Raw genomic sequence first — 57,671 nt, 5'->3', positions numbered from 1 at the left:
TCGATCGGCTCGCCCAGCGAATTGATCGTGCGGCCGCACCAGCTATTGTCGGGCGAGATACGGAAAGCACCCTTGCGGATGATGGTATCCTGGATGCCGATCGGCTCGCCAGGTTCGATCGGACAAACATAGGTCAGCTCCGGCTCGACGCGCACCACCTCGCCGAGATGGATGCCCGTCTTCGAGCGATGCGCAACGAAGTCGCCAAGCCGCACCTGCCTGGAAAGGCCGGCGACCGTGTAATGTCCAGCGGCGATGGTGCGCACATGACCGCCATGGGCCACGGCGTTCTCCGCCATCGCATACTGTCCTGCGAGAACAGCCATATGCGAAAGCTTCGGCGACAGCGCGTCCTCCGGCAACCGATCCTCGACCATGATCCGTCCCCTTTACTGACTGCCGCCGAGGGTCTTGATCGCTTCGGTAAGAGTGCCTTCGCTGCTGCTGGTAAGCGTGCTGATATTGTCGAATGCGCGGCTGACCTCGATCAGATTGGTCATTTCACGCATGCCGTTCACGTTGGAATTTTCGAGATATCCCTGTGCGACGCCGACATTCGAGCGGTCGATGACCGATTGAGGCGTGTCGGTCGGCAGGATGCCGCTATTCTGATAACGCAGGAAACCCTTGCCGACATCGGCATTGTAGAGCCCGATCTGACCCATGACCTTGCCGTTCTGCGCGATCGTGCCGTTTGACCCGACAGTCGGGGCGCCGCCTGCCGGATCGAGCTGAATAGGGGCGCCGCCAGGATCGACGATGGGATAGCCGCGCACGGATACCAGTGCACCGCTCTCGTTCATGGTGAAGCGGCCATCGCGCGTCAGCACCAGGCCGGCAGGCGTATTCACGCCGAACCACGCATCGCCCTTGACGGCGAAATCGAAGAGATTGCCGGTGTTCTGCAGTTCGCCATTTTCGACGGAGAGATAGTCGTTGCCTTGCGATACGAAGGCGACCTTGGCGTTGAGCTTGTTTTCGGTGTTGCTGAGAACTTCGTCGAACTTGACCTCGGTGCCGCGGAAGCCGGTCGTGTTCACATTGGCCAAGTTGTCGGCGATCGTCGTCAGACGCCGCTCGAGCGCCATCTGGGACGACAGCGCCACATAAATACCAGACTGCATTTTCAACGCCCTCCGGACATTGGAGAATAACGGGACAGGAAACGCTAGGGCGCTCCTACATTTCGTTAGCGGGGCATGGATGCCCTTACCCGCTATCCTGCCGGCATTGGCTTGTGCGAAGCTGACACGGCAAAAGACGGCCGCACGCCGCGTCGAACAGCCTCACGCAAGGCAGGTCTCCTAGTTCATCATATGAGGCAACGTTCAGGTGTGGACCGGCGATGAATATTATTATCGGATTTGTAGTGACCTGCGGCTGTATCATAGGCAGCTTCATGGCCATGGGCGGAGACGTAGGGGCGCTCTTCCAGCCCTTCGAATTTGTCATTATCGCAGGCGCCGGTCTCGGCGGCTTCATCATGGCCAATCCGATGAAGGTCGTGAAGGACTCGGGCAAGGCGCTCGGCGAAGCCTTCCGCCATGCGGTCCCCAAGGAGCGCAATTATCTCGACACGCTCGGCGTGCTCTACGCCCTGATGCGCGACCTGCGCACCAAATCGCGCAACGAGATCGAAGCCCATATCGACAACCCGGATGAATCAGCGATCTTCCAGGCCGCCCCGACGGTATTGAAGAACAAGGATCTGACGGCCTTCATCTGCGACTACGTCCGCCTCATCATCATCGGCAATGCCCGCTCGCACGAGATCGAGGCGCTGATGGATGAAGAGCTCGACACCATGCAGCACGACAAGATGAAGCCCTACCACGCCATCACGATCATGGGCGATTCGTTCCCCGCCATCGGTATCGTCGCCGCCGTTCTCGGCGTCATCAAGGCCATGAGCCACATCAACGAATCACCCGAGGTTCTCGGTCATCTCATCGGATCGGCACTCGTCGGCACCTTCCTCGGCATCATCCTGTCCTATTCCGTCTGCGCCCCGCTGGTTTCTCAGATCAAGGTGGTGCGCAACAAGCAGCATCGCCTCTATGTCATCGTGAAGCAGACGCTGCTGGCCTACATGAACGGTTCCGTACCGCAGGTCGCGCTCGAATACGGCCGCAAGACCATCTCCTCCTACGAGCGCCCCTCCATCGATGCCGTCGAACAGGAAATGATGAACCCCGGCGGTGAAAGCAAGGCGGCCTGACAATCATGAGCCAGCAATCCGCACATAAGGCACAGGCGATGGATCGCACCCTCTTTGCCAAGCTCACAGGCAATCTCGGCGATCAAGCGACGATCGCCAAGCTCGGCACCTCCTTCGCCCAGGTCTATGCCGAATTCCTGCCCGATATCATCAAGACCGAGACAGGTCTCGAGATCAGCATCGCCTATGCCGGCTGCCAGTCCGGCCTGATGAACGACCTCGTCGCCGGGCTCGGCGGCAATCATGCCGTGGTCAACGGATCGCTGCGCAACTGGGCGCCCAAATTCGTCCTCGGCTGCGGCGCCGGTTTCATCATGACGCTGATGGAACATATGCTGGGCGCCCGTCCGGAAGACATGGAAGTCGCCGTTGCAAGGCCGCTTTCGGTAATCGAGCTCGATCTCTCCGTCATGGTCTTCGACAAGATCGCCAATGTGCTCCGCTCGGCGGTCAACGCTTCCGGCGGCTTCGAGCCCTACCTGGAGCCACCCCGCAACGTCGAAGAACTCCCGACAGCGCTTGGCGATGAAAACGACGATTTTGCCGCTGCAATCACGATGACGATTTCGCTCGGCAAATGCGTTTCCCAGATCGTCATCATCGTGCCGCAGCGCGATCTGCTGCGCACCGTCGTCAGCGCGCCGCGCGCGAAAAACCCGACAGCCGCCTCCCAGGCCTGGTCGGAGCAGCTCAGCGAACAGGTTCGCCGCTCGCAGGTGACGCTGGAAGCCCGTATCCGACTGCAATCGCTGACGCTCGATACGATTTCCAAGCTCGAGGTCGGCGACGTCATTCCCTTCATGGATAATACCGGCGACGTCCGGGTTGAGGTCAGCGCCAACAGCAAAGACCTTTATATCTGCGAATTCGGCCGTTCCGGCGAAAATTATACTGTGCGCGTCAAGGACAACGTCAACTCCGACGACGAGCTTCTTCGACACCTAATGAATTGACCGGCTGGCGGGTGGCCTCCCCACCCACGGCAGCTTGAGGCAAGTTTCAACTGGAATAGTGATTTCATGGCTACGAAGACGATACAGCAAGACAGCGACGAATCGCTGGAGATTTCAAACAGCGACGCCGCATTGGACGAGGCCATCGATGGTCTGCGCGGCGTCCTGAAGAAGGATAGCGACGGCGGCGTGCCGGATCTCGATACCGATGCCTTCGGCGCGGAAACCGGCACGGATCTTTCCACCTTCGGCGATTTCGGCGACGACGATTCCAGCCCGGCTTTCGGCGACAGCGATTTTGGCAGCACCTCCGCGGCGCCGGCGCCGCTCGGCAGCGCGCTTGCCGCCAATCTCGATATGATCATGGATATCCCGATCGACGTCCAGATTGTGCTCGGCACCAGCCGCATGCAGGTTTCCGGCCTGATGAATCTGAGCGAAGGCGCCATCATCGCGCTCGACAAGAAGATCGGCGAACCTGTCGAAATCACCGTAAACGGCCGCAAGATCGGCCGGGGCGAAATTACCGTTCTGGAACATGACGACACCAGATTCGGTATTAAGCTCACTGAAGTCTACAACACGAAAAAAAGCTGAACCCGGCTCAGGATGAGCCCACTCCCTGTGTGGGATGGAGACGAAGACCATGATGGACTTTGACGATTTCAGCGGCGCACTTGCCGAGAAACCGTTATCTCAGACTGAAAAGGCGGCCGCCGTCCTTCTTGCTATGGGAAAGCAGGTGGCAGGGCGGCTGCTCAAATATTTTACCCAGAACGAATTGCAGATGATCATTGCCTCCGCGCAATCGCTGAGGCTCATTCCGCCGGACGAACTGGCTCAGCTCGTCGCGGAATTCGAGGACCTGTTTACCGAAGGCGCCGGCCTGATGGATAATGCCAAGGCCATCGAAAGCATTCTCGAGGAAGGCCTGACGCCGGACGAGGTGGACAGCCTGCTCGGCCGCCGCACCGCCTTCCAGGCCTACGAAACCTCCATCTGGGATCGCCTGGGCGAAGCGGATCCGGTCTTCGTCGCCAAATTCCTTCTGCGCGAACATCCGCAGACCATCGCTTATGTCCTGTCGATGATGCCTTCCGCCTTCGGCGCGAAGGTGCTGCTGCAGCTTCCGGAAGCCCAGCGCGCCGACATCATGAACCGTACCGTCAACCTGAAGGAAGTCAGCCCGAAAGCGGCGCAGATCATCGAGAACCGCGTTCTCGGACTGATGGCGGAGATCGATGCGGAGCGCAACGCTTCCGGCTCGACCAAGGTTGCGGATCTCATGAACGAGCTCGACAAGCCGCAGGTCGATACGCTGCTCACCTCACTCGAATCGATCAACAAGGAATCGGTCGAGAAGGTTCGTCCGAAGATCTTCCTCTTCGACGATCTCACCCGGATGCCACAGCCGAGCCGCGTGCTGCTGCTCAACGATATCGCCTCGGATATTCTGACCATGGCGCTGCGGGGCTCGAATACGGAGATTCGCGAGATCGTCCTGTCCTCGATCAGCCCGCGCCAGCGCCGCATGATCGAATCCGACCTGCAGATGGGCAACACCGGCATCAATCCGCGCGAAATCGCCATTGCACGGCGCGCCATCGCACAGGAAGCCATCCGGCTTGCCAATTCCGGCCAGATCGAGCTCAAGCCCAAGGAAAACACGCCTGTGGAAGAAGCGGCTTAATCTCGCCGCGACTCACCTGAATTGTCTTAGAATGCTTGGCTCAAGGCCGCGTGTGATGCGCGGCCTCTTTCCGTTGCGTAAAGGGCGGCTGCTTTGGCTGACGAAGACAAGGACAGTAAAACAGAAAACCCGACGGAGAAAAAACTCCGCGATACCCTGGAAAAAGGTAATGTACCGCATTCCAGGGAAGCAACGATCTTTGCCACCATGCTGGCGACGGTCATCTACGTCACCTTCTTCCTGCCCGCACGCATGGGCCGCATGGGCGAGATCCTGCGCGATCTCTTCGAGAAGCCGGATCAATGGAAGCTTGAGACCGGCCCCGATGCCATTTCGCTCTTCGTGCGCATAGGCTGGGAAGTCGCCAATATGGTGCTGCCCGCCGTCGTGCTCTTCCTGACCTTCGGCCTCGGCGCCTCGATGTTCCAGAATCTGCCGACGCCGGTGCTGGAGCGAATCAGGCCGCAATTCTCGCGAATCTCACCCGTCGCCGGCTGGAAGCGCATATTCAGCACAACGGGCCTGGTCGAATTCGTGAAGTCGCTCACGAAGATTGTGATCGTGAGCGTCATCATGTTCTTCGTGCTGCGCGGTCAGTTCTTTCATTCGATCGACGCGATGGCTTCGGACCCGCAGACCATCTTCGTGCGCCTCTCGACGATCGTTCAGCGCATCCTGATCATCGTGCTTCTGGCAACCGCAGTCGTCGGCATCGCCGATATATTGTGGAGCCGCTACCATTGGTTCGACCAGCTCAGGATGACGAAGCAGGAGGTCAAGGACGAACACAAGCAGTCGCAGGGCGACCCGATCGTCAAGTCGCGCCAACGCTCGATCGCGCGTGACCGCGCCCGCCGGCGCATGATGAAGCAGGTGCCACGCGCGACCCTCGTCATCGCCAACCCGACTCACTTCGCCGTGGCCTTGCGCTATGTGCGCGAGGAAAACGACGCACCTGTCGTCGTCGCCAAAGGCCAGGACCTAATAGCGTTGAAAATTAGAGAGATAGCGGAAGCCAACAATATTCCCGTTTTCGAAGATCCGCCCCTCGCCCGCTCCATGTTTGCGCAAGTCTCGGTTGATAGCGTCATACCGTCAGTATTTTACAAGGCAGTCGCCGAACTCATCCATCGGATCTATGCCGTGCAGTCAAATAGAAAACGGGTACGATAAACCAAATGAAAAAATGCCCCTACTCTGCCCAGCGCGAACAAATACTTGCCGAAGCCATCAGCCCTGTCGCAAGCGAGCTGCGCCTTCTCGACGCCGCCGACCTGATCTCGCTGCTGCGCTTCGAACGATACGGTAATCTTGCTGACCTCGTGGCCTCGGCCGCTGAGCTCTATTTCCTTCCAGGCGTGGTCAATTTCGGGCTCGGTGGCGACTATAAGCTCGATTGGGGCGGCCCGGCCGAAGTGACGCTAGATCTGGAGATCAAGCCGCAGGGCGTCACCATCTATGCCAAGCTTGCCCTCGCGGAGCACTACGCCGGCATCGAAATCAACCATATCGCCTTCGCCAAGGCATCTGCCGATCCGGACGAGAACACGGCACTTCTCGCACGCAGCCTGAAGGATGCACGTTACGTCATCCACGGCGAAGCGGCGCACGCTTTTTGAATCTCTGAAGAGGAATGAAGACTTTCGAAGCTATCCGCCGAGGCGCTGCACTGTCAGCTGATATAGCCGAAGCGGATCGCTTTCGCGATCGCCTGAATGCGATTGACGCTGTCGAGCTTGATCGTTGCCGATCCGAGATAGGCGTTGACGGTATGAACCGACAATCCCAGCTTTTCCGCAATTTCTTCGCTGATACGCCCATCGCCGGCAAGCTGCAGGCAGGTGATTTCGCGCTCGCTGAGCGCTTCGGCGGCCTGAGAGCGGCGTTCGTCCAGCGACAGTAATTCCATCATGATCTGGCAGCTTCGGCCATGCAGCTCGACGATCATGTCACTCGCCAGATCCATGAATTTCGCCGTGAAGACGACATAGCCGTTGCCGACGGCTCCGAGCCGCACGGGAAAGGCAACGCCGGCAAAGGGCAAGAGATGCGGTTTGAGGCGCTGGGTGAAGGCGGCAAAGTCGGGCGTCTCGGCCGTGCTGTCGCTATCGCGGCCATTCCACATGAGCGGCAGCAGCGATTTATCGATGTGCTCGATCATGGCGTCGCCATAGGCATCCACGAAAGACTTGGCGATGACGGAATTGGCGGAGCCCCAGTTGTCGAGCTCGCAGACCAGACGCTGCTTGTGCGGCAAGCCGGAGCCGTGAAGGCGGTAAACTGCAAAATGCTGCGCATCGATCAGCTTCAGCATCGATACCAGCTTCGGGAAGAGATCGGATCGGCCAGAAATACGGCCCGAGCGGGTCAGCCGCACGTCTGTCGGCATGTCCGTCGTCCTGTCAGGCTGATATCGCATTCAACGAGCCTTCAAACGAGGTTGTTTCGCACGGCGAAGGCAATTGCCTCCGAGCGAGTCTTGGTGGCGGTCTTGCGCATGACGCTGGTGATGTAGTTGTTGATGGTGTTGCGCGAAATCCCGAGGATCATGGCAATCTCATCACTCGTCTTGCCTTCGGCGATCCAGAACAAGCATTCCAGCTCGCGTTCCGTCAAATCGAAATCGCGCTCCAGCTTATCCTCGAAGCAGCGGGTGCAGCTGGCGAGATAGCCGGACAGCAGGCCGATATCGCGCAGCCGCTCCGACGAGAGCGACACCGATTCGCGGGCCAGCAGCATCAGCGAGAAACGCGTGCGGCCGACATTGAGGCTCAGCGCGTAATATTGCCGGCCGACGCCTCCCGGCAGTTCGATATCGTCGGGCAGCGAAGCCAAGCTCGGCTGGAACAGGGACATGCATTTTTCCAGCTCGCCGATACGACCATAACCGCTTGTCAATTCCGAGGCCAGGCGTCTGACGAGATCGAAGGGCCAATCCGACGAAACCACGAAATCGAGGCCGTTTTCCTGAATGAAGTCGCAGCGCGCCAGAAGATAGTGCGAGGCACCGGCGTAATCCGCCAGTGCGCGCAGCCCGGCCTGCAGATAGGTCGGGCCGGAAATGGCACTCAGCTGCAAAACGAGCTGCTCGCGCGACATGACGCTGGCGGGCGCTGCTGACCGCGCATCCCTATCGCTTCTGCTCATCTGCGATATCTGTATGTCCATTCCTGCATTTCCTGCCGCTGTTGGACGATCTGTCGTCAACGAGAGCATCATTCCGTCAAAAACCGGCGCTTCATCCAGGAAAACCGATCCCGATTTTCCAGAAGGCATCAGAGCCGAATCACTATTTACCGCGACACAAACACGTCCCGGTGAAGGCAGGGTGGGAGAACGCACCCATTTTTGATTTTCACGTCGGTAATCGCACCAGCATAAACACGAGGGCACGATCTACGAACCATGAACTGATTTTTCCGCCCCTCGAACTCTGCAAACTGCAAGAACTTGCGAAATACATAAAGCGAGGGCCGATTCGCGCCAGTTAAACGGCTACTACATATAGTCGCAATATTAGTAGGTCGATTCTTTCTACCCATCAACGGTATATCCGCCGAATTCCATCTTACGGGCACGTCAAATTACTTGAGCGCGGCTAACTGGCCACAGCGAAGCCCGTAACCTGGCAAAGCGTGGAGGATAGCGATCCGAAAATGAAAAGACCGGGATCTCTCCCGGTCGCTCCATCAGGCAGCCTGGTCGACGGCCCATTTTCTGAGGATTTTTGCGGCGCGCTCTTCGCTGATTTCCACCATGCGCGAAAGACGACGTTCCGGCCCTTCCTTGACGCGGCGGTTGAAGGTGCCGGCGTCGTCGCCCATGGTCAGCAGATCGTCAGTGCTGTCGAAGCCGAAGTCCGAGCCGAAACCGTCCATGAGAGCGGCGCCAGGGCCGCTCACGGCGGGGGCGAAGTCCGGCAATTCCAGACCTGCCGCCTCCGGCAGGGCCGTGCTACCCGCCGCGCCGCCACCGAGCGAGCGGATCAGCGGACGGAAGCCCATCCAGACGATCAGGAAGGCGACGGCAACGAAGGCCAGCGAATTGATGATACCGGCGAGGTTACGGCTCAGCATGTCCACGATGCTGAAGCTGGAGGATGTATCTTCGAGCAGCTGATTGTCGAGGAAGTTCATCGCATTGACTGTCACGACGTCGCCGCGAGCCTGATCGACGCCTGCAGCCGTTGCGACGATCTTCTGCATCTCGGCGATATAGGCATCGACCTTCGCCTGGTCGGCGCCTTCGCCGAGCATCTGCGCGATGCGGCCCCTGTTGACCACTACGGCGACCGAGAGCTTTTCGATCTTGTAGCTGTTACGGGTCGTCGCCGTCGTCTTGCTGTTGATTTCGTAGTTGGTCTGCTCTTCGCGCTTGTCGGACTGGTCGTTCGACGTCGGCGAGTTGCCGCCGGATTTCGGAGCCGCCTGCGGGATATTCTGTTCCACGGTCGCGGCCGTATCGGGCTGGCTCTGCTGCGACTTCTGCGCTTCCTTTACCGTGCGAACGGAACGCTCGACCTTCGATTCCGGATCGAAGGTGGTTTCCTTGACCTGCTGGCTGTCGGTATTGAGCTGTGCCGTGACGCTGGAGCGGAAATTGTCCATTCCGAGGAACGGTGCCAGCGCCTTATTGATATTGCCTTCGATCTCTCCCTGCACGTTCTGCACGATGCCGAGATTGCGGCTGAGCGCGCCGTTGCTGGGATCGTCGCCCGATGCGAGCAGCTGGCCGGTCGAATCGAGGATCGTAACGTCGTCGACCTCCAGGCCCGGAACCGCGGAGGCAACCAGATGGCGGATGGCCGGCGCCGATTTTCGCGCCGCTTCCACGCTGGCGCGGATCATCACCGAGGCCGTCGGCTTCTGGTCCGCTCTGCGGAAATTGCCGACGTCCTGCATGACGATGTGGACGCGCGCGGCGCTGATGCCTGCGATGGAGGTGATGGTGCGGCCGATTTCGCCTTCAAGCGCGCGGACGCGGGTGACTTCCTGCATGAAGGAGGTCAGGCCGAGCGAACCGACATTGTCGAAGAGTTCGTAGCCGGCCTTGCCGCTGCTGGGCAGACCGCGCTCGGCAAGCAGCGCGCGGGCCTTGCCGGTCATCCCGGCCGGAACGGTCAGGCTCGAGCCGTCAGAGCCGACCTGGAAATTGATCTTTGCTTCTGCGAGCGCAATGCTGATCTGATTGAGATCGGTCGCGTCCAGGCCGACATAAAGCGTCTCCTGGGCGGGTTTGTTAACGTAGAGGGCCGCAAGGAGGACCATCACAACGGAAGCTGCGGCTACGCCACCCATGATCATTAGGCGCGTTCTGCCCAGATTCTGGAGATTCCGGAATAAGGGAACTAGTTGATTTAACAGATTCATTCTGTTCTCGCACGATTCGTCAAAGACCTGATGGCTTTGTGCTCTGCAGCGAAAATAGAAATCGAAACTTGTGCGAGCGTTTCGTCCGCCGGGGAAAAAAGGAAAAAACCAGGGAGAAACGGAGAGGATTATATAAGGAAAACAATATCCATCGCAGGCGTCGGATCAGAAGAAATCAAAATCGCCGGCAGCTTTCGCCATGGGCTGCGAATGGGCGTGGAAATTACCGCCGCTAAGCGCCTTCTGCATCTCGGTCAGCTTGACCAGGCTCAACGCAGCTGCGAGGTCGACGGTCCATCCCTCCGGCATGCTGCCGGCAATGGTGTCGATGAACTCGGCGATGCCGCGCGTCTTCTGCACGGCAAGGTCGATACCCTGAATGACCTTCATCGTGCCTGGCGATTCCAGCACCTTGGCGCCGCCGACATCGAGCAGCTGCGGCTCGATGCGTTCGATCAGATAGGCGACGTCGTGCAGTTCGGAAACGATGCGCAGGAGGATAGCCGGAAGCAGGTCTTCGGTGTCGGTCATTTCGGCGCGCTGGAAGGGGGTCATGCGGTAGCCTCGTTGATCAGAAAAATTCGATCGTATTGTCGACCGGCTTGGGAGCCACGACCGGACGCTGTTCGAGCGCCACGGTCTTCTGCGTCTCTGCACCGGTTAGCGGATATTGCCTGGCTCTTCCGGAGATCGGCCAATATTCAACCTTGCGCCCATGTTCGCCGCCGGTGCTGGAACCGACGACAGGGATGCCTTCGTCCTTCAGGAACTGCATGGCAAAGGCTGCGTTCTGCTCGCCGACATTGGAGAAGGTCGCGATCGTCTTGGCACCGCCGAAGACTTTTGCCTCCAGCCGGTCGCGACGCGCACCCTTCTTCAAGAGGCCGTTGATCAGTAGTTCCATCAGGTGCACGCCGTAGCGCGTCGCATCACCACCGCTCATCGGCGAGCTTGCCATTCCCGGGAGCAGGAAATGGTTCATGCCGCCGACACCGGCGATCGGGTCGCGCAGGCAGGCAGCGACGCAGGAGCCGAGGATGGTGGTCAACACCACCTCCGGATCGCTCACGACCTTGTACTCGCCCTGGATGATGTGAACGCGGCGGGCAGCACCCTCGACGATCATTTCAATGCTCCGAACACGGCTTCGATGGCCGCTTTCATCTTTTCGATGGTGAAAGGCTTGGCCAGTACGTTGTTGGCACCAAGCTGGGCCGCTTTCTGGACCAGTGCACGGTCGCCCTGCGCCGTCAGGATGATGAAGGCCGCCTTCTTCGTCGTCGGGTTGGTGCGGACGGCCTGCAGAAGGCCGAGTCCATCCATCTTCGGCATGTTGAAGTCGGAGATGACCAGATGATGGGGCTGCTGTTCCATGATCTTCATCCCCTGCTCGCCGTCACCAGCTGCGGTGATCTGCTTGAAACCGAGCTGCGTCAGCGCATCGCTGAGCAGCAGGCGGCTGGTGACCTGATCGTCGACGATCAGAACTTTGATTTTCTCCGCTAGAGACATTATTCGCTCCCTTCCTTTCGGGCGGCTGTGATTTTCAAAATTTCCTCGCCAATGGCGTTCAGCGGAAGCTGTTGTTCGACTGCGCCGAGCTCGTGGGCGACCCTCGGCATGCCGTAGACCACGCAGGTCTTCTCGTTCTGGCCGATGGTGCGCGCACCGGCGTGGCGCATCTTGAGGAGACCGGCTGCGCCGTCGCGCCCCATGCCGGTCAGGATCACGCCGACGGCATTGCGGCCTGCCAGTTCGGCAACGGAATCGAAAAGCACGTCGACGGAAGGGCGATGGCCGTTCACCGGTCCGCCGTCCACCAGACGGCAATGGGGTGCCGAGGCGTTGGCAACCCTAAGATGCCTGTCGCCGCCAGGCGCCAGATAGATCTTGCCGATCGCTAGCCGCGCACCGTCGGTCGCCTCTTCCACGACAGGGGCGCAGAGGCGGTTCAGGCGTTCGGCAAAGCTACGGGTAAAGGTCGGCGGCATATGCTGGGTAATGACCGTCGGCGGGCAATTGGCCGGAAATTTCTGCAGGACGCTGATCAGCGCCTCGACACCGCCGGTGGAAGAACCAATGGCGACGATCTTGCGGCCGACGCGGAAATCGGCAACAGCCGTCGCCGGTGCGCGCTGGGCGGCAGGCTTGACATATTGCCGCTGCGAACGGGCCGCGGCCTTCACTTTCTCCGCCAAGTCGCCGAAAGGATGGGGCTCGCCCGGCGAAGGTTTCCCGACACAATCGAACGCGCCGATTTCCAGCGCTGCTAACGTCGCATCGGCGCCGCGATGCGTCAGGGTCGAAACCATGATGACCGGCATGGGTCTGAGCGTCATGATCTTTTCAAGGAAATCGAGGCCGTTCATGTTCGGCATCTCGATATCGAGCGTGACGACATCCGGATTGAGGGCCTTGATCGCGGCGCGCGCCTCGAGCGCGTCGCCCGCCTGGCCGACGACGTCGACCTCAGGATCGGAGCGCAGTACTGCGGTGATCAGGCCCCGCATGGTCGGAGAATCGTCGACCACGAGAACACGGGCAGCGGCGTTCATGGTTTCCTCCCCGCGTTTTTACCGAGATAGCGATAGGTCGTGATGCCGATATTATCGAAGAGATGTTTCGATTCCCCTGCAACGCGCTCGGAATGGCCGATATAAAGGTGGCCGCCTTCCTGCAGCTGACCGGCAAAGCGCGACCAGATCTTCACCTGGGTCGGCTCGTCGAAATAGATGACGACGTTGCGGCAGAAAATGACGTCGAAAGTGCCCTTGAAGGGCCACTGCGCCATCAGGTTCAGCTCGTTGAAAGTGATGAGCCGCTTGACGCGGTCATCGATCTGGAATTTGCGGCGCCCCTGGACATTGACGTCCTGGAACCATTGCTTGCGCATGGCGGGCGAGATCGTTTCCAGCGCGGCCTCATCATAGGCGCCGGCGCGGGCAAGGCCGAGAATCTTCGGATCGATGTCCGTCGCCAGGATCTTGAAATCGAGCTCTGCGACATTCGGCATGAGCGCCAGAACGGTCAGAGCAATCGAATAGGGCTCCTGTCCGTCGGAACAGGCGGCAGACCAGATCCGCACACGGCCACCGGCCTTGGCGCGAGCCAGAAGGCCCGGCAGGACCTCGGTGCGCAGATGATCGAAATGATGGTTCTCGCGGAAGAAGCGGGTGAAGTTGGTCGTCAGATGCGACAGCATCTCCCGCCGCTCAGCGCTTCCCGCCGGAGAAGACACCAGCAGACAATAATCGCGAAAGCCCGGCAGACCCAGCGCGCGGATATGCTTCGAAAGCCGCGAATAGACCAGCGACGCCTTGCTTTCGTTGAGAGAAATACCGGCATCCGCATAGATCATGGCGGCGATCTCGGCGAGGTCGCGCCGGGTCAGCGGATATTCGCCGCTGGCCAGGACCTCGTCCGGCGATGCCTTGAGATCTATTGCTCCCATCACACTCATGCAGCTTCGCTTTCACTCTCGGGAAACAGGGCTTCCAGTTCGATCAGGCAGATCATGCGGCGGTCGATGGCGACGATGCCGCGCGCGAACTGCCGCTCATGATCGGACGAAATCTCAGGTGTCGGCTGGATGCTGTCGTCGGTGATCGTCAGGATGTCCGAGACGGCATCGACGAGCAGGCCCACCACCTTGCGCTTGACCTGCGCCACGATGATCACATGCCGCGCCGTCGGTTCCGCATTCTTCATGCCGAGCCGGCTCGAAAGATCGATGATCGGCAGCACGGCACCGCGCAGGTTGATGACGCCGAGCATATAGGCAGGCGCATGCGGCATGACGGTTGCCGGGGTCCAACCGCGAATTTCACGAACCGACATGATATCGACGCAGAACTCCTGGTCGCCGATCCGGAAGGCGATCAGCTCCCGGACCCCCTGGGTCATGTTCTTGACGGCATAGGACATGAACTTACCCCGCCGCTGCGTAAGATATTTCAGGCTTCAGCGACTGGCCACGGGAAGCGCCGACCACCGCATCGACATCAAGGATCAGCGCGACACGGCCATCGCCGAGGATGGTCGCGGCCGCAATGCCGGGCACATGCGTATAGTTGGCTTCGAGGCTCTTGATGACGACCTGGCGCTGGCCCTGAATGGCATCGACCATGAGGGCGCGCTGACCGCCGCCTTCCGATTCCACCAGCAGCGCGACGCCGTCGACCGGATTGGCCTGCGTGGCGCGGAAGTTCAGGATGCGGCCAACATCGACCAGCGGGCAGAAGCTGTTGCGGATCGAGATCAGGCGATGGTTCGCACCGAAGGAATGGATGGCGGAAGCCTCAGGCTGCAGCGTTTCGACGATCGCCGTCAGCGGCACGACCAGGGTCTGGCCGGCAACGGTGACCACCATGCCGTCGAGAACGGCGAGCGTCAGCGGCAGGCTCATGGTGAAGACCGAGCCCTGACCGGGCCTGGAGCTGATGTTGATGCGGCCGCCGAGCGCCTGGATCGAGCGCTTGACCACGTCCATGCCGACGCCGCGGCCGGAAATGTCGGAGATCTTGTCGGCGGTCGAGAAGCCCGGCAGGAAGATCAGGTTGTCGACTTCCTCATCCGAAAGATTGGCGTCGGCTGCGATCAGATCGTTGTCGATAGCCTTCTGTCGCACCTTCTCGCGGTTGATACCGGCGCCGTCGTCGGCAAGCTCGATCAGGATGCGGCCGGAGCGATGCTTTGCCGTCAGGCGGACGGTGCCTTCGGGATTCTTGCCGAGCGTCGCGCGCTTTTCCGGAGTTTCGATGCCGTGGTCGACGGCATTGCGGATCATGTGGGTCAGCGGCTCGGCGAGCTTGTCGATGACGGTCTTGTCGACTTCCGTGTTCTCACCCTCGGTGATCAGGCGGATCGACTTGCCGGTCATGTCGGCGATTTCGCGCACGATACGCGACATGCGCTGGAAGACCGGCTTCACCGGCTGCGCGCGGATCGCCATGACGCTGTCCTGGATCTCGCGGGTGAGCTGTTGCAGCTCCTCGAGGCCCATATTGATCGACGACGCGCCGTTATTGTCGTTCTCGATGACGCTCTGGGAAAGCATCGCCTGGTTGATGACGAGTTCGCCGACCAGATTGATCAGCCGGTCGACGCGGTCGAGATCGACGCGAATGGTCTGGCCGACACCGGCGGCAGCGTTATTCTGCGCTGCTGCGGCGGCATTGGCGGCGGCGGCGGCCGCAAGGGCCGCTTCCTTCTTTTCGACGCGTGCGGCCACGGCGGCGAGCTGCGTGACGTTGCTCGCGGTTTCGGCAGCGGCAACGGCTGCGGCGGCATCGCTCTTTGGCTGCGGCGCCTCGCCGGCTGCCGGCTCGGCGCGCTCGTCATCGAGAATGGAAAGATCGAAGGGCACCGGAACCATCGGCAGCTCGCCATCGCCGGAAGCACCGGCATCAGCTCCGACCAGCCGGACATCGAGCTCGCAATCCCATTCGGCGAATTCGAAGACGGTGCGGATGGCATCCTCGCCCTTGTCCGTCTTGATCGAGATCGTCCACTTGAAATAGGCCCCTTCCGGGTCGATTTCGGGAAGGCCCGGCAGCGCATCCACGTCGCAATAGACGCTCATCTCGCCAAGGCGCGCGAGATCGCGCAGCAGCAGCGTGGCGTCATTGCCCTTGGCGTAGAGATCGGAGCGCGGCTTGAAGCTGACTTCATATTCCGGCATGCCATCGGCAGATGGCTCGTCGGCGCCGAAATCGTCGTCGAAGCTGAAGGGGATCGGCTGAAAACCGCTGTCATCCGTAGGCGTCGGGGCTGCGACGGGCTTCGGAGCAGGCTCGGCAACCACCGCGACGGATGGTGCAGGCACATCGCCGTTGGCCAGTGCTTCCAGTTCCTTGACCAGCCCGCGGCTGCGGGCTTGATCGACGCTGCCGCCATCGCGGGCGGCGTTGGTCAGATCGGCCAGGACATCGGCAGCCTTGAGCATGACCTTCAGGACGTCCTGGGTCGGCTCCAGCTTGTTGGATCGAACGCAATCGAGCGTCGTCTCGAAGACGTGAGCGAATGAGACCAGGTCGTCCAGACCGAAGGCCCCTGCCCCACCCTTGATGGAATGAACGGCGCGGAACACGGCATTGACGGTTTCCGGATCGCGGTCACCATCATTCATTTTCAGGAGACCGGATTCCAGTTCGGCGAGCTGCTCTTCGCACTCCTGGAAGAAAATCTCTTTGATTTCGTTCATATCCATAAGGGCGGATCCTGTTTAAGCGGTTACACGCTCGATGGCATCGATCAGCTTGGCGGGGTCGAACGGCTTGACGATCCAGCCGGTCGCACCGGCCTGGCGGGCACGGTTCTTCTTTTCAGCATCGCTCTCGGTCGTCAGGACGAGGATCGGAACGGCGCGGTATCTGTCGTTGCGGCGCACGCCCTCGATGAAGCCGAAGCCGTCGAGGCGCGGCATGTTGATATCGGTGACGATCACATCCGGATTGGCTTCTTCCAGAATTTCCAGACCTTCGACACCGTCTTCAGCCTGGATGGTCTCGAAACCCGCGTTGTTGAGGGTGACGAGAAGCATGTTTCGAATGGTCCGCGAATCATCCACGGTCAGTACTTTTTTCTTCATTGCCGGATCTCCTTGGCAAGCAGGTGAGATATATCCACCCCGATCATCTGCATCGTTTTCTGAAACGCGTCCGACACCTTGGAGAAGGTGAAGGACAGCTTGTCCTCATCCCAGGTCTTGGCAGCTGCCATGATGACCTGCATGCACAGGGCACCAATCCTTTCGACGCTGGACGCATCGATCACAACATTGCTGCCGCGCATCCCCATCAACTTGCCGCGAAGCGTCGAGGCCTCGTTGAGGTCCAGCACCGCAGCCAGACTGATTGTCTTTTCGCCTTTCCTGCTACGCATCGCTTCATTCCTTGTTGTCTGAAATCGGACCCGCCGGTCCGCATACGCATGAAACTGAAAGATCAATAGGCATTGCGTTCGCCTCCCGCGGCGGTCCTGCGAAGCGGGAAGCCGAAATCGGCCATCTCGTCCTCATCGCGCCCGACGCTGAATTCGTCACGAGCGGGAAGCTGTCGCTGCTGAGCCGCCTTCACCGGCGCCGGAGAGGCCGCATGGCGCCGCTCGCGCTCGATACGAAACTCGCGAATGGTGCGGCCAAGCTCGACGACAACGGTTTGGAGGTGATCGGCGCCTTCCTGCGAACGATTGGCCAAGCCTTCGCCTGCGGCGGCGCGCGTGCTGAAATCGCCGATATCCGTCGAGAGCGAATGCAGACCAGCCACTTGCACGTCGCTCGCCGCTGCGATCCCGGAGATGGCTTCGTTGATATCCGTCACCTGGCGGACGATGCTGCCGATCGCATCCTGCGTGCGGCCGACCATCTGCACGCCTGCATCGACCTGTGCCTTCGTGCCCGATACCAGAACCTTGATTTCGCGCGCAGCATCGGCGGAACGCTGCGCAAGGGCACGCACTTCCTGCGCGACGACGGCAAAGCCGCGGCCGCTGTCACCGGCGCGGGCGGCTTCGATGCCGGCATTCAAGGCCAGAAGATTGGTCTGGAAGGCGATCTCGTCGATGACGCCGATGATCTGGCCGATCTTTTCGGCCGAGGTCTCGATATCGGCCATGGCCGATATGGCCTGCCCGACGATCCGGCCGCTGTCTTCCGCGGCCGTACGCGTCGATACTGCCGCGCGTTCAGCCGAGCGCGTATTGGCGGCATTGCCGCGCACCTGATCGGCAAGCTCGGCAAGCTGGCGCGCCGAGGCTGCAAGGCCCTGCGACTGCTCGGCCGAATTTTCCGCGAGGGATTTCGACGAACGGGAAATGCTCTCGCTCGTCGCTTCAGCCGCCTGCACGCCGCCGGCCAGAACCGAAAACTGCTGCTGGATGTCCGCCAGCGCCGCGTTCAGGGCTTCCGCGACTTCCGCATAAGCCTCGGGACAATCGGTCGGCATCCGAGCTGTCAGATCACGATCGGCAAGACCATTGGCCATCTCGGCGATGAAGGCCGTCGCTTCGGCACGATCGGCAGCCCGTTGCTCAACCAGCATGCGCTGATGGCCGACCCGTAATTCATTGAAACGCAAGGACACGGCGATTTCGACATCGACCATGACGAGGCGAACGACCGATGTGATGAGTTCGCTCAATTCACGGGCACGGCGCTTGGCTCCGGGCAAGATAGCCCGGCCGCCCAGCTCCTCGACGAGACCGGCAAGAATATGCTCCAGCATGACGCCGTGGCCGGCAACGTGCCAGCGCGGGTCGAGCCCCATCTTGCTTTCGCTGTCGGATAGAACCTTGACGCGCTCCGCATAGAGGCTGTCGAAGCGGGCATCCGTCAATACGTCCCAATGCGAGGACTGCAGATCCTGAAGCCGTTCGAGCTGGCTTTCGCTGGTAAAATTGCGCGCAGCGTCCGGGAAAGTCTGGAAACGGTGGAAGAGATCGCGCAGGCCGGACTTGAGATGAGCCTCGAGCATGGGCCGGCTGCGGCGCAGCGTCTCACACTGTCCGGCATCGAGACCAGCAAAACGCAAGCGGTCGCGAAGGCTGCCAGCCTGCGCCCTACCTGCCTGATCTGACGGCGAATCCTGCGCCAAAATCGTCCCCGCCGAAGTGCCGCACGCGCAAGCGTCGGCGAAACCGCTGATGATCCGCGCCAGGCGCGATGAGAAGGCGAGGCAATACGCAGATAGCACCGATCAAGTGATCGGGGCGCTGAAGCTCGCTCGTTCATCAAAGTCTTGTGCGGACCTGTTTGATGAGATGGATACCGGATCGAACCCGGTACGACGGGGCGGCTTCATGCCTGCTGAGAACGAGTCACAATTTTCCCATTCCGACGTTCAGGTTCATTATTTATGGTTAATTCCTTGCCCGAAGGTTAATGACCGCGGACCGACCGTCTTGTTTCGATCATCCCTAATTTAGAGATGCCGCTTCCGCGCCTTTTGCCCGAGGACAGGCGCGGCTGAACGCAAGTCACGAGCAAGCTTCATGCCCTACTGCTCAGAGCGTAGACACCTTCGATGTCGATACGGAGAGAGCAATGATTGTTCTTGGTTTGACCGCTTCGCTGATGGCCAGCATGACGCTCGCGGCCTTCGTGCTTCTGTGCCGCATCGAAGAAGCGCGCGGCAAGGCCTCCCGCATCCTTTAACGATATCGAACCCGGTATCCCCGGCCTCAGGGTCGGGCGCGAAGCCCTTTGCAGGCTGAGAGGGCGCGCCGCCTCGCCATCTTTCTCCTTCGCCGGCAGCTAGCATTAGGCTTGATAGTTCCGTATTAAGCCTCACGACCTGGCACCGAGATCTATCATTTAATGTCCGATACGACCCAATCCCGAACGAATACCCAGACGCTTTCGCTGGGAACAGCGCTTGCGATCATCTTCGGCGTGACGCTCTGGCGCGTGCTCATGCTGCTGATCAACAGAACGGACCTGTTCGTCGACGAGGCGCAATACTGGTTCTGGGGTCAGAATTTGGATTTCGGCTATTATTCCAAGCCGCCGATGATTGCCTGGGTCATCCGCTTCTTCAATACGATCTCGGGATCGGACTCGACCTTCTGGATCCGCATATCCGCGCCGCTTTTTCATCTAGCCACCGCGCTGATGCTGATCGTTACGACGCGCCGGCTGTTCGATGGCGAGGAAGGACGCGAGATTGCCCCCTGGGCAGGCGTCATCTTCATCACGCTGCCGGCTGCATCGCTTTCGGCCGTGCTGGTGTCGACCGATACGATCCAGATCCTGTTCATCACGATCGCCATTTGGGCCTTTATCGGTCTGACCAGGCGCTCGTCCGTTTCCGAAGCGCTGATCCTCGGCATCAGTCTCGGCCTCGCTTTCATGACGAAGTATTCCGTGCTCTTCCTGCTGCCGGGCGTGGGCATCGCCTTGCTGACGCTGCGCTCGGCGCGCATTGCCTGGCGGGACGTGGCAATTGCCGCCATTGTCGGCGCTATCGTCGTGTCGCCCAATCTGTGGTGGAACCTCACGCATGACGCGGCAACGGTAAAACACACCCAAAGCATCGCCCGCTGGAGCACGGGTGACAGCGGGACCGGCCCATTGAAGCATCTCCTTAACGGGCTCAGCTTCGTCGGGGCGCAGTTCGGCGTTGTCGGTCCTGTCGTGTTCTACGCGCTTCTGTGGGCGACCTGGCGGCTGGTCCGCGGGCAAAGCGACGACAGGGAGAAATTGCTGTTCTGGCTGTCCATGCCGGTGGTGATCCTGATCGCTCTGCAGGCCCTCTTCGCCAAGGCTTACGCCAATTGGGCCGTCGCCGCCTATGCCGCAGGCACCATTTTGGCCGTCTGGCTCCTCTATCGCCTGACGAAGAAGGGGCTGGTCACCTCATTGATCATCGGCGCGGTCGTCGCCATCGTCATCCCGGTGCTGACGGTCTTCGCGCTTGATGTGAAAATTCCGAACGGCGATCTCGTCATGAAGCGCTATGTCGGCCGCAGCGTCGTCAGCCTGGAAATCGCCGATATCGCCACGACTGCGAAGCTGCCGGATATCGTGGCGTCGGACCGCGCCGTCCTCGCCGATCTCTTCTATACGCTGAAGGGCAAACCATTCCACATTTACGCCCGCAATTTCGGCGGCTTCCCGAAGAACTATTACGAGCAGGATTTCTCTCTCCCTGCCGACGTGACCGGTCCGGTGCTGTTTGTCGATTCCGATCCGATCACCTGCGCCGAGGGCCAGGCCGAGCTCATCAAGAGCTGGTCGCCTCCCTTCGGCGACATGAAGGGCACCACGCTCTATGCCTATCGCGTCCCGGCAAGCTGCCTGGCGCCGAAGCCGTGATCCCTGATTGTCCTGCCAGAGAAGAAATCGCGCCGGGATGGTTGACCGGCTGGCGTAAGTGCAGCATGACAGGCCGTACTATGAAGACGCAAGACGTCCTGATATCATGACCGAACCGCCGAGGGTCCGCCCCGGCAAAGGAATAAGGCATTTCTGACCGTTGAGCCCGCTCGAATTCGGCGCCGCCGACAGCGAAGATAGAGACGACAGGACGCACGGTGCCGGAGCGCGCGTGATCGCCTCGCTGTTCGTCGCGTTCTTTGCCTATATCGGGCTGGCGCTTGGCGGCGGCATCAACCTCGCCACGCGGGCGGATGCGGAGGCCCTCTCCTCCGGCAAGGATAGTCGGCCACTCTATCTTTCCATCCGCGATCCCGTTCGCGGCATCGTCGTTGCCGACCGGCTGGTGACGCCAAAGGCGACCTGGCACGATATCGGACCGGCGACGCTCGCGTCCGTTCCCTTGCTCGAGCATATCGCCAGGCCTTGGCAACCAAGCGATCATGCCATCGTATCGCGGCTCGAATCCGCTCATTCCCGCGCCTATCTTGCCCGCGCGCCTCCGGCCAGTTTCGCCTGAGCCGTTAGCGCCGACGCGGCGCATCTCCGACATAACCTAATTCCGCCAGCGGCCAGACCGCTGGCAACAGTGTATTTCCAAGGATAATACCCATGCGCACTTCACGATGGCTGGTGGCACTCTACTCGGTGATCATCGTGCTTGGCTTTCTTATTGCCTTGCCGAACGTACTTCCGCAGTCGACTCTCAGCAAAATTCCGTCCTGGCTGCCGCATAGCCAGGTTCCGCTCGGCCTCGACCTTCGCGGCGGCTCCTATCTCGTCCTCGAAGTCGACGAGAAGGACCTGACCAACGGCCGGCTGCAGTCCTTGCAGCAGGATTCGCGCCGCGTGCTGCGCGACAAGAACATCCTGACCCGCTCGATCGTCCGCAACGGCAATCAGGTCGTCGTGACGCTCACCGATCCCACGCAGAGTGGCGCGGCGGTGACCCAGCTGCAGACGCTGGCCAACACGGTCACGTCAGGCCTTTCCGCCGGCCAGTCCGACCTGACGATCAACCCGAATGGCGCAACGATCGCCATGTCCTTCTCGCAGGCGGGTATTTCGGCCAACGTCGATTCCGCCGTTCAGCAGAGCCTCGAAGTCATCCGCAAGCGCGTCGACCAGGTCGGCGTCGCCGAGCCGACCATCCAGCGCGTCGGCCCGAACCGCGTTCTCGTCCAGCTTCCTGGCGCGCAGGACCCGTCGCGTCTGCGCGAGCTTCTCGGTTCGACCGCGAAGATGTCCTTCCATCTGCTTGCCGACAACGCCGATCCGAACAATCCGCCTCCCGGCGTTACCATCCTCAAGGACGAGCAGGGCAACAGCTATCCGGTCCTCGACCGTATCGAACTTTCCGGCGACCGTCTGACGGATGCTCGCGTCAGCTTCGATCCGAACACGCATGAGCCGCTCGTCACCTTCCGCTTCGACAGCGCCGGTGCCAACCGCTTTGCCGAAATCACCCGCGAAAATGTCGGCAAGCCCTTCGCCATCGTCCTCGACAACAAGGTGCTGAGCGCGCCGAATATTCGCGAGCCGATCACCGGCGGTTCGGGCCAGATCTCCGGCAACTTCACCGCCGACAGCGCGACCACGCTCGCCGCCCTGCTGCGCGCCGGCGCGCTGCCCGCCAAGCTGACCGTCATCGAAGAACGCACCGTCGGCGCCGACCTCGGCAGCGACGCGATCCAGAAGGGCATCTATAGCGGCCTGGTCGGCTTCGTCCTGGTTGCCGCCTTCATCTTCGTGCTCTACGGCACCTGGGGGATCCTCGCGAATGTCGCACTGCTCATCCACACGATCCTGACCTTCTCGGCCCTGACGCTGGTCGGCGCCACGCTGACGCTGCCCGGCATCGCCGGCGTCGTTCTCGGTATCGGCCTTGCGGTTGATGCCAACGTTCTCATCAACGAGCGCATCCGCGAAGAAACCCGCAAGGGCCAAAGCGCCTTCGCCGCCATCGATAACGGCTTCAGGAAGGCTTATTCGACGATTATCGACGGCAACATGACGGCACTGATCGCAGCCGCCATCCTGTTCTACTTTGGCTCCGGCCCGGTTCGCGGCTTTGCCGTGACCATGGGTCTCGGCCTCATCATCTCGATGTTCACCTCCGTCGCCTTCGTGCGCGTCGTGATGATCGCCATCACCCGTCGCCGTAAGCTGAAGGTGCTCAACATCAGGCCGCTGATCCCCTTCAGCCCCTATGACAAGCACATCCAGTTCATGAAGGCCCGCTTCTTTGGCGTCACCGTCTCGGCGATCCTGTCGATCGCCTCGGTGGTCCTGTTCATCCATCCGGGCCTCAACTACGGCGTCGATTTCCGCGGCGGCATCCAGATGTCGGTCAAGACCAAGGAGGCGGCCGATTTGTCGACGTTCCGCGCCGGCCTGAACACGCTCGGCCTCGGCGAAATCGCGCTACAGTCCTTCGGCGACAACAACAGCATCCTTGTCCGCGCCCAGCGCCAGGATGGCGGCGAAGAAGCGCAGACAGCCGCGGTGACCAAGCTCAAGGCAGAGATCGTCAAGATCGACCCAACCGCGACCATTGAAGGCACCGATGTCATCGGGCCGAAGGTTTCTGGCGAGCTTGCCCAGGCCGGCATCCTGTCGGTCGTGATCGCCAGCCTGGCGATGCTGTTCTACATCTGGTATCGCTTCGAATGGCCGTTCGCGGTCGGCGCCATCGTCACGCTGGTACTCGACGTCACGAAGGCGATCGGCTTCTTCGCGATCACCGGCCTCGATTTCAACCTGACGGCCATCGCCGCGATCCTGACGCTTGTGGGATATTCGGTGAACGACAAGGTCGTGGTCTATGATCGCATGCGTGAAAACATGCGGCTCTACAAGTCGATGCCGCTGCGCGACATCATCGACAGGTCGATCAACGAGACCCTGGCGCGAAGCCTCTATACCAACGCCACCGCCTTCCTGGCGCTGGTGCCGATGGCGATCTGGGGCGGCAGCGCCGTCTCCAGCTTCGCGATCCCGATGGTGTTCGGCATACTCGTCGCCGGCGCCTCGTCGGTCTTCATCGCCGCGCCGATCCTGCTCTTCCTCGGCGACTGGCGCCGCCGCCATGCCAAGCCCGCCGCAAACGACACGGCATCGACCGACGGCAAGTCGGGCAAGGGCAACAAGCAGATCCCTGCCGCGGAATAAGCGAGTTTTCGATTGAAAAAGGACATGCCCGGCTTGCGGGCATGTCCACCAGCCGCTCTATCTTCTTGTTTTCTTACGCATTCCGGACGGAAAACCGCCGCGCACTTTTCCTGGAAATGCTCTAGGAAATGGACGGCATATGCAACGGTAGCCCCGGACGCGGCGCCGTTATCTTCTCAACCACACCGTTTTCCTGCTCGCTGACGAGCAGATGCTTGCCGTCGACGGTAAAGGCGATATTGCTCGGCCTCGTACCGTCCGTGCGGATATGGCCGGCCATTCTTCCCTCGGTATCGACAAGCGAGATCTCACCCAGCCCGTACATCGCGCAATAAAGCACGCCACTGCGATCGAAGGCGAGACCGGCAGGGCCGCGCAGCATGTTCATGGCAGGCGATGGCATCGATTGGACGAACAGTTCCTGCCGCCCGCCGATGATCTGCCGGTGGATTTTCCCGGTCAGCGTCTCGCTGTAATAGAGCAGCCCGTCAGCGCCGAAGGCTATGCCGCCGGCAAAGAGCAGGCCTGCGGCCAGCACCCTGATGACCCGGCCATCGGCAGGATCGATCTGATAGACACAGCCATTATAGGCTGCCTTGAAGAAATCGGGATGAATATGGCCGCCTTTGAGGAGGTCGTCGAGACGGATGCCTGAATCGGTCATGTAAAGCAGGCCATCCGGGCCAAAAGCGAGAGCATTCGGATGAAGAAACGGACCGTCGGCGCTGCCTTCGATCACCTGCAGCACACGGCCCTGCGACGATAGCCTGACGAGAGAATTTTCCGGACCGTCGGCTATCCAGAAACATCCATCACCGTCGATCGCAATCCCGCTCGGAGTGCCGCCGATTTTGCAAATTTCCTGATATGCACCGCTTGTCTCGAAAAGTTTCAGACAGCGGCGGCTGGTATCCATCTCCACCAGTGCGAAGCGCCCATCGGGCAAAGCCACCAGCCCGCTAGGCAGACGCAGCCTAGTGGCAATCGTTTCGTTCATGTCCTGAAACCTTCGTTCTACGCACTACCAAGCCACAAAACTCAACATACCGCGTCGAAATAATACATAAGCATGACAAACGCCGTTTTCGAGCCTGAATTGACCAAATCCGGATAAGATTCTTGCACAAGAGGTCACTTCCGCGTTGCCGCTCCGCCAATCTTGACAGGCTCGCGCGATTCGGAACATCCATAGAACGTCTGGATAATTTCGCCGATGCGATTCGTCTTGGATTGCGCCCGGCCATCCCTCATCCGACAGGTTCAGGAGAGTTCATGACCGCCGCCTATCTGGAAAAGCTGAACCCGGAGCAGCGGCTGGCAGTGGAGCACGGCACGACTGCAGGCGACTGTCATGTCGCCGGGCCGCTGCTTGTGATTGCCGGGGCCGGCTCCGGCAAGACGAATACGCTTGCCCATCGCGTCGCGCATCTGATCGTCAAGGGTGCGGACCCACGCCGCATTCTGCTGATGACCTTTTCGCGCCGCGCCGCCGCCGAGATGGGCCGCCGCGTCGAGCGGATCTGTCGCGAGGTGCTGGGTGCGAATGCCGGCATCACCGCCGATGCGCTTGCCTGGAGCGGCACATTCCATGGCATCGGCGCACGCCTGCTGCGGGATTACGCCGAGCAGATCGGCATCGATCCGGCCTTCACCATCCACGACCGGGAAGACAGTGCCGACCTGATGAATCTTGCGCGCCATGACCTCGGCTTTTCCAAGACGGAGAACCGTTTTCCGACCAAGGCGACATGCCTTGCCATCTACTCGCGCTCCGTCAATGCGGAGGCGCCGCTCGACGGCGTGCTGCGGGACTTCTTCCCCTGGTGCGCCATGTGGGAACAGCAGCTGCGCGATCTCTTCGCCGCCTATGTCGAGGCGAAGCAAGTGCAGAACGTGCTCGATTACGACGACCTGCTGCTCTACTGGGCGCACATGCTGCAGGAGCCGCTGATCGCCGAGGATATCGGCAGCCGCTTCGACCACGTGCTTGTCGACGAGTATCAGGATACCAATCGGCTGCAATCCTCCATCCTGCTGGCTCTCAAACCCGATGGCCGGGGATTGACCGTCGTCGGCGACGATGCGCAGTCGATCTATTCCTTCCGCGCGGCCACCGTGCGCAACATTCTGGATTTCCCCAAGGCTTTCACGCCATCGGCCGATATCGTCACGCTCGACCGCAATTATCGCTCGACGCAACCGATTCTCGCTGCCGCCAATGCCGTCATCGATCTTGCCTCGGAGCGCTTCACCAAGAACCTGCGCACAGAGCGGCAGAGCACGGAGCGCCCACGGCTGGTGACGGTGCGCGACGAGGCCGATCAGGCGCGTTACATCGCCGATCAGATATTGGAAAATCGCGAGGGCGGCACGCGGCTCAAGCAACAGGCCGTACTCTTCCGCACATCGAGCCATGGCGGCCCGCTGGAAGTGGAGCTCACCCGGCGCAACATTCCCTTCGTCAAGTTCGGCGGGCTGAAGTTCCTCGACAGCGCTCATGTCAAGGACATGCTGGCAGCTCTGCGCTTTGCCCAGAACCCGCGCGACCGCGTGGCGGGTTTCCGCCTGATGCAGCTCCTGCCCGGCGTCGGCCCATCCACGGCGCAGCGCGTGCTCGACCAGATCGGCGAAGAGGCAAGCCCGATCACGGCCCTTACCGAGCTTCCGCCGCCGCCCCGCACGGGAGACGACTGGACCGCTTTCGTCGAGACGATGCGGGAGGTCAAAAGCGGCAAGGCCGGATGGCCGGCGGAAATCGGCCTGGTTCGCCAATGGTACGAGCCGCATCTGGAGCGAGCCCATGAGGATGCCGCTACCCGCCAGGCGGATCTCGTCCAGCTCGAACAGATCGCCGCGGGCTACGGCTCGCGCGAGCGCTTTCTCACCGAACTTACGCTCGATCCGCCTGATGCAACCAGCGATCAGGCGGGCGTGCCACTGCTCGACGAGGATTATCTGATCCTGTCGACAATCCATTCCGCCAAGGGCCAAGAGTGGACGAAGGTCTTCATCCTCAACGCCGTCGACGGCTGCATCCCCGCCGATCTCGCCGTCGGGTCCTCCGCCGAGATCGAGGAGGAACGGCGGCTGCTCTATGTCGCGATGACGCGGGCCAAGGACAATCTCGATCTCGTCATCCCGCAGCGCTTCTTCGTGCACGGCCAGCATGCGCAGGGGGACAAACATGTCTTCGCCTCCCGCACCCGCTTCATTCCGGCGACACTTTTGCAATTCTTCGAGGTCTGCGGCTGGCCACAGGCGCGGGCTGAAAGCGCAGCCGCCATTCGGGCGCGAGAGGTGCGCGTCGATGTCGGGGCACGGATGCGGGGCATGTGGCGGTGAGTTATAGCGACTGAGATCGGCAGGTCAGGCATGTTCGCCGACGCCGCCTCTTCGTGCCTGGCCCCTCACCCTAGCCCTCTCCCCGCAAGCGGGGCGAGGGAACGATCTCATAAAACGGTGAGCCTTCCCTCAAGCCGAAGCCGCTTTAGGCACAATTCCCCCTCTCCCCGCTTGCGGGGAGAGGGCTGGGGTGAGAGGCAATCCGAATTTTCAACTCGGTCGAATATCGCGAGTTATACTCAATTCGCCTCCCGAAACATCTCGATAATGGCCGAAAAATCGCGGCCACCATTGCCGAGCTTTTCGAAGAGTGCATAGAGCTGCGCCGCCTCCGCTCCCAGAGGCGTGGATGCGCCGCTGGAGAGAGCCGCCTCCTGCGACAGCCGCAGGTCCTTGAGCATCAGGGCAGCTGCAAAGCCGGGCTTGTAATCATTATTGGCAGGTGAGGTCGGCACAGGGCCGGGCACGGGGCAATAGGTATTGATCGACCAGCACTGCCCTGACGAAGTCGAAGCGACGTCGAACAATGCCTGATGCGAGAGGCCGAGCTTTTCGCCGAGCACGAAGGCCTCGCAGACACCGATCATGGAAATGCCGAGGATCATGTTGTTGCAGATCTTCGCCGCCTGGCCGGCACCGGCATCGCCGCAATGGACGATCTTCTTACCCATCACGTCAAGCAGCGGTTTGGCGGCCGCAAAACTTTCCGTCGAGCCGCCGGCCATGAAGGTCAGCGTGCCGGCCGCAGCCCCCCCGGTTCCGCCGGAAACCGGCGCGTCGAGCGAGAGGCAGCCGGCATCACCCGCCATGGCATGCGCCTTGCGGGCGCTATCGACGTCGATGGTTGAGCTGTCGATCAGCAGCGTTCCCTTCGGCACGGATCGCAGCACGTCGGTCCAGACGGTGAGCACATGCTGGCCCTTCGGCAGCATGGTCACGACCACTTCGGCATCAACCAAGGCTTCGGTCAGCACATTAGCGGCCTTCACGCCCGATGCTTCTGCTGCCTTCAGCACATCATGCGAAAGATCGAAGCCAGTAACGGCATGGCCGGCCTTGACGAGATTGGCGGCCATCGGCCCTCCCATATTGCCGAGGCCGATGAATGCGATCCGTGCCATGATGTTTTCCTCCCATGATCGGTTGAAGCAATTCCAGGAAAGATGCAGATCGGCTTTCCGTCCCGGAATTGCTTAAAATAATGAGATAGAACGGTTCAGAAATTCCGTGATGAGCTGAACCACTCTAGCTCGCGAAAAGCGGCGGCTGCGGCGGAACGAAAAAGCGGTCGATCTCGGCAGCAGTGACTTCGGCCAGGCTGGCCGGAGACCATTTCGGATTGCGGTCCTTGTCGATGACCGCAGCGCGCACGCCTTCGTAGAAATCGTGATTATACAATATGCCCCGGCAGGCGCCGAGTTCACGATTGAGGCATTCGGCGAGATTGGCGCTCGCCCGCCCTGCCCGCAGCAGCCGCAAGGTCAACTTCAGGCTGGTGGGCGAGCGGCTGGCGATCACGCCGGCAGCTTCAGCGACAAACTCTCCGGGTTCAGCCGACAATGCCTTTAGAATCTCTTCCAGCGTGTCTGCGGAAAACACCCGGTCGATCACGTCGCGGTTTGCCGCAAGCCGGCTTTCGCCAGCGTCCGAAGCCATCGTGCGGATCAAGGCGTGCACGTCTGCGCCAGAGGTGGCGGCGGGCAGCGCCACTATCGCATCCATGAGAGTCAACAGCGCCGAGGACGCGACATGGTGATCGGCAAAACCGGCATGGATGACGTCTGCCGCTTCGACGGTTAAGCCCGTCAACCCCATCCAGGTGCCGGCTTCGCCCGGCGCACGCGGCAGCAGCCAGGTGGCGCCGACATCCGGGAAGTAGCCGATGCCGGTTTCGGGCATGGCAAGGCGCGTGCGCTCCGTGACGACGCGATGGCTGCCATGCGCCGACAGGCCGACGCCGCCGCCCATGGTGATACCATCCATCAACACCACATAGGGCTTGAGATAGCGCGAGATGGCGTGGTTGAGCAGGAACTCCTCGCGCCAGAAGGTCTCCGCTTCATCGGACCCCTCCTTGCCGCTCCGGTGCAGCAGGCGGATATCGCCGCCGGCACAAAAGCCGCGCTCCCCTTCGCCCATGACGATGACGCTCGCAATCGCGGGATCGGCGGCGAAATCCGCAAGGGCCGGAGCAATGACCCTTACCATTGACAGTGTCAGGCTGTTCAGCGCCTTCGGGCGGTTGAGCCTGACGATGCCGGCCGATCCGCGCCGCTCGATGATGACTTCGTCCGTGCTTTCCATGCAAATCTCCTGTCCCCGCTCACGTCAATCCTCAGAGAGTCATCGATTGTCGGCAAGGATCATTTCGGCTGCCTTCTCGGCGATCATGATGGTTGGCGAATTCGTGTTGCCTGATGTGATCGACGGCATGATGGAGGCGTCGGCAATGCGAAGCCTTGCCAGTGCTCGCAGCCGCAAGCGGGGATCAACAACGCTTTGCGCGTCGCCGCCCATGCGGCATGTGCCGACCGGGTGGAAAATCGTCGTGCCGATATCGCCGGCAGCCCGCTCCAGATCGGCGTCCGTGTCATAGGCCGGTCCAGGCTTGAACTCCTCCGGCCTGAAGCGGGCGAAAGAGGGCTGCGCCACGATCCGGCGCGTCAGGCGAATGGAGCGTACCGCGATCTCCCGGTCTCGCTGAGCCGAGAGATAATTCGGGCTGATGGCCGGCTGCAGGGCGAAATCGGGGCTGCGCACATGCACCGAGCCGCGGCTTTCGGGCCGCAGATTGCAGACGCTGGCGGTAATGGCCGGAAAGGGATGAACGGGATCGCCGAACTTGTCGAGCGAGACCGGCTGCACATGATATTGCAGATCCGGCGTTTCCTTATCCGGCCCCGAGCGGGTGAAGATGCCGAGCTGGCTCGGCGCCATCGCCATCGGGCCTGAGCGGCGAACCAGATATTCAAGGCCGATCGCCGCCTTGCCGATGAGGCTCGTCGCCTTCTCGTTCAGCGTGGCGACGCCCGTCACCTTATAGGCCATGCGCAATTGCAGATGATCCTGCAGGTTCTCGCCGACGGACCTGACCTCGCGCACGACCTCGATACCGGCCTTGCCGAGCACATTGCCATGGCCGATGCCCGACAATTCGAGAACATGCGGCGAGCCGATGGAGCCGGCCGACAGCACCGTCTCCTTGTTCGCATAGGCGCGTTTCGCCACGCCATCATGCTGGAATTCGACGCCGATGACGGCATCGCCCTCGACGATTAGGCGGCGAACCTGCGCCTTGGTATAGACGGTGAGATTGCCGCGCTGCATGGCCGGGCGCAGGAAGGCCTTCGTCGTGTTCCAGCGAATGCCGGAACGCTGGTTGACGTCGAAATAGCCCGACCCTTCATTGTTGCCGCGATTGAAATCCGCCGTCTCCGGGATGCCGGCCTCCCTGGCCGCGGCCTGGAAGGCATCCAGCACAGCCCAGCGCACGCGCGCCTTCTCGACCCGCCATTCGCCGCCGGCGCCGTGCATCTCGTCCCTGCCGCGATAGTGATCCTCGGACTTGATGAAGTGAGGCAACACGTCGTCCCAGCCCCAGCCGGCACAGCCGAGCTGCCGCCAGAGATCGTAGTCGCGCGCCTGGCCGCGCATGTAGATCATGCCGTTGATGGAAGAGCAGCCGCCGAGCACCTTGCCGCGCGGATAATTCAGCGACCGGCCGTTCAGACCCGCTTCCGCCGACGTGGTGAAGCACCAGTCGATGCGGGGATTGTTGATGCAATAGAGATAGCCGACCGGAATATGGATCCAATGGTAGTTGTCATTGCCGCCGGCTTCCAGCAGCAGCACCCTGTTATTGCGGTCAGCCGAGAGCCGGTTGGCAAGCACGCAACCGGCACTGCCGGCACCGATGATGATGTAGTCGAAGCGATCCATGTTCAAACTCAGTGATTCCCTCTCCCCGCGCGCGGGGAGAGGGCTAGGGTGAGGGGCCTGGAGGTACGGCAAACCCAGCTTCCCGATCAACCTCGAAATAGCCCCTCATCCGCCCTCCGGGCACCTTCTCCCCGCTTACGGGGAGAAGGAAAATCAAACCGCTAGCGCCGATATTCAAACCCCAGTTTCCGTCCCAGCCGCGAGGCATAGAATTCGCCGACGATGCCGCGGCGGAAGAGCAGGACGCAAACCATGAAGACGATACCGGTAATGATGGTGACCGGGAATTCCGAGGTCGCGAGATAGTTTTCCAGCGTCGCCACGAAACCGGCGCCAAAAATCGGGCCGATCAGCGTGCCGATGCCGCCGAGCAAGGTCATGAGGATCACCTCGCCGGACATCTGCCAGGCGACATCCGTCAGCGTCGCGAACTGGAAGACCAGCGCCTTGACCGCGCCTGCAAGCCCCGCGAGCGCCGCCGACATGACGAAGGCGCCGAGCTTGTAATGCGCAACGGAATAGCCGAGCGAGATCGCCCGCTGCTCGTTCTCGCGGATCGACTTCAGGATCATGCCGAACGGCGAATTGATGAAACGCCAGATGATCAGCACGCCGATCAGGAACACGGCAAGGACGAAATAATACATGTTGAAGGAGTTGTTGAGATCGAGGACACCGAGGAGGTAGCCGCGCGGCACCGATTGGATGCCATCCTCGCCATGGGTGAACTTCGCCTGCAGGCAGAAGAAATAGAACATGTAGGACAGCGCCAGCGTGATCATGGCGAAATAGATGCCCTGCCGGCGGATGGCGACGAAGCCCATGATAAGGCCGAGCAGCGAGGCGCCGGCAACCCCGATCAGGATGCCGAGCTCAGGCGGCACGCCCCATTCCTTCACCGCATGAGCGGTGAAATAAGCCGCGCCGCCGAAGAAGGTGGCGTGCCCGAAGGACAAGAGGCCGGCATAGCCGAGCAGCAGATTGAAGGCGCAGGCGAAAAGCGCGAAGCAGAGCACCTTCATGACGAAGATCGGGTAGATGAAGAACGGCGCCCAGATCAGGCCGACGAGACCGAGAACCAGCAACAGTTTCTGGATCGAGAGGCTCGGCTGCGTCTTGGATTTCAATGTGGTTGTTCCAGCCATATCACGCATCCCGACCGAAGAGGCCGGCCGGCCTCAAGAGCAGCACGATCGCCATGATCACGAAGATGACGATGTTGGAGGCTTCCGGATAGAAGACCTTGGTCAGGCCCTCGGCAACCCCGAGCATATATCCGGTGACGATCGCGCCCATGATCGAGCCCATGCCGCCGACGACGACCACGGCGAAGACGATGATGATCATGTTCGACCCCATCAGCGGCGACACCTGATAGATCGGCGCAGCGAGCACGCCCGCAAAGGCGGCAAGCGCGACGCCGAAGCCATAGGTGAGCGTCAGCAGCACCGGTACGTTGACGCCGAAGACCTGCACGAGCACGGAATTCTCGGTCGCCGCACGCAGATAGGCGCCAAGCTTGGTCTTCTCGATCAGAAGCCATGTGCCGATGCAGACGATCAGCGAGGCAATCACCACCCAGCCGCGATAGACGGGCAGGAACATGAAGCCGATATTTTTCGCACCCGCCAATTCCGTCGGAACGGCATAGGGCTGGCCCGAGGAGCCGTAGAGATAGCGGAAGGTTCCCTCGATGGTCAGCGCCATGCCGAAGGTGAAGAGCAATCCGTAAAGCGGATCGATCTTGTAGAGCTGGCGCAGGCAAAGCCGCTCGACCAGCGCTCCGAACAAGCCGACGATCAGCGGCGCCAGAACGAGGGCCGGCCAATAGCCGATGCCGGCATAGGCGAGCAGCAGATAGGCGGTGAAAGCGCCGAGCATATAGAGCGCGCCATGGGCGAAATTGATGACCCGCAACATGCCGAAGATGATCGCCAGGCCAAGGCTTAAGAGCGCATAGAAGGAGCCGTTGATCAGGCCGATCAGCAATTGACCGAGAAGAGCCTGGACGGGGATGCCGAAGATTGTCGTCATGGTTCAGACCCCCAGAACCTTGTGCAGCATATCCATGCGCTCTGTGAGTTCGCCGACAGGAAATTCCGAGACCATCTGGCCGTGATCCATCACATAGAAGCGATCGGCAATGCGGCTGGCAAAACGGAAATTCTGCTCGACGAGCAATATGGTCATACCGCGGCTTTTCAGCTTCTGCAGGACTTCGCCGATGCGCTGGACGATGACGGGAGCAAGGCCCTCGGTGGGTTCGTCGAGCAGCAGCATGCGAACGCCGGTGCGAAGAATGCGGGCCATGGCGAGCATCTGCTGCTCGCCGCCCGAGAGCCTTGTGCCGACGCTATTGCGTCGCTCATGCAGATTGGGAAACAGCTCGAAGATCTCGTCGAGCGTCATGCCGCCAGCTGCTACGACCGGCGGCAGCATCAGGTTTTCATAGACGCTGAGCGTCGAGAAGATGCCGCGCTCTTCCGGCACGAAGCCGATGCCCTGATGCGCCGTCTTGTGCAGCGGCACCTGCATCATGTCTCTGCCTGCAAATGCGATCCTGCCCTTGCGGGCGCGGACGATGCCGACGATCGTGCGCAATGTCGTCGTCTTGCCGACGCCGTTGCGGCCGAGGATGGTGATGGTTTCCCCTTCGCCTACGCGCATGTCGACGCCGTGCAGGATATGGCTTTCGCCATACCAGGCATTGAGGCCCTGAACTTCCAGAAGCGGCGCCATCGTCAAGCCTCCTCCGTGCCCATATAGGCTTCCCGGACGCGCGGGTCCCGGCTGACCGTCGCATAGTCGCCCTGGGCCAGGATCTCGCCGCGCTGCAGGACTGTGACATGATGGCAGATATCGGCAACGACGGAGAGATTGTGCTCCACCATGAGCACAGCCCTGTCGCGCGCAACATCGCGGATGATCGCGGAGACAGTGTTCACGTCCTCCAGCCCCATGCCGGCCATCGGCTCGTCGAGCAGCAGCACCTTCGGGTCGAGCGCAAGCGTGGTTGCGATCTCCAGCACGCGCTTGCGGCCATAGGAAAGATCGGCGGCGATGGCATTGCGTTCCTTCGAGAGCCCCACGGAGGCTATGAGCTGTTCGGCGCGGGCGTTGAGGCTATCGAGCGACGACAGCGGCCGCCAGAACTGGTGCGCAAGGTTGTTTGGCCGCTGCAACGCGACCCGGACATTGTCCAGCACCGTCAGATGCGGGAAGACGGCCGAAATCTGGAAGGAACGCACGAGGCCCATGCGCGCGACCTTGTCGGGTCTCGTGCGCGTAATGTCGGTGCCGAGCAGCGTAATCGTGCCGTGCGTCGGCTGCAGGAACTTGGTGAGCAGGTTGAACACCGTCGTCTTGCCAGCGCCGTTCGGGCCGATCAGCGCGTGAACGCGGGCGTGATGCACGTCGAGATCGACATTCTTGACGGCGGTGAAGCCGCCGAAATCCCGGCGCAACCCCCGGGCGGACAAGACCACCCGGGGCGCTTCATGCGGATGTGTCGCTGACATCGTCATGGGCTTGTCGCAGCCCTATTGCTTGACGAGGTCGCAGCCGCTCTTGGCCGGATCGATATAGGCTTCCTTGCCAGGGATCGTCGCCAGCACGTTGAAGTAATCCCACGGCTCCTTGCTCTCCTCGGGCTTCTTGACCTGAAGCAGATACATGTCGTGGATCATGCGGCCGTTGGCGCCGACCGTGCCGCCGCGACCGAAGAAGTCGTCGACGGGCATTTCATGCAGTTCCTTGGCGACGGCATCGGTATCGTCCGTGCCGGCCTTCTGGACGGCCTTCAGATATTGCATCACGGCGGAATAGGTGCCGGCATGGACCATGTTCGGCATCTTGCCGGTGCGGGCAAAGAAGCGCTTGCCGAATTCGCGGCTCTTGTCGTCGAGGTTCCAGTAGTAGCCTTCCGTCAGCGTCAGGCCCTGTGCCGCCTTCAGACCGATGCCGTGAACTTCGGCGAGCGTGAAGAGCAGCGCCGCCAGATGCTGGCCACTCTGGCTGATGCCGAATTCAGAAGCCTGCTTGATGGCATTCGCGGTATCGAGACCGGCATTGGCAAGGCCGATGACCTTGGCGCCCGACGATTGTGCCTGCAACAGGAAAGACGAGAAATCATTCGACGACAGGGGATGGCGGACGGAGCCCAGGATCTTGCCGCCGTTCGCCTTGACGAAATCGCTGGTCTGCTGCTCCAGCGAGTAGCCGAAGGCATAATCCGCGGTCAGAAAGAACCAGGTGTCGCCACCCTGCTTGACGAGCGCGCCGCCGGTGCCGACCGCGAGGGCGTGCGTATCGTAGGCCCAGTGGAAGCCATAGGGCGAGCACTGCTTACCGGTGAGATCGGTCGTGGCGGCACCGGTGACGATATCGATCTTCTTCTTTTCCTTGCCGACTGCCTGCACGGCGAGCGCGACCGATGAGGTCGTCAGCTCCATGATCGCATCGACCTTGTCCTGATCATACCATTGGCGGGCGATGTTGGAGGCGATATCGGGTTTGTTCTGGTGATCGGCATTGACGATCTCGATCGGCACGCCGAGAACCTTGCCGCCGAAATCCTCGGCGGCCATCTTGGCTGCTTCCACCGACGACTTGCCGCCGAAGTCGGCATAGACGCCGGATTGGTCATTCAGGATGCCGATCTTCACGACACCGTCCGAAGCGCCGGCGGCAAGGGCCGAAGTGCTCGCTGCGAGCAGAAATGCCAGGGATGCAATAAGACTCTTTCGCATATCCTCTCCTCCCAGAGATTTGGCAAAAATGAATCTGTTCAAAATTGGCCAGTCGCTTTCCTCAAAACGACTTTTCCCGATGGGCAGGATCACGGAATTCGCGCGTTGACGCAAGTCGTGATTGAAACTAATTCCAAACAATGTCTGTTCATTTTTGAACAGAAAGGGGAAACATGAAGCACGCGCCGCATTTTACCTGGGACGACCTGCAGTTTTTTCTCGCGGTGGCTCGGACAGGGCAGCTCTCGACCGCTGCCCGGCAATTGCGCACCAGCCACGCCACCGTTTCACGCCGCATCGACCGGCTGGAATTCGCCTTGAAAGTCAAGCTCTTCGAACGCAATCCGCGCGGCTACATGCTGACGGCCGTGGGCCAGCGGTTCATCGACACGGCCGAGCGCATGGAGCAGGAAACCGAGCGTCTGCAGGCAGATCTTTCGGCCGGGTCTGCGGCGCAGCGCGGCGTGGTGCGCATCAGCGCGCCGGAGGGCTTTTCCAATTTCTTCTTCACAGGCGTGCTGCCCGAATTCACCGCCCAACACCCGAATATTTCGCTGGAGCTGATCACCATCCAGCAGATCATGTCGCTCTCGCGCAAGGAAGCCGACATCGTCGTCGTGCTCGACCCGCCGAAGGCCGGGCCCTACTTTACCGAGAAGCTGACCGACTATCATCTGCAGGTCTACGGATCACGGGATTATCTCGCCCGCCGTCCACCGATCGAAAGCCGCGACGACCTGCCCGACTTCGCCTTCATCGGCTACATCGAGGATATGATCTTCGCACCGGGCCTCGACTATCTTGGCGACGTCCACCCCCGCATCAAACCGCAATTTCAGAGCTCGAGCATCTTTGCACAGCTGACGGCGGCAAAGAGCAGCCTGGGGCTCTGCGTGCTGCCGTTTTTCATCGCCGGCAAGCACCCGGATCTGCAGGTCGTGCTGCCGCAGGAAGTGGATCTGAGGCGCCACTACTGGATTACGTGTCACCGCGATTTGCGCCAGTCGCCGCGCGTGCGCACGGTCATCGATTTCCTGATGGAGGCCGTCCGCAGAGATGCGCCGGCCTTTCTCGGACCCTGGAGAGCGACCGACGGCTGACGGCTGTCACAAGCTTGCGGCCGCAAAGACCTTCTGCAACCCGCCGGCTTCGAATCCCGCGCGCTGCGCAAGATAGAGCTCCCAATCCAGCGACGAGCGCACGATGGTTTCGAGGCTGTTGTATTTCGGCGACCAGCCCAGCTCGCGATGCGCCACCGTTGCGTCGGCAACGACGCTTGCAGCGTCGCCGGGCCGGCGCGGCGCGATATGGATGGGGAAAGCGCGGCCATGCACACGCATGACCATATTGAGCACGTCGAGCACGGAATAGCCGGCACCATAGCCGCAATTGGCAACCAGCGACCGGCCGCCGCTGCGCAGATGCCGCAGTGCCAGAAGATGGGCCTCGGCAAGATCGCTGACGTGAATATAGTCGCGAACGCCCGTGCCATCATGCGTCCGATAATCCGTGCCGTAGATATCCACCTGGCGGCGGCGGCCAAGGGCCGCCTCGCAGGCGACCTTGACGAGATGCGTGGCACTCTCGCTCGATTGACCGGCCCGCCCTTCCGGATCGGCGCCGGCGACGTTGAAATAGCGCAGCGCCACATAGCCGAAATCATAGGCCGCAGCGGCATCGCGAAGCATCAGCTCCGACATGAGCTTGGATTGGCCATAGGGAGATTCCGGCCGGAGCGATGCGCTTTCTCTGACCGGCTTGTCCGCCGGCTGCGGGCCATAGACGGCGGCGGTGGAGGAGAAGACGAAATGACGGATCCCGGCCTTGATGGCAGCGCTCATCAGGATGCGAGTCTTGCCGGTATTGTTTTCGTAGTAGGAGAGAGGGTCTTCGATCGACGTCGGGACGACGGCCGAGCCGGCAAAATGGATGATGGCATCGATGTGGTTTTCGCCGAAGATCGTCTGCAGCAGCGCTTCGTCGGCGATATCGCCAAGATAGAAGCGGGCGGCGGGCGGGACCGCCCAGCGAAAGCCGGTGGACAGGCGGTCGATGACCACGACGTCCTCGCCCGCATCCAATAATTTCCAGACCATGTGGCTGCCGATATATCCGGCTCCGCCCGTCACCAACACCGTCATTCTTCGCGTCCCCGCCAAGTCTTGTTGGCGATATATGAGGCCGCTTCCCCTGCGAAATTGATTAAAAGCGAGGGGCCGGACGAGGAAGATTGCGGGAATGGTTAGGGTAGTCTTTCGCGGTTCGATTGCATTTTATCGATCGGAGCTTCGGCACGTTGCGGAGAGTGTTCACCCCCCCTGTCACTGTCGTGACATCTCCCCCACAAGGGGGGAGATTGGTAACCCGCGGTTGCCGCCGTTTCCAGCCAGCATGCATCTGTTGATGCTGGGGCCTGTTACCTTTGGAGGGTGAGCGGCGAACTCCCAACGATCTCCCCCTTGTGGGGGAGATGTCGCGAGAGCGACAGAGGGGGGTGTCAGAGCCTCGACAGCCGGAAAGCTGCCCTTCAACACAGACCTAGCTCATCAAGCCGCGGGCCAAGAACTTACAGCCCTTGAATATACCGGCTCAAACGCTCGGCCGCATCCGCAATCTTTGCCGGATCGCGCAGGAAGCAGGCGCGCATGAAAAGCTCGCCGCCCTGCCCGAAAGCCGTTCCCGGTGCCAGGCCGACGCCGGTCTTGTCGACGATGTCGAGCGCGGCCTTGCGGCTATCGGTGACGCCGTCGATCTTCAGGAAGGAGTAAAGAGCGCCATCCGGCTTCAGCGTATGCACACGATCGGTCGCAATCAAGGCGTCGCAAAGAATGTCGCGAGAGCGGGTCGCCTTGGCGATGTTGGAGCGAACGAAATCATCGCCTTCGTTCAAGGCTGCGACCGCGCCGCGTTGCATGAACTGCGCGACACCCGACGTCGAATATTGCACGAGATTTTCGAGCACCTGCCCTAGCTCCGCGGGAGCGACGATCCAGCCGACGCGCCAGCCGGTCATCGACCAGTTCTTCGAAAAGGAGTTGACGAAGAGAATTTTATCGTCGGCGTCCTTGATGTCCAGGAAGCTCGGCGCGCGGCCGCCGGCATAGTAGTACAGCGCATAGATCTCATCGGCCATGATCCAGAGGCCGTGCTTGCGCGCCAGCGCCAGAATATCGCGGAGATCCTGATGGGTCGCCGTCCAGCCGGTCGGATTGGAGGGCGTATTGATGAAGAGGCCCTTGGTCTTCGGCGTGATCGCCGCTTCGAGGCGTCCAAGATCGATCGTCCATTTGCCGTTTTCGAACTGCAGCGGCACGCCGACCGAGCGCGCGCCGGCGATCTCCAGGGCCGCGGCGATATTCGGCCAGGCCGGCGTCAGGTAGACCATTTCGTCGCCCGGCGAGGTGATCGCCTGCACGGAAAGCTGGATCGCCTGCATGCCGGAGCCGACGACATAGAAATGCTCCATCGGCAGCGAGGTGCCGAAGTGCCGGCCATAATAATCGGCAAGCGCCTGGCGCAGCTCCGGAATGCCGCGCTGCCAGGTGTAGAAGGTTTCGCCGGCGTTGAGCGAGGCCATGGCGGCACGGTTGATGAAATCAGGCGTCGGCAGATCGCCCTCGCCGACCCAAAGCGGCAGCAGGCCATCGCGGCCGCGGGCATAATTCACCACTTCGACGATGCCGCTTTCGGGTGCTGCGAGCGCGCGCGGGCTGAGGCTGTTCAGTATCGACATGCAGAATCTCCGGTTTCTGCCTTCATAAAGCAGAGCGCCGGACAAATCCCATGACTTTGCCTTAGCGACCGATCGATTTTCGTGATGAATAAAGCCCCGGTCCTTGTGGGACCGAGGCTTTCAAAAACGTGGAACCGAGCCTATCAGCGCTTCGCGAGAAGATCGCGGATTTCCGTCAGCAGCTGAACGTCGGCCGGCGGCGGTGCTGCTTCGGCGACCTTCTCTTCCTTGCGCTCGACCTGGGTGCGCAGCGTATTCACACCCTTGACCATCAGGAAGATAATCCAGGCGAGGATCAGGAAGTTGATGAGGACAGTAATGAAGTTGCCGTAGGCGAGAACGGCACCTTGAGCGCGGGCGGCGGCCAGCGTCGGCGCATTGACGCCCGAGGAAAGGCCGATGAAGTAGTTCGAAAAATCGAAGCCGCCGAAAATCCTACCGACGATCGGCATGATGATATCGTCAACCAGCGATTTCACGATGCCGCCGAAAGCGCCGCCGATGATCACGCCGACCGCGAGATCCATGACATTGCCGCGCGCGATAAATGCCTTGAATTCATTAAGCATTGAGCAGTCCCCTTCGCGTTGCCGTTGAATTCACTCGTGACGATTAGCACCATCTTTTTCCTTATTTTTCAACAGCGAATTGGCGCAAAGCCCTGCCAAAGCGAGCATATCCCAAGATAAATCCATAGGTTAGACAATTTAATCATGCACATCTGGGTTTATTTGTTCGTCAGTTGCACGCAATCCGGCGGAAGCTGGCGAGCCCACACTGGGAGAGATTCCAGACGGCTCGCCCTCGTAAGGGCGACGAAGATTTAAGCGTTGGACTTTCGCATGACTCTTGCGACAAGCTCGCGAACATAGCCCGCGTCGAAGGCCTGATCGAAAAGGATGCGGTATATGATCGGCGAGATGAGGTGATCCATCAGCTCTCCCAGGCTCGGGAAAGACTCGCCATTTTCCTTGGCGCGCGCGATCAAGACGCAAAGCTGCTGCTGGGTGTAGCCACTGCATCTTTCCGCATTTGTGCCGTCGATGGTCGCCAGAACATCACGCAGCATCTGCCGCCCGACACCGGAGGCCATCTCGTCGGCATATTGCTCGACCCAGGCCTCCAGGTCCTCGCGGGCACTGCCGATCCTGGCCGGTTCGCCCTCCGGCTGCAGGCGCGAGGCGGCGACATCGGCCAGAAGCTCTTGAAGATCGCCCCAGCGGCGGTAGATTGTAGAGGGTGTGACATTGGCGCGCTGCGCAATAAGCGGGATCGTCACATCGGCGCGATCCATCTTTGCTAGCATTTCGCGGACGGATTGATGCACGGCCGCCTGTACTCTGGCACTGCGCCCGCCTGGGCGGGGATTTTCTCTGTGGCCCATAAGTCTCTGCCAATCTTTCCCTTTTGCTGTCGGTGAACAGGTGTGCGCCATTCACTAACGCAAATTATTTGCTTTTGTGCGTCGGGCATCCTATATGCGCCTAACGCAATCTTTTAGCTTTAAGCCAGGATATAGTCGATGCCCACGCTCGAATCCACTTCCAGCTTGCCAATGTCTCCGGCCAGACGCTTTGCGCCACTGTTCTACGCCGCAACTAGCGCCCTGTTCTTCGCCGCATCTTCGGCACCGACGCCGCTCTACCGACTTTACCAACAGGCTTTCGCCTTCTCGCCTGTTCTGATCACGGTGATCTTCGCCGTCTATGCCTTTGCACTGCTCGCCGCCTTGCTCATCGTCGGCTCCATCTCCGACCATCTCGGCCGCCGCCCGGTGATCTTCGCGTCGATCCTGCTCAATATGGTGGCGATGGCGCTGTTTTTAATGGCTGAGGGGCCGAATTGGCTGATTGCCGCGCGCATCGTCCAGGGCCTGGCGACGGGCGCTGCGGCAAGCTCCATCGGCGCTGCGCTCATCGACCTCGATCCGATCAAGGGCTCGATCACCAACAGCCTTGCGCCGCTTGCCGGCATGGCGATCGGCGCTCTCGGCACCAGCCTGCTGGTCCAGTTTGCGCCGGCGCCGACGCTGCTCGTCTACGCCGTCACGCTCGCCTTGCTCATCCTGCTGGCAATCCTGCTCTGGCTGGTGCCGGAGACGACGGAGCGCCGCGCCGGGCTGCTCGCATCGCTGAAGCCGGAAGTGGCCGTGCCGCCGCAGGTGCGCCGGACATTGCTGGCGCTGACGCCGATCAACGTCGCCGTGTGGGCGCTCGGCGGCTTCTATCTGTCGCTGGTGCCTTCGCTCGTGAGCGTTACCACGGGCAGCACGGCGCCGCTCGTCGGCGGCTCCGTGGTCGCGGCCCTGACGATCAGCGGAGCAAGCTCGGTGTTTCTGTTGCGCAAGAGATCCGCGCAGACCGCAATGACATTGGGCATATCGAGCATGACGCTCGGGGTGCTGACGGTCGTTGCCGGCGTGCATGCGGCTGAGGTATCGATCCTTGCGGCGGGAACGGTGATCGCCGGCGCGGGCTTCGGAGCGACCTTCCTCGGCACGGTGCGCAGCCTCATGCCGCTGGCAAAGCCGGACGAGCGCGCCGGGCTGCTTTCGGCCTTCTACATCCAGAGCTATCTCGCCTTCAGCCTACCGGCCATCCTGGCGGGCTTCCTGGCAAGAGCGTTCGGATTTGCGGAGGCCGCGGATATCTATGCCGCAGCCATCATTCTGCTCGTCGGCTGGGGCGTATTTGCGCTGCGCGCCGGCCGGGAGAAGCCCCTGAGTATTGCGTAAGAATACACTTACGGCTTTAGCCCAAGCTCGGCTCGACCGCTGCCGTCCATCGCAAACGGCACGGACGTATGCTCGTGAACGATCGTCCAGACGCCGGCCTCTTTTCTGAGGCCGAGCGTTTGGCGAAACCATAGATCGACCTCGAAGCCATCTGATTTCTTGCCGGTCATCTGCACGAGGCCGGTCCAGAAGGCGACATCACCACCGATGGTCAGCCTGACATCGACGGTATTGCCGCCGATCGGCCCTTCCCACGTCGAAAACCAGCCTTCCAGACCCTTTTCGCCCTTGCCCTTGTGCACCAGAGGTGCCGCCAGAGTGAAGCTGACGACATCGTCGCTCAGGTGCCGAACCACGCCCGCTGCATTCTTGTTGCCAAGAGCGGAAGCCCAGCTTGCAAGCGTTGTGCTGATGGCCTCTGCCTCGTCGCGATTGCCGATGATCTCGATCATGTCATCCTCCTCGGTTTGATGAGCTCAAGCAGAGGACGAAGGAAAAGGGCCGCTCCCGACAGGAGCGGCCGTTATTTTTAGGGATGGATGACTGCTTGTCTCAAGCGGCCTTCTCGACACGGTAGGGATCGAAGCGTCCGTAGAAAGTCTCGCCCTTTGCCGCCATGTCTTTCAGCAGCGCCGTCGGCTGGAAATGTGGGCCGTAAGCGGCTGCCAGCTTTTCGCAGAGATCGGCGAAAGCCTTCACGCCCATGCCATCGATGTAAGACAGCGCGCCACCGGTATAAGGCGCAAAGCCGAAGCCGAGGATGGAGCCGACATCTGCCTCGCGCGGGTCGGTGACGATGCCTTCTTCGATGGTGCGAGATGCTTCGAGGGCGATGGTGACGAGAAAGCGCTGCTTCAGCACGCCGACATCGACCTCATCGGCCGTCTTCTGCGGATAGAGATCCTTCAGGCCCGGCCAGAGCGATTTCTTAGCCGGCTTCGGCGGATAGTCGTAAAAGCCCTTGGAGTTCTTCCGGCCCAGGCGTCCCTCGCCTTCCACAAGCCCGGTGACCAACTGCATGTGACGCGGGTCGACGGCCTTCTCACCGAGATCAGCGATAGTCGCCTTCAAGATCTTGTAGGAGAGATCGATGGCGACCTCGTCGTTGAGCGCCAGCGGACCGACCGGCATACCGGCCATCTTGGCGGCATTCTCGATCATCGCTGCGGGCACGCCCTCGATCAGCATGTCATAGGCTTCGTGGATGTAGCGGAAGACGCAGCGATTGACGAAGAAGCCGCGCGTGTCGTTGACGACGATCGGCGTCTTCTTGATCGCGGCGACATAATCGAGTGCAACCGCCAGCGCATGATCGCCGGTTTCCTTGCCGAGGATGACTTCCGTCAGCATCATCTTCTCGACCGGCGAGAAGAAATGGACGCCGATGAAATCGACCGGGCGCTTGGAATTCTCAGCAAGACCGGTGATCGGCAGCGTCGAGGTGTTGGAGGCGAAGACGGCGCCGGCGGGCAGCACGGCTTCGACGGCCTCGATGACGGCCCTCTTGACTTCGCGATCCTCGAACACCGCCTCGATGACGAGATCGGCATCCTTCAGATCGGCGTAATCGGCCGACGGCGTGATGCGCGAGAGCAAGGCAGCACCCTCGTCCTGCGTCATCCTTCCCTTACCGATCGAATCCCTGACCAGCCCTTCGCCAACGCCCTTGCCCTTGGTCGCGGCCTCGATGTCGCGGTCGATGAGCGTGACCGGAATACCGGCGGCGGCAGTGACATAGGCGATGGAAGCGCCCATGAAGCCGGCACCGACGATGCCGACCTTCTTCAGCTCCGTCTTCGGCCGGCCCGCCGGGCGGCGGGCGCCCTTGCCGAGCTCCTGCATGGAGATGAACAGCGAGCGGATCATCGAATAGGCTTCGGTGGTCTGCAGCACATGGGTGAAATAGCGCTGCTCGATCTTCAGGCCGGTATCGAAGGGAACCTGCAGACCTTCATAGACGCATTTCAGGATGGCGAGTGCCGCCGGGTAGTTGCCCGATGTCTCGCGGCGCAGGATGGCAGGCGCTGCCGGCCAGAGCTGAGCTGCGGCCGGCGTCCAGATGCCACCGCCCGGTGCCTTGAAACCCTTCTCATCCCAGGGGGCGACGGGCTTCAGACCGTCCTTGATCATCTGCTTGGCGGCCGGGATCAGCTGATCCGGCTCGACCACCTGATGCACGAGGTTCATCGCCTTGGCGCGTGCTGCCGTCAGCGACTGGCCCGTCGTCATCATCTGCAGGGCGGATTGCGCATCCGTCAGGCGCGCGATGCGCTGCGTGCCGCCAGCACCGGGGAAGATGCCGACCTTGACCTCAGGCAGCGCGATCTTGACGCTCTTGGCGTTCGAGGCGACACGGCCGTGGCAGGCGAGCGACAGTTCGAAAGCGCCGCCCATGCAGGTGCCGTTGATCGCCGAGACCCAGGGCTTGCCGCAGGTTTCGAGCTTGCGGAACAGGCCGGTCATGCGCCCCACAAGATCGAAGAGCTTCTGCGCCGCCGCTGCCGGGTCCTTTGCCTTCTCATCCTGATAGAAGGAGAACATCGATTTGATCATCGACAGATCGGCGCCGCCGGAGAAGGAGGACTTGCCCGAGGTGAAGACCACGCCCTTGACGGCTGCATCGGCGACCGTGGCGTCGATGATCGCGTTCAGCTCTTCCAGGATCTCGGCGGTGAAGACGTTCATGGACTTGCCGGGCATGTCCCAGGTAACGAGCGCGATGCCGTCTGCATCGGCCTGAACGGTGAAATTTGTGTAAGCCATTGGTTTCCCTCCTCAGACGCGTTCGATGATCGTAGCCGTGCCCATGCCGGCGCCGATGCAGAGCGTGACCAGCGCGGTTTTGAGGTCGCGGCGTTCCAGCTCATCGAGCACGGTGCCGAGGATCATCGCGCCGGTGGCACCTAGCGGATGGCCCATGGCGATCGCGCCGCCATTGACGTTGATCTGGTCATGCGGAATGTCGAAAGCCTGCATATAACGCAGCACGACGGCGGCGAAGGCTTCGTTGAGCTCGAACAGATCGATGTCGGCAAGCGTCATGCCACTGCGCTTCAAAAGCTTTTCGGTGACGTCGACCGGACCGGTCAGCATCAGCGCCGGGTCGGAGCCGATATTGGCAAAGGCCTTGATGCGGCCGCGCGGCTTCAAGCCCATGCTCTCACCGCCCGCCCTGGAGCCGAGCAGCACGGCGGCGGCGCCATCGACGATACCGGAGGAATTGCCGGCATGATGGACGTAGTTGATGCGTTCGACTTCCGGATGCGCCTGAATGCCGACCGCTTCGAAGCCGCCCATCTCGCCGGGCAGCTGGAAGGACGGATTGAGCGAGGCGAGCGCCTGCATGTCGGTGCCGGGACGCATATGCTCGTCGCGGTCGAGAATGGTCAGGCCGTTGATATCCTTCACCGGGATGACGGAATTCTTGAAATAGCCCCTTTCCCAAGCGTTGGCGGCGCGCTTCTGGCTCTCGACGGCATAGGCATCGACATCATCGCGGGAGAAGCCGTATTTGGTGGCGATGAGATCGGCCGAGACGCCCTGCGGCATGAAATAGGCCGGGAAGTTGACGGAGGGGTCCATGAACCAGGCGCCGCCGGACATGCCGAGACCGACGCGCGACATGCTTTCGACACCGCCGGCGATGACGATATCGTCTGCCCCTTGCGCGATCTTGCCGGCGGCGAAATTCACGGCATCGAGGCCGGAGGCGCAGAAACGCGAAATCTGCATGCCCGGCGCCTTGGTGGAATAGCCTGCCTCGAAGGCGGCACCCCTCGGAATGACGGCGCCGGCTTCCATGACCGGATCGACACAGCCCATGATGATGTCGTCCACAGTTGCGGTGTCGAGGCCGTTGCGATCGCGGATCGCCTCTAGCGTCTTGGCGGCGAGGCGGACGGACGGCACTTCGTGCAGCGCTCCATCCTTCTTGCCCCGGCCGCGCGGCGTGCGCACATGGTCGTAAATGAAAACCTCGGTCATGTCTCTTCTCCCTGTGGCGGCTTCCGCCGCCTTGATCAAAAGGCTTCCGCCGCCAGTTCCATCATCGTGTCGGCGCCCGTTTCGATGCGGGCCTTGCGCAATGCCGTTTCCGGCATGATGCGCTCCATATAGAACCGTGCCGTGACGAGCTTGTTCTTCAGATAATCCTCGCGCGCGCTGTCGCCAGCCGCAAGGCCTGTCTGCGCCGCCTTCGCCATCTTCGCCCACATATAGCCGAGGATGACGAGGCCGAAGAGGTGCATGTAGTCGGTCGAGCCGGCACCGGCATTGTCGGGTTTCGCCATGGCGTTCTGCATGAACCACATGGTCGCGGCCTGCACATCGTTCAAGCCCTTCTTCAGGTGTTTGGTGAAGAAGCCCATCTGCTCGTCGTTGCGGTTCTCCTCGCAGAAATCGCCGATTTCCTTGAACAGGGCCATGACGGCACGTCCGCCGTTCAGCGCCAGCTTGCGGCCGACGAGATCGAGCGCCTGGATGCCGTTGGCTCCTTCGTAGATCATCGCGATGCGGGCATCTCGGACATACTGGCTCATGCCATGTTCTTCGATATAGCCGTGGCCGCCGAAGACCTGCTGCGCCATGACGGCATGGTCGAAGCCCTTGTCGCTCATGACGCCCTTGAGGATCGGGGTCGCGAGACCAAGGATATCGTCGGCTGCCTGACGGTCCTTCTCGTCCGGAGAACGATGGGCGATATCGGACTTCAGCGCCGTCCACAGCAGGAAGGCGCGGCCGGCCTCGTTGAAGGCGCGGATGGTCATCAGTGAACGGCGGATGTCGGGATGGACGATGATCGGATCCGCCTTCTTGTCCGGCGCTTTCGGGCCGGAGAGCGAGCGGCCCTGAATGCGCTCGCGGGCATAGTTGGCGGCATTCTGGTAGGCGATCTCGGCGATGGAGAGACCCTGCAGGCCGACACCGAGACGCGCCTCGTTCATCATGACGAACATGGCATTGAGGCCCTTGTTCTCCGCACCGATCAGGAAGCCCGTGGCCTCGTCATAATTCATGACGCAGGTGGCGTTGCCATGAATGCCCATCTTGTGCTCGATCGCGCCGCAGGAAACCGGGTTGCGCGCGCCGAGCGAGCCATCTTCCTTGACGAGGAATTTCGGCACGATGAACAGCGAAATGCCCTTGGTGCCTTCCGGCGCGCCTTCGATGCGGGCAAGGACGAGATGGACGATATTATCCGTCATGTCGTGTTCGCCGGCCGAGATGAAGATCTTCTGGCCTGATATCTTGTAGCTGCCGTCGGTCTGCGGCACCGCCTTGGTGCGCAAAAGGCCGAGATCGGTGCCGCAATGCGGCTCGGTAAGGTTCATGGTGCCGGACCAGGTGCCCTCGACCATCTTCGGCAGATAGGTCTGCTTCTGAGCGTCGGAGCCGTGCACGAGGATGGCGGCGATGGCACCCTGTGTCAGGCCCGGATACATCATCAGCGACATGTTGGCGGCAGAGGTATATTCGCCGACGGCGCAGTGAAGCAGATAGGGAAGCCCCTGCCCGCCGAATTCCTCCGGCACGGCGAGTCCCAGCCAGCCGCCTTCGCGATAAGCGCGATAGGCTTCCTTGAAGCCCTTCGGCGTCGAGACCGTGCCGTCGTCATGGCGCACGCAGCCTTCCTGATCGCCGGAATAGTTAAGAGGAAACAGCACTTCCTCGGACAGCTTTGCCGCCTCGCCGACGATCGCCTCGATCATATCCGGCGTCGCATCGGCATAACCCGGAAGATTGTTGTAGCGCTCCACCCCGAGCACATCGTTCAGGACGAAGAGCGTATCGTTCACGGGGGCCTTGTAGACTGGCATCTTTCGAATTCCTCCAATTCGCCGCCGAACCTCAGATTCCGGCCACTGAGCCACTCTTACAAAATATTGACGTTTGCGTAAACGTCAAATTTGCGCCCCGCTGACTTTTTGGCGACCCGACGGGATGACGCCCAGATCGAAGGCGGCGGAAGCCGCCGTCTCCACAATCGCCGGCACGGTCACCCCACAAGAATATCCGGCTTCGAAACAGCAGAACCGAAATAAAAGGTTAAGACTTCCAACAAACTTAACGAGTTGTTTACCACGTTTCGTAAATTGTACGAGTTGAGCAGCGGTGCTTCGCGTTTCTTCAACTTATCCTTTGATGACGCGCTGTCTTTGCGGCTCTGTTTGAGGAAAGCCAATACATTTATCCCTTTCCGAACGGCGGGATCCGGGCAGCGCGGCAATGTCGCAATGTCTTTCTTCCGTCAACATGGCGGCCCGGGGTGGTCCATAGTTCGAGGCGAGCAGAAGATATGAGCGGATCGCGATCAAATCCTACCAGCACGGGCGACTGGACGTCGCTGGATGCTCTGAGCCGCACGATCGAGGGGCTGGAGGCGCGCATCGAGGACCTGATGGGCACTGCCGCCTCGCGCGATACGCGCCAGCGCGCCGCAGCCGGCTATGGTGCCGCACCCGAGCGGGCAGCCCCCCTCGAGCGCATGCCGCCGCGCCCCGAACGCGAATACCCGGCCGGTCGTCCCTACGAGCGTCCGCTGCGCTCTGGACGCCAGGAGCACGACGTCCGTCCCGATCCGCTCGCAGAAATCCGCCAGCGCCAGCGCGCGCTCGAAGCGAACCGCGAGCGGCTGCTTTCCCGCCGCGAGGAAATCCCGCAGGCCGAACCGCAGCCGGCCCGGCGTCCGCTCGATCCTTACAACCCGCGCCAGCCGCAGCGGCCGGCCGCTGAAAATTCTGTCGACATTGCTCAGGCGCTCGTCAATCTTCGCCAGGATCTGAAGCGCGACATCGCCGACAGCGTCACCCGCGAAGTGAACTCCCTGCGCGCCGAAATTCGCGATATCCGCGAGAACACCAACGACAAGCATTTCGCAGCCGATGTTCGCGAGGACATGGCGCGGCTTGCCGACAGCATCAACCAGCTGACCGGGCAGCCCGAAACGGCCGGCCTGAAGGCCGAGTTCGACGAACTGCGCTCGCTGATGGATGGCCTTGCCCGCGAGGAGTCCCTCCACCATGTCGGACGCCAGGTGAAGGCGATCGACACGACCGGCCTGCAGGACGAGCTCGTTTCGCTCGCCTATCGCCTCGACGATATCAAGCAGCACCTCGGCGGCATGAACGACAGCCCCGCCGTGCATGCGCTGGAACACAAGCTGCTGACGATCGCAACCGCGATGGAGAGCCTCGGCTCGATGATGCAGCCGCAGGATCAGGCGATGCAGCGGCTCGAAGGCCGCCTCAGCGGTCTTGCCGACCAGATCGACGTGATGAGCCGCGACGCCGCACGGCGCCAGCCCACGGATGATCTCTCCGGCCGCCTCGAAGCGCTCGCCATGCGCATCGACGAGCTGGGCAGCGCCAAGGCCGTCGCCCGCCTCGAGGAGCGCCTGGACCAGCTCTCGCACCTGATGGAGCGCTCGCAGAAGGCCGCACCGCAGCCCGAGCTCGTTACCTATCTCGCCGACATCTCCCACAAGATCGACGCTCTGGAACATGGCTCCGTCGGCAACGTATTGGCCGACCGGCTGGACTACCTCGCTCGCCGCATCGACGAGATGGATTTCCATCCGCCGGCTCCGGCTGCAAACATCGACGACGGCGCGGTACGCCGGCTCGAAGGCCGCCTCTCCGACATCGCGGCCCGGCTCGAAGCCAGCACCGCCGCGCCGCCGACGGACACGCAGGCACTGCGCAATCTCGAAGAGCAGATCGCCCATCTCTCCACCCTGCTCACCAGCGAGCCAAGGGCGGCGGCAGCCGAGCATTTCCCCGTCGATTTCGATCGACGGATGAGCGCCATCGAAGACTATATGGCGACCAATGACGAATACATCATCGAGGCCGCCCGCCATGCGGCGGAAACCGTCGTCGAGGCTTATTCGCGCGAAGGCGGAATGGTCGGCGGCGCGCAGCCCGGCGACATGGCGGCACTGACGGCACTCGCCGAAGACCTGCGCCATCTCGAGGACCTCAGCCGGGCCAGCGACGAGCGTACGCATCGCACCTTCGAGGCGCTGCACGACACGCTGCTGCAGATCGCCGACCGGCTCGACCACATGGAACATCGTCGGCCGGCGCCTACAATGCCCGCAGCGACCTTCAAAAGCGACGTCTTCGCGCAAGAAGATGCCCCGGCCATCATACCGCCGATGGCGGCACCGCAGAAGGCCGGCCCGATCATCCGCACGGTCGCGCCCGCCGAGACTGCCGCCGCCGCCGAAACCGTCGTCGCGCAGGCCATCGATGCCAATACCAAGGCGGAGATCAAGGCCGCCGCGAAGAAGAGCGGTTCGAAGGCCGGTCTCCTCGCCAACCTCGGCAAGCGGTTCTTCACGCCGGAAAAGGCCGAGCCGATCTTCCCTCCGGATCGTCCCGTGATCGAACAGGCGCCCTCCATCGACCCGGCCGACATGATGCCGGCGGAAGAAGCCAACGAGCTGCTGGAACCGGGCTCAGGCGCGCCTGATATCAAGAAGATCCTGGAGCGCGTGCGCGCCAGCCAGAACACCGCCCGCGGCGGCCGCCAGCCGACCGAAAACGAGCGTGCCGACTATATCGCGGCGGCCCGCCGTGCCGCACAGGCAGCCGCGACAGAAGTCGATCAAGCGCAGCGCGGCACCGCGCCTTCCTCTAAGAAGGATGCAAAGACGGGCGGAGCGTTTTCGCGCTTCCGCCGTCCGATCCTGCTCGCCATTGGCGCGGCCCTGCTGGCGATCATGGCCTTCCCGCTCGTCAACACGCTAATGCGTGGCCAGAAGGCACCCGCACCTGCGGAAATCTCAACCATGGCTGCGCCGGCCGACAGCCCGGCGACCAACAGCGTCGCCATCAACGCGGCTCCGGCTGCCAACGATCAGCAGTCTGCCGCGAACCAGGCCGCTGCACCGACAACTCTTGCAACAGACACGGCGGGCTTCCAGCCCGCTGCGGCGCCCAGCAACGCGTTGGCCGCGACGAGCGACCACCTGACCGCAGCAGCGCCGCTCGACGGCAATCAGGCGGCAACAGAAACTCTGGCACCCGCCGGCAGCGCTCCCACCGCGCAACAGACTGCGGCTTTCGTTCCGGCCGACAAGTCCGCCGCCGCGGCGCAGCCGGCCGCGGCTCCAGCAGCCGCGGATATCCAAGTGCCTGATGGCATCCAGCCGCCATCGCTCGTCGCCGCCGCCAAATCGGGCGATCCGGTCGCCCTCTTCGAAATTGGCGCGCGCTATACCGACGGCCGCAATGTTGCGACGGACCTGAAGCAGGCGGCAAGCTGGTATCGGCTTTCGGCCGACAAGGGTTACGCACCGGCCCAGTACCGGCTCGCGAGCATGTACGAGAAGGGTAACGGCATCGACCGCGATCTCGTCAAGGCTAAAGAAAATTACGAGCAGGCCGCCAATCAGGGCAATGCCAGCGCCATGCACAATCTCGCCGTCCTCTACGCCTCGGGCGCAGCCGGCCAGCAGGATTACGACTCCGCCGCCAACTGGTTCACACGCGCCGCCAATCTCGGCGTCTCCGACAGCCAGTTCAACCTTGCGATCCTCTACGCTCGCGGTAACGGCGTGAAGCAGGATTTGCCGGAATCCTACAAGTGGTTTGCGATCGCCGCCAAGAGCGGCGACAAGGACGCCGCGCAGAAGCGTGACGAGGTCGCCAACGCCATGAAGCCGGCCGATCTGGAAGGCGCTCGCGCCAAGGTCGATCTCTGGAAGGCCCAGCCGGCCGATCCCAAGGCCAACGGTACGGACATTCCCGATGAATGGACGACCGGCAAGGGCGTGAACACGGCTTCCATCGACATGAAGAAGGCCATCCGCAACATCCAGGCCATCCTCAACAAGAATGGCTTCGATGCCGGTGCGCCCGACGGCACCATGGGCGACAAGACCGTAGCCGCCTTGAAGAGCTTCCAGAAATCCGTCGGCCTGCCGTCGGATGGACGGGTGACGGATCAGGTGGTCAAGGAGCTTCTTGCCCGCAACAAGTAGACCTTGCTGTTCCTTCGGAATTCAGAATGGCAGCACGCTGGCGTTACCACGGCGGCGTGCTTTTGTTTTGCAGAGGTTCGATGCGCGCAGCGGCAGGCCACGCAGCCCCTCGCCCTTTCGGCATATCGCCGTCACAGAAAAGCGGAAAAAGCCGCGCTAAAGTGACGCCGGCAATTCGAAAACTGGCACAGCAGAGCTTTTCCTAAGGCTCTGGCAACGATTACGGATTAGAATTCGCCGCTTAAAAGGGGAAAATGGTCCAGGCTCCGATCACCGTGCCGGAATGCCTGCAAGTGGGAACAGCGCGTGACGATCTATCTGCCGATCGCAGAACTGTCGGTGAATATCCTCATTATTCTCGGCATGGGCGCAGCCGTAGGGTTCCTCTCCGGCATGTTCGGCGTCGGCGGCGGCTTCCTCATCACGCCGCTCCTCATCTTCTACAACATTCCCCCGGTGGTCGCCGTTGCTACGGGTTCCAACCAAGTCGTCGCCTCCTCGGTATCAGGAGCGCTCACGCATTTTCGCCGCGGCTCGCTCGACCTGAAACTGGGCATGATCCTGCTTGCCGGCGGCCTGGCGGGCGCCACATTCGGCCTCTGGCTGTTCGTGCTGTTGCGCCGGCTCGGGCAGATCGACCTGATCATCTCCTTGATCTACGTGCTTTTGCTCGGCACGGTGGGAACGCTCATGCTCTGGGAAAGCGTGCGGGCGATGCGCAGAGCCGCGGGCAAGCTGCCGCCGGCAACGGGCAAGTTGCGTCATCACAACTGGGTGCAGCGCCTGCCGCTGAAGCTTCGCTTCAAGAAATCCAAACTCTATCTGAGCGCCATTCCGGTCATCGGCCTCGGCTTTTTCGTCGGGATGCTGACGCCGATGGGTATCGGCGGCGGCTTCATCCTCGTGCCGGCCATGATCTACCTGCTGCGCGTTCCGACGAACGTCGTCGTCGGCACCTCACTGTTTCAGGTCATTTTCGTCACCGCCTTCACTACCATCGTGCAGGCGGCGACCAACTATTCCGTCGATATCATCCTGGCCTTCCTGCTGATGGTGGCAGGCGTCGTCGGCGCGCAATACGGCGTTCGTGTGGGCCAGAAGCTGCGCGGCGAGCAGCTCCGCGCCCTGCTCGGCCTCCTGGTCCTTGCCGTCGGGCTCCGCCTGGCGATCGCGCTCGTGATTACGCCTGCGGACGTCTACTCGGTCATCATGGAAGGGGTCAGCCGATGAGAAGTCTCGGACTGCTCTTCGCCGCGACAGTCCTGCTTGCACCGCTCGCCGCACAAGCGCAGGTGCTGCTCGATCAGCCGACAACCTCGACGACGGCACGCGAGACGATGGAAATCGGCACCTCGACCAGCGAGATCGCCATCACCTCCGACTTCACCGGCGCCGATCTGACGATTTTCGGCGCTCTTTCCAACACCGACCAGCTGCTTCTGGCGATCGGCCAGTATGACATCGTCGTCGTGCTGGAGGGACCGCGCGAGAATGCGACGGTACGCAGGAAGGAGCGTGTCTTCGGCATCTGGGTCAATACCCGCTCGATGACGTTCGAGCATGTGCCGCAAGCCTATTCGCTATCGAGCACACGCGCCGTCGACAACATTACCGCGCCGCTGGAACTCAGCGACCGCGGCATTGGCGTCGACCATATTCCCCTCACCCCGGTCGGCTTCGTCGGCAATGTCGGCGATGTTCCGGAATTCCGGCAGGCCTTCCGGCGGCTGCAGGCGTCAGGCGGGCTTTACGAGAGCGATCCGGCCGGCGTGCGCTTCGTCAGCTCCTCGCTCTTCAAGGCGACGCTCAGGATCCCGGCCGACGTGCCGAACGGCGTACACACCGTTCGCGCCTATCTCTTCAAGAGCGGCAAGTTCATCGGCGAAAAGGCATTGCCGCTGCGCGTCATCAAGACCGGCATCGAGCAGATGATCACGGATGCGGCACATCAGCAGCCGATCGCCTATGGCGTGTTTTCCGTATTGCTGGCCTTGGTCACGGGTTGGGGCGCCAGCTTCATGTTCCGGAAAAACTGATCAGCTTTCCTTGCGGCGATCGACGACTTCGAGATAGGCTTCGGTCAATCGGCCGAGCACGGAGGGCGTGCCCGGCGGCAGCACCTTGCCGAGATGCTTGGCGCGCAGCTCTTCCATGAAATCTTCCCAGAGTTTCGCACCGCCGTTCTCCAGCAGTTCGGCCCGGATCGACAATTCTTCCGATACCGCCAGATGCTTGCGGCCCCAGGCGCCCATTTGGGCGAAGAGCGGCACAAGGTCGATCGCCATTTCGGTCAGGCTGTAAACCGCCTTCTGCTTGTGAGTGGGATCGTCCGCGCGAGTCAGCAGACCGCGCTCGACCAGCCGCTTCAGGCGGTCAGCAAGGATATTGGACGCGATCCCTTCCTCGGAATTCTGCAGCAGCTCACGAAAGTGCCGACGATTGCCGAACATAATGTCCCTGATGACGATCAGGCTCCAGCGATCCCCGAGAATTTCCAGCGTCAGATTGATCGGGCAGCCGGAACGATGCGATGCGTCCATAATGATCTCCAAAAACTGCTTGCATTTTGCCATCAGTGCAGCCAGCGATCAACCGATTGCTTTTAGTAACCAGTTTCACTTATGAAACAGTTTGCCACGGAGGAAATGATGAGAAAGCTTGTTGTCTGGAATCTCATGACGCTTGACGGCTATTTCGAGGGAACCAAGCCCTGGGACCTCGGATTTCACATGCTCGCCTGGGGCGACGAACTGGAGAGCTATTCCACCGAGCTCGGCAAGGAAGGCGATCTGCTGATCTTTGGCCGCAAGACCTATGAAGGCATGGCCGCCTACTGGCCGACCGCGACGGAAACGCCCGACATCGCCGCCTATATGAACGGAATCGCCAAGATCGCCGCGTCGCGGACGCTCGACAAGGCGGGTTGGAACAATACCCGCGTCGTCGGCGACATTGTCGCTGAAGTGAAGAAGCTGAAGGAAGAACCCGGCAAGACCATGTTCGTCTTCGGCAGTGCTGAGGTGGCGGATATCCTGCTCAAGGTAGGTCTGGTGGATGAGATCCGCATCTGCCTCGTTCCTGTCGTGCTCGGCGGCGGCAATCCGCTTTTCAAGCCGGCGACGGAACAGCGGCCGATGAAGCTGCTCGAATCCAAAGCTCTGAAGACCGGTGCGGTAGTCCTGCGCTACGAGCCCGCGAACGCGGCTTAGAAAGTTTCCGCATTCCGGACGGAAAACCGCTGCGCACTTTTCCTGGAATTGCTCTAAGCCGAGAGATTGCCGAAGCGTACGGAATAGATGCGGTCGCGGCCGAGCAGGTGGGCGATCAGGCTTTCCCGCTCGAAGAGGCCCGCCATGGCCTTGTGGCGAAGATCGAGGCCGCCGGTCATCACGCCGAAGGCCGGCATTAGCAGGCGGGCGCCATCCGTTGCAAAGCACGGGCGGCGCACCGATTTGTCACGACGCCGAACGGTAGCGGAGGGATGCAGATGGCCGGCGATTTCGCCGGCCTGCCGGCCTGCCTTCGGTTCGTGGCGGAAGGTTAGCCCGCCATAATGCATCTTGTCGACGGAATGGCCGGGCAGGTCGACGGTGCCATCCGGATCATGATTGCCGTTGATCCAGATCCATTCGCGGCCACGGGCCATATTGACGATCAGGCTGCGAAACTCGTCCGGCAGATGCTGCGAACCGACGCGATCATGAAAATTGTCGCCGAGCGACACCACAAGTTTCGGATCGTAGCGGGCGATGACGGCGGAAAGAACGGTCAGCGTCGCCAGCGTATCGTAGGGCGGCAGCAGCATGCCGCGGCGAGCGAAGGCCGCCCCCTTTTCCAGGTGCAGGTCGGAGACGACGAGAATGCCAGCGTCCGGCAGATAGAGCGCGCCGAGCGGGTCGCAGACCGCGGCGACGCCATGAACGACGGTCTCGACGCCCGGCGCTGACGTCGCGCCGTTCCCTTGACCATTCATATCTCGCGCTAGCGCCAGGCGGTTCATCACCTTAACAATCTACCTTCGTCGTTTGCTTCACAGCATCCCTATTCCATCGCTTCGCGGATCAAGTCGTCGGCCGCTTCCGCAAGCAGGACATCGTGAGCCTCACCCGGCACCGGCACCTTGCCGATTTCCAGCATCACCGGCACGGCAAGCGGGGAAATATGATCCAGCGCGCGATGGGTGATATGGCCCTTGATTCGCTTCAGCATATCCGCAAGTCGGCCAATATCCAAAAGCCCGGTCGCCGCATCCTGCCTTGTCGCCTGCAGCAGGATGTGATCCGGCTCGTGGCTGCGCAGCACGTCATAGATCAGATCGGCCGAGACCGTCACCTGCCGGCCGGTTTTTTCCTTGCCCGGATGGCGACGCTCGATCAAACCTGCAATGACGGCGCAATTGCGGAAGGTGCGCTTCAGCAGGAAGGATTCGTCGAGCCATGCCTCGAGATCGTCGCCGAGCATGTCCTCGTCGAAGAGGTCGGAAAGGCTGAGGCGACGGTTGGCAATCATCAGCCCCATATCTTCCAGGCCCCAGATGCCGAGCGAATAATCGGTCGCGACGAAGCCCATGGGCTTGGCGCCGGCGCGCTCCAGTCTTCTAGTGAGCAGCATGCCGAGCGTCTGGTGCGCCAGCCTCCCCTCGAAAGGATAGGCGACCATGTAGGCGCGGCTGCCGCGCGGAAAAGTCTCGATGAGAAACTCGTCGCGCTTCGGCAACAACGACTTTTCCTTCTGGATCTCCAACCAGTCGCGCACCTGATCCGGCAGGCGATGGCGACGGTCGGGATCGGCAATCATCGCCCGCACCTGATCGGCGAGATAGGTGGAGAGCGGAAACTTGCCGCCGGCATAGGAAGGGATTTTCGGGTCCAACGAGAATGCCTGCGAGGCCAGGCACTCGCTCTCGCGGATGCCTTCGA

Annotated in this window: 52 protein-coding genes (2 of these 52 cut by a window edge); 17 read left to right on the top strand and 35 right to left on the bottom strand. The window is 61.4% G+C overall.

The genetic code is table 11. From position 1 onward, the window contains the following. Both fliI and flgF read right to left on the bottom strand, forming a co-directional pair. A protein-coding gene (fliI, locus tag RHSP_RS31125; RefSeq protein ID WP_037155668.1) for a flagellar protein export ATPase FliI crosses the window boundary here: on the bottom strand, window positions 1–377 show its 5' portion. The gene continues 1,012 nt to the left of window position 1, outside the view; only the first 377 of its 1,389 coding nucleotides appear in the window; its start codon is at window positions 375–377; its stop codon lies off the left edge, out of view. A gap of 12 nt (window positions 378–389) precedes the next feature. Next, entirely contained in the window at window positions 390–1,124 is a 735-nt protein-coding gene (gene flgF / locus RHSP_RS31120; RefSeq protein ID WP_004128568.1) for a flagellar basal-body rod protein FlgF, read from the bottom strand. Between the two features lie 221 nt (window positions 1,125–1,345). On the opposite strand from flgF, the gene motA reads away from it, so the two are divergent. The 6 genes from motA to RHSP_RS31090 all read left to right on the top strand — a co-directional run bounded on the left by motA (window position 1,346) and on the right by RHSP_RS31090 (window position 6,480). Continuing rightward, window positions 1,346–2,218 (top strand): flagellar motor stator protein MotA, encoded by an 873-nt coding sequence (gene motA, locus RHSP_RS31115; RefSeq protein WP_004128566.1) that lies wholly within the window; start codon window positions 1,346–1,348, stop codon window positions 2,216–2,218. A 2-nt stretch (window positions 2,219–2,220) separates the two neighbouring features. After that, complete coding sequence (locus RHSP_RS31110) at window positions 2,221–3,171, top strand: FliM/FliN family flagellar motor switch protein (protein WP_420820115.1); 951 nt, start codon at window positions 2,221–2,223, stop codon at window positions 3,169–3,171. Window positions 3,172–3,237: 66 nt separating this feature from the next. Beyond that, entirely contained in the window at window positions 3,238–3,768 is a 531-nt protein-coding gene (fliN, locus tag RHSP_RS31105) for a flagellar motor switch protein FliN (RefSeq protein WP_004128561.1), read from the top strand. Between the two features lie 49 nt (window positions 3,769–3,817). Further along, complete coding sequence (gene fliG / locus RHSP_RS31100) at window positions 3,818–4,861, top strand: flagellar motor switch protein FliG (protein WP_004128558.1); 1,044 nt, start codon at window positions 3,818–3,820, stop codon at window positions 4,859–4,861. Window positions 4,862–4,954: 93 nt separating this feature from the next. Then, entirely contained in the window at window positions 4,955–6,034 is a 1,080-nt protein-coding gene (flhB, locus tag RHSP_RS31095) for a flagellar biosynthesis protein FlhB (protein WP_004128555.1), read from the top strand. 5 nt (window positions 6,035–6,039) lie between these two features. After that, window positions 6,040–6,480, top strand: a complete 441-nt coding sequence (locus RHSP_RS31090; protein ID WP_004128552.1) for a hypothetical protein — start codon at window positions 6,040–6,042, stop codon at window positions 6,478–6,480. A gap of 53 nt (window positions 6,481–6,533) precedes the next feature. On the opposite strand, the gene visR is transcribed toward RHSP_RS31090, so the two are convergent. Together visR and visN are read right to left on the bottom strand one after the other, a co-directional pair. Next, window positions 6,534–7,280 (bottom strand): transcriptional regulator VisR, encoded by a 747-nt coding sequence (visR, locus tag RHSP_RS31085; protein WP_037155662.1) that lies wholly within the window; start codon window positions 7,278–7,280, stop codon window positions 6,534–6,536. Window positions 7,281–7,291: 11 nt separating this feature from the next. After that, window positions 7,292–8,029, bottom strand: a complete 738-nt coding sequence (visN, locus tag RHSP_RS31080) for a transcriptional regulator VisN (protein WP_004128546.1) — start codon at window positions 8,027–8,029, stop codon at window positions 7,292–7,294. Here visN and RHSP_RS34975 point away from each other — a divergent pair. After that, complete coding sequence (locus RHSP_RS34975) at window positions 8,022–8,213, top strand: hypothetical protein (protein WP_157385473.1); 192 nt, start codon at window positions 8,022–8,024, stop codon at window positions 8,211–8,213. The two genes, visN and RHSP_RS34975, sit on opposite strands and share 8 nt — an antisense overlap. A 337-nt stretch (window positions 8,214–8,550) precedes the next feature. Here RHSP_RS34975 and fliF read toward each other — a convergent pair whose 3' ends face one another. The 11 genes from fliF to RHSP_RS31025 form a co-directional block, all read right to left on the bottom strand. After that, a complete protein-coding gene (gene fliF / locus RHSP_RS31075) occupies window positions 8,551–10,230 on the bottom strand; it encodes a flagellar basal-body MS-ring/collar protein FliF (protein WP_004128544.1) in 1,680 nt (559 codons plus the stop codon). Between the two features lie 165 nt (window positions 10,231–10,395). Continuing rightward, a complete protein-coding gene (gene cheT, locus RHSP_RS31070; protein WP_004128542.1) occupies window positions 10,396–10,785 on the bottom strand; it encodes a chemotaxis protein CheT in 390 nt (129 codons plus the stop codon). Window positions 10,786–10,801: 16 nt separating this feature from the next. Then, window positions 10,802–11,356, bottom strand: coding sequence for a chemoreceptor glutamine deamidase CheD (cheD, locus tag RHSP_RS31065; protein ID WP_004128540.1), 555 nt, complete (start codon window positions 11,354–11,356; stop codon window positions 10,802–10,804). After that, window positions 11,353–11,742 carry a response regulator gene (locus tag RHSP_RS31060; RefSeq protein ID WP_004128537.1) on the bottom strand — a complete coding sequence of 130 codons (390 nt, stop codon included), beginning with the start codon at window positions 11,740–11,742 and terminating at the stop codon, window positions 11,353–11,355. The genes cheD and RHSP_RS31060 overlap by 4 nt, the downstream gene beginning before the upstream one ends. After that, window positions 11,742–12,785: a protein-glutamate O-methylesterase CheB gene (gene cheB, locus RHSP_RS31055; RefSeq protein ID WP_004128536.1), complete on the bottom strand. Its 1,044-nt coding sequence runs from the start codon at window positions 12,783–12,785 to the stop codon at window positions 11,742–11,744. Before cheB ends, RHSP_RS31060 begins: the two co-directional genes overlap by 1 nt. Next, on the bottom strand, window positions 12,782–13,690 hold the full coding sequence (locus tag RHSP_RS31050) for a protein-glutamate O-methyltransferase (protein ID WP_004128534.1): 909 nt from the start codon (window positions 13,688–13,690) through the stop codon (window positions 12,782–12,784). The genes cheB and RHSP_RS31050 overlap by 4 nt, the downstream gene beginning before the upstream one ends. Further along, a complete protein-coding gene (locus RHSP_RS31045; protein ID WP_004128531.1) occupies window positions 13,687–14,154 on the bottom strand; it encodes a chemotaxis protein CheW in 468 nt (155 codons plus the stop codon). The genes RHSP_RS31050 and RHSP_RS31045 overlap by 4 nt, the downstream gene beginning before the upstream one ends. Before the next feature lie 4 nt (window positions 14,155–14,158). After that, a complete protein-coding gene (locus tag RHSP_RS31040; RefSeq protein WP_004128529.1) occupies window positions 14,159–16,438 on the bottom strand; it encodes a chemotaxis protein CheA in 2,280 nt (759 codons plus the stop codon). A 15-nt stretch (window positions 16,439–16,453) separates the two neighbouring features. Beyond that, window positions 16,454–16,819 carry a chemotaxis response regulator CheY1 gene (gene cheY1, locus RHSP_RS31035; RefSeq protein WP_004128526.1) on the bottom strand — a complete coding sequence of 122 codons (366 nt, stop codon included), beginning with the start codon at window positions 16,817–16,819 and terminating at the stop codon, window positions 16,454–16,456. Beyond that, window positions 16,816–17,112, bottom strand: a complete 297-nt coding sequence (locus RHSP_RS31030) for an STAS domain-containing protein (protein WP_004128522.1) — start codon at window positions 17,110–17,112, stop codon at window positions 16,816–16,818. The genes cheY1 and RHSP_RS31030 overlap by 4 nt, the downstream gene beginning before the upstream one ends. Before the next feature lie 62 nt (window positions 17,113–17,174). Next, window positions 17,175–18,821 (bottom strand): globin-coupled sensor protein, encoded by a 1,647-nt coding sequence (locus RHSP_RS31025; protein ID WP_037155657.1) that lies wholly within the window; start codon window positions 18,819–18,821, stop codon window positions 17,175–17,177. Between the two features lie 722 nt (window positions 18,822–19,543). On the opposite strand from RHSP_RS31025, the gene RHSP_RS31020 reads away from it, so the two are divergent. The 3 genes from RHSP_RS31020 to secD all read left to right on the top strand — a co-directional run bounded on the left by RHSP_RS31020 (window position 19,544) and on the right by secD (window position 24,271). Then, complete coding sequence (locus tag RHSP_RS31020; protein ID WP_004128516.1) at window positions 19,544–21,040, top strand: ArnT family glycosyltransferase; 1,497 nt, start codon at window positions 19,544–19,546, stop codon at window positions 21,038–21,040. 160 nt (window positions 21,041–21,200) lie between these two features. Beyond that, window positions 21,201–21,620, top strand: a complete 420-nt coding sequence (locus tag RHSP_RS31015) for a hypothetical protein (protein ID WP_004128513.1) — start codon at window positions 21,201–21,203, stop codon at window positions 21,618–21,620. A 92-nt stretch (window positions 21,621–21,712) separates the two neighbouring features. Beyond that, window positions 21,713–24,271 carry a protein translocase subunit SecD gene (gene secD / locus RHSP_RS31010; protein WP_004128510.1) on the top strand — a complete coding sequence of 853 codons (2,559 nt, stop codon included), beginning with the start codon at window positions 21,713–21,715 and terminating at the stop codon, window positions 24,269–24,271. 121 nt (window positions 24,272–24,392) lie between these two features. On the opposite strand, the gene RHSP_RS31005 is transcribed toward secD, so the two are convergent. Continuing rightward, the gene (locus RHSP_RS31005; RefSeq protein ID WP_004128507.1) at window positions 24,393–25,268 is read right to left on the bottom strand and encodes an SMP-30/gluconolactonase/LRE family protein; all 876 of its coding nucleotides are present in this window, start codon (window positions 25,266–25,268) and stop codon (window positions 24,393–24,395) included. Window positions 25,269–25,543: 275 nt separating this feature from the next. On the opposite strand from RHSP_RS31005, the gene RHSP_RS31000 reads away from it, so the two are divergent. Continuing rightward, a complete protein-coding gene (locus tag RHSP_RS31000; protein WP_037155654.1) occupies window positions 25,544–27,613 on the top strand; it encodes an ATP-dependent helicase in 2,070 nt (689 codons plus the stop codon). Window positions 27,614–27,852: 239 nt separating this feature from the next. Here RHSP_RS31000 and mmsB read toward each other — a convergent pair whose 3' ends face one another. The 8 genes from mmsB to RHSP_RS30960 form a co-directional block, all read right to left on the bottom strand. Next, complete coding sequence (gene mmsB / locus RHSP_RS30995) at window positions 27,853–28,734, bottom strand: 3-hydroxyisobutyrate dehydrogenase (RefSeq protein WP_004128498.1); 882 nt, start codon at window positions 28,732–28,734, stop codon at window positions 27,853–27,855. 124 nt (window positions 28,735–28,858) lie between these two features. After that, entirely contained in the window at window positions 28,859–29,917 is a 1,059-nt protein-coding gene (locus RHSP_RS30990) for an enoyl-CoA hydratase/isomerase family protein (RefSeq protein ID WP_004128490.1), read from the bottom strand. A gap of 39 nt (window positions 29,918–29,956) precedes the next feature. Beyond that, window positions 29,957–31,552, bottom strand: coding sequence for a GMC family oxidoreductase (locus tag RHSP_RS30985; RefSeq protein WP_004128488.1), 1,596 nt, complete (start codon window positions 31,550–31,552; stop codon window positions 29,957–29,959). Between the two features lie 161 nt (window positions 31,553–31,713). Further along, window positions 31,714–32,706 carry a branched-chain amino acid ABC transporter permease gene (locus RHSP_RS30980; RefSeq protein WP_037155650.1) on the bottom strand — a complete coding sequence of 331 codons (993 nt, stop codon included), beginning with the start codon at window positions 32,704–32,706 and terminating at the stop codon, window positions 31,714–31,716. Further along, a complete protein-coding gene (locus RHSP_RS30975) occupies window positions 32,699–33,586 on the bottom strand; it encodes a branched-chain amino acid ABC transporter permease (protein ID WP_004128483.1) in 888 nt (295 codons plus the stop codon). Before RHSP_RS30975 ends, RHSP_RS30980 begins: the two co-directional genes overlap by 8 nt. A gap of 3 nt (window positions 33,587–33,589) precedes the next feature. Next, on the bottom strand, window positions 33,590–34,291 hold the full coding sequence (locus RHSP_RS30970) for an ABC transporter ATP-binding protein (protein WP_004128481.1): 702 nt from the start codon (window positions 34,289–34,291) through the stop codon (window positions 33,590–33,592). Window positions 34,292–34,293: 2 nt separating this feature from the next. After that, on the bottom strand, window positions 34,294–35,076 hold the full coding sequence (locus RHSP_RS30965) for an ABC transporter ATP-binding protein (protein WP_004128479.1): 783 nt from the start codon (window positions 35,074–35,076) through the stop codon (window positions 34,294–34,296). Between the two features lie 15 nt (window positions 35,077–35,091). Continuing rightward, window positions 35,092–36,300: an ABC transporter substrate-binding protein gene (locus tag RHSP_RS30960; protein ID WP_004128478.1), complete on the bottom strand. Its 1,209-nt coding sequence runs from the start codon at window positions 36,298–36,300 to the stop codon at window positions 35,092–35,094. 173 nt (window positions 36,301–36,473) lie between these two features. Here RHSP_RS30960 and RHSP_RS30955 point away from each other — a divergent pair, with 173 nt between their 5' ends. Next, window positions 36,474–37,400 (top strand): LysR family transcriptional regulator, encoded by a 927-nt coding sequence (locus RHSP_RS30955; RefSeq protein ID WP_037155647.1) that lies wholly within the window; start codon window positions 36,474–36,476, stop codon window positions 37,398–37,400. A 6-nt stretch (window positions 37,401–37,406) separates the two neighbouring features. Here RHSP_RS30955 and galE read toward each other — a convergent pair whose 3' ends face one another. The 4 genes from galE to RHSP_RS30935 form a co-directional block, all read right to left on the bottom strand. Beyond that, entirely contained in the window at window positions 37,407–38,441 is a 1,035-nt protein-coding gene (gene galE / locus RHSP_RS30950) for a UDP-glucose 4-epimerase GalE (RefSeq protein WP_037155644.1), read from the bottom strand. A gap of 425 nt (window positions 38,442–38,866) precedes the next feature. Continuing rightward, complete coding sequence (locus RHSP_RS30945) at window positions 38,867–40,033, bottom strand: pyridoxal phosphate-dependent aminotransferase (RefSeq protein ID WP_004128475.1); 1,167 nt, start codon at window positions 40,031–40,033, stop codon at window positions 38,867–38,869. 143 nt (window positions 40,034–40,176) lie between these two features. Further along, entirely contained in the window at window positions 40,177–40,602 is a 426-nt protein-coding gene (gene mscL, locus RHSP_RS30940) for a large conductance mechanosensitive channel protein MscL (RefSeq protein WP_004128474.1), read from the bottom strand. Window positions 40,603–40,856: 254 nt separating this feature from the next. Next, window positions 40,857–41,417 carry a TetR/AcrR family transcriptional regulator gene (locus RHSP_RS30935; RefSeq protein ID WP_037155641.1) on the bottom strand — a complete coding sequence of 187 codons (561 nt, stop codon included), beginning with the start codon at window positions 41,415–41,417 and terminating at the stop codon, window positions 40,857–40,859. Between the two features lie 138 nt (window positions 41,418–41,555). Here RHSP_RS30935 and RHSP_RS30930 point away from each other — a divergent pair, with 138 nt between their 5' ends. Then, window positions 41,556–42,767, top strand: a complete 1,212-nt coding sequence (locus RHSP_RS30930; protein ID WP_004128472.1) for an MFS transporter — start codon at window positions 41,556–41,558, stop codon at window positions 42,765–42,767. Window positions 42,768–42,775: 8 nt separating this feature from the next. On the opposite strand, the gene RHSP_RS30925 is transcribed toward RHSP_RS30930, so the two are convergent. The 4 genes from RHSP_RS30925 to RHSP_RS30910 form a co-directional block, all read right to left on the bottom strand. Beyond that, complete coding sequence (locus RHSP_RS30925) at window positions 42,776–43,219, bottom strand: YybH family protein (protein WP_004128471.1); 444 nt, start codon at window positions 43,217–43,219, stop codon at window positions 42,776–42,778. A gap of 100 nt (window positions 43,220–43,319) precedes the next feature. Further along, a complete protein-coding gene (locus tag RHSP_RS30920) occupies window positions 43,320–45,530 on the bottom strand; it encodes a 3-hydroxyacyl-CoA dehydrogenase NAD-binding domain-containing protein (RefSeq protein WP_004128470.1) in 2,211 nt (736 codons plus the stop codon). Window positions 45,531–45,542: 12 nt separating this feature from the next. After that, window positions 45,543–46,751: an acetyl-CoA C-acetyltransferase gene (locus RHSP_RS30915; RefSeq protein WP_004128469.1), complete on the bottom strand. Its 1,209-nt coding sequence runs from the start codon at window positions 46,749–46,751 to the stop codon at window positions 45,543–45,545. Between the two features lie 35 nt (window positions 46,752–46,786). Continuing rightward, entirely contained in the window at window positions 46,787–48,583 is a 1,797-nt protein-coding gene (locus RHSP_RS30910) for an acyl-CoA dehydrogenase C-terminal domain-containing protein (RefSeq protein WP_004128468.1), read from the bottom strand. 479 nt (window positions 48,584–49,062) lie between these two features. On the opposite strand from RHSP_RS30910, the gene RHSP_RS30905 reads away from it, so the two are divergent. The 3 genes from RHSP_RS30905 (at window position 49,063) to RHSP_RS30895 (ending at window position 54,788) form a co-directional block, all read left to right on the top strand. Next, entirely contained in the window at window positions 49,063–52,752 is a 3,690-nt protein-coding gene (locus tag RHSP_RS30905) for a peptidoglycan-binding protein (protein ID WP_004128466.1), read from the top strand. A 306-nt stretch (window positions 52,753–53,058) separates the two neighbouring features. Then, window positions 53,059–53,982 carry a sulfite exporter TauE/SafE family protein gene (locus RHSP_RS30900; RefSeq protein ID WP_037155636.1) on the top strand — a complete coding sequence of 308 codons (924 nt, stop codon included), beginning with the start codon at window positions 53,059–53,061 and terminating at the stop codon, window positions 53,980–53,982. After that, window positions 53,979–54,788 (top strand): TIGR02186 family protein, encoded by an 810-nt coding sequence (locus RHSP_RS30895; protein WP_037155633.1) that lies wholly within the window; start codon window positions 53,979–53,981, stop codon window positions 54,786–54,788. The genes RHSP_RS30900 and RHSP_RS30895 overlap by 4 nt, the downstream gene beginning before the upstream one ends. On the opposite strand, the gene RHSP_RS30890 is transcribed toward RHSP_RS30895, so the two are convergent. Next, complete coding sequence (locus RHSP_RS30890) at window positions 54,789–55,292, bottom strand: winged helix-turn-helix transcriptional regulator (protein ID WP_037155630.1); 504 nt, start codon at window positions 55,290–55,292, stop codon at window positions 54,789–54,791. A 108-nt stretch (window positions 55,293–55,400) separates the two neighbouring features. Between RHSP_RS30890 and RHSP_RS30885 the strand changes: the two genes are divergently transcribed. Further along, complete coding sequence (locus tag RHSP_RS30885) at window positions 55,401–55,961, top strand: dihydrofolate reductase family protein (RefSeq protein ID WP_004128453.1); 561 nt, start codon at window positions 55,401–55,403, stop codon at window positions 55,959–55,961. A 53-nt stretch (window positions 55,962–56,014) separates the two neighbouring features. Here RHSP_RS30885 and pdeM read toward each other — a convergent pair whose 3' ends face one another. After that, complete coding sequence (gene pdeM, locus RHSP_RS30880) at window positions 56,015–56,752, bottom strand: ligase-associated DNA damage response endonuclease PdeM (RefSeq protein WP_004128451.1); 738 nt, start codon at window positions 56,750–56,752, stop codon at window positions 56,015–56,017. Window positions 56,753–56,793: 41 nt separating this feature from the next. After that, window positions 56,794–57,671: the 3' portion of a ligase-associated DNA damage response DEXH box helicase gene (locus RHSP_RS30875; RefSeq protein WP_037155693.1), read on the bottom strand. Its footprint extends 1,633 nt past the window's final position; 878 of the gene's 2,511 nt are visible here — the last part of the coding sequence; the start codon falls outside the window, past its right edge; its stop codon occupies window positions 56,794–56,796.

Source organism: Rhizobium freirei PRF 81 (assembly GCF_000359745.1).
Taxonomy (GTDB): Bacteria; Pseudomonadota; Alphaproteobacteria; order Rhizobiales; family Rhizobiaceae; genus Rhizobium; species Rhizobium freirei.
This window is presented reverse-complemented; position numbering and strand designations above follow the sequence as displayed.

Coding starts and splice junctions, on each gene's coding strand:
- RHSP_RS30930 (WP_004128472.1), top strand. CDS start 41,556: ATGCCCACGCTCGAATCCACTTCCAGCTTGCCAATGTCTCCGGCCAGA.
- RHSP_RS31005 (WP_004128507.1), bottom strand. CDS start 25,268: ATGAACGAAACGATTGCCACTAGGCTGCGTCTGCCTAGCGGGCTGGTG.
- visR (WP_037155662.1), bottom strand. CDS start 7,280: ATGCGATATCAGCCTGACAGGACGACGGACATGCCGACAGACGTGCGG.
- RHSP_RS30945 (WP_004128475.1), bottom strand. CDS start 40,033: ATGTCGATACTGAACAGCCTCAGCCCGCGCGCGCTCGCAGCACCCGAA.
- RHSP_RS30980 (WP_037155650.1), bottom strand. CDS start 32,706: ATGCGTGATATGGCTGGAACAACCACATTGAAATCCAAGACGCAGCCG.
- cheB (WP_004128536.1), bottom strand. CDS start 12,785: ATGAACGCCGCTGCCCGTGTTCTCGTGGTCGACGATTCTCCGACCATG.
- RHSP_RS31030 (WP_004128522.1), bottom strand. CDS start 17,112: ATGCGTAGCAGGAAAGGCGAAAAGACAATCAGTCTGGCTGCGGTGCTG.
- RHSP_RS30935 (WP_037155641.1), bottom strand. CDS start 41,417: ATGGGCCACAGAGAAAATCCCCGCCCAGGCGGGCGCAGTGCCAGAGTA.
- RHSP_RS30920 (WP_004128470.1), bottom strand. CDS start 45,530: ATGGCTTACACAAATTTCACCGTTCAGGCCGATGCAGACGGCATCGCG.
- RHSP_RS31020 (WP_004128516.1), top strand. CDS start 19,544: ATGTCCGATACGACCCAATCCCGAACGAATACCCAGACGCTTTCGCTG.
- RHSP_RS31000 (WP_037155654.1), top strand. CDS start 25,544: ATGACCGCCGCCTATCTGGAAAAGCTGAACCCGGAGCAGCGGCTGGCA.
- cheT (WP_004128542.1), bottom strand. CDS start 10,785: ATGACCCCCTTCCAGCGCGCCGAAATGACCGACACCGAAGACCTGCTT.
- RHSP_RS31050 (WP_004128534.1), bottom strand. CDS start 13,690: ATGAGTGTGATGGGAGCAATAGATCTCAAGGCATCGCCGGACGAGGTC.
- RHSP_RS30910 (WP_004128468.1), bottom strand. CDS start 48,583: ATGCCAGTCTACAAGGCCCCCGTGAACGATACGCTCTTCGTCCTGAAC.
- cheY1 (WP_004128526.1), bottom strand. CDS start 16,819: ATGAAGAAAAAAGTACTGACCGTGGATGATTCGCGGACCATTCGAAAC.
- RHSP_RS30955 (WP_037155647.1), top strand. CDS start 36,474: ATGAAGCACGCGCCGCATTTTACCTGGGACGACCTGCAGTTTTTTCTC.
- RHSP_RS34975 (WP_157385473.1), top strand. CDS start 8,022: ATGTCCATTCCTGCATTTCCTGCCGCTGTTGGACGATCTGTCGTCAAC.
- visN (WP_004128546.1), bottom strand. CDS start 8,029: ATGGACATACAGATATCGCAGATGAGCAGAAGCGATAGGGATGCGCGG.
- RHSP_RS30925 (WP_004128471.1), bottom strand. CDS start 43,219: ATGATCGAGATCATCGGCAATCGCGACGAGGCAGAGGCCATCAGCACA.
- RHSP_RS30970 (WP_004128481.1), bottom strand. CDS start 34,291: ATGGCGCCGCTTCTGGAAGTTCAGGGCCTCAATGCCTGGTATGGCGAA.
- RHSP_RS30895 (WP_037155633.1), top strand. CDS start 53,979: ATGAGAAGTCTCGGACTGCTCTTCGCCGCGACAGTCCTGCTTGCACCG.
- fliF (WP_004128544.1), bottom strand. CDS start 10,230: ATGAATCTGTTAAATCAACTAGTTCCCTTATTCCGGAATCTCCAGAAT.
- RHSP_RS30905 (WP_004128466.1), top strand. CDS start 49,063: ATGAGCGGATCGCGATCAAATCCTACCAGCACGGGCGACTGGACGTCG.
- RHSP_RS30885 (WP_004128453.1), top strand. CDS start 55,401: ATGAGAAAGCTTGTTGTCTGGAATCTCATGACGCTTGACGGCTATTTC.
- mscL (WP_004128474.1), bottom strand. CDS start 40,602: ATGCTTAATGAATTCAAGGCATTTATCGCGCGCGGCAATGTCATGGAT.
- motA (WP_004128566.1), top strand. CDS start 1,346: ATGAATATTATTATCGGATTTGTAGTGACCTGCGGCTGTATCATAGGC.
- RHSP_RS30915 (WP_004128469.1), bottom strand. CDS start 46,751: ATGACCGAGGTTTTCATTTACGACCATGTGCGCACGCCGCGCGGCCGG.
- pdeM (WP_004128451.1), bottom strand. CDS start 56,752: ATGAACCGCCTGGCGCTAGCGCGAGATATGAATGGTCAAGGGAACGGC.
- galE (WP_037155644.1), bottom strand. CDS start 38,441: ATGACGGTGTTGGTGACGGGCGGAGCCGGATATATCGGCAGCCACATG.
- RHSP_RS30890 (WP_037155630.1), bottom strand. CDS start 55,292: ATGGACGCATCGCATCGTTCCGGCTGCCCGATCAATCTGACGCTGGAA.
- flgF (WP_004128568.1), bottom strand. CDS start 1,124: ATGCAGTCTGGTATTTATGTGGCGCTGTCGTCCCAGATGGCGCTCGAG.
- fliN (WP_004128561.1), top strand. CDS start 3,238: ATGGCTACGAAGACGATACAGCAAGACAGCGACGAATCGCTGGAGATT.
- fliG (WP_004128558.1), top strand. CDS start 3,818: ATGATGGACTTTGACGATTTCAGCGGCGCACTTGCCGAGAAACCGTTA.
- RHSP_RS31090 (WP_004128552.1), top strand. CDS start 6,040: ATGAAAAAATGCCCCTACTCTGCCCAGCGCGAACAAATACTTGCCGAA.
- RHSP_RS31040 (WP_004128529.1), bottom strand. CDS start 16,438: ATGGATATGAACGAAATCAAAGAGATTTTCTTCCAGGAGTGCGAAGAG.
- RHSP_RS30990 (WP_004128490.1), bottom strand. CDS start 29,917: ATGGAAAGCACGGACGAAGTCATCATCGAGCGGCGCGGATCGGCCGGC.
- mmsB (WP_004128498.1), bottom strand. CDS start 28,734: ATGGCACGGATCGCATTCATCGGCCTCGGCAATATGGGAGGGCCGATG.
- cheD (WP_004128540.1), bottom strand. CDS start 11,356: ATGATCGTCGAGGGTGCTGCCCGCCGCGTTCACATCATCCAGGGCGAG.
- RHSP_RS31060 (WP_004128537.1), bottom strand. CDS start 11,742: ATGTCTCTAGCGGAGAAAATCAAAGTTCTGATCGTCGACGATCAGGTC.
- secD (WP_004128510.1), top strand. CDS start 21,713: ATGCGCACTTCACGATGGCTGGTGGCACTCTACTCGGTGATCATCGTG.
- RHSP_RS30985 (WP_004128488.1), bottom strand. CDS start 31,552: ATGGATCGCTTCGACTACATCATCATCGGTGCCGGCAGTGCCGGTTGC.
- RHSP_RS30960 (WP_004128478.1), bottom strand. CDS start 36,300: ATGCGAAAGAGTCTTATTGCATCCCTGGCATTTCTGCTCGCAGCGAGC.
- RHSP_RS31045 (WP_004128531.1), bottom strand. CDS start 14,154: ATGTCCTATGCCGTCAAGAACATGACCCAGGGGGTCCGGGAGCTGATC.
- RHSP_RS30965 (WP_004128479.1), bottom strand. CDS start 35,076: ATGACGATGTCAGCGACACATCCGCATGAAGCGCCCCGGGTGGTCTTG.
- RHSP_RS30975 (WP_004128483.1), bottom strand. CDS start 33,586: ATGACGACAATCTTCGGCATCCCCGTCCAGGCTCTTCTCGGTCAATTG.